The 57,671-nt window shown below is 69.4% G+C and carries 44 protein-coding genes and 6 pseudogenes; 26 read left to right on the plus strand and 24 right to left on the minus strand.

Translation table 11 applies throughout. The features are described 5' to 3' along the window. Positions 1-35: 35 nt before the first annotated feature. The 3 genes from ACFWAR_RS00005 to ACFWAR_RS00015 form a co-directional block, all read right to left on the minus strand. Positions 36-509: a hypothetical protein gene (locus tag ACFWAR_RS00005; RefSeq protein WP_385771960.1), complete on the minus strand. Its 474-nt coding sequence runs from the start codon at positions 507-509 to the stop codon at positions 36-38. A gap of 158 nt (positions 510-667) precedes the next feature. Beyond that, positions 668-1,186 carry a transposase gene (locus ACFWAR_RS00010; protein WP_385771961.1) on the minus strand — a complete coding sequence of 173 codons (519 nt, stop codon included), beginning with the start codon at positions 1,184-1,186 and terminating at the stop codon, positions 668-670. Positions 1,187-1,224: 38 nt separating this feature from the next. After that, a complete protein-coding gene (locus ACFWAR_RS00015) occupies positions 1,225-1,503 on the minus strand; it encodes a hypothetical protein (protein ID WP_385771962.1) in 279 nt (92 codons plus the stop codon). A gap of 630 nt (positions 1,504-2,133) precedes the next feature. Here ACFWAR_RS00015 and ACFWAR_RS00020 point away from each other — a divergent pair. Both ACFWAR_RS00020 and ACFWAR_RS00025 read left to right on the plus strand, forming a co-directional pair. Beyond that, positions 2,134-2,861 (plus strand): annotated as a pseudogene (locus tag ACFWAR_RS00020) (IS5 family transposase). 472 nt (positions 2,862-3,333) lie between these two features. Then, positions 3,334-4,488, plus strand: a complete 1,155-nt coding sequence (locus ACFWAR_RS00025) for a S8 family serine peptidase (RefSeq protein WP_385771963.1) — start codon at positions 3,334-3,336, stop codon at positions 4,486-4,488. A 679-nt stretch (positions 4,489-5,167) separates the two neighbouring features. Here ACFWAR_RS00025 and ACFWAR_RS00030 read toward each other — a convergent pair. Then, a pseudogene (locus tag ACFWAR_RS00030) lies at positions 5,168-5,686 on the minus strand (hypothetical protein); the annotation flags it as partial. 26 nt (positions 5,687-5,712) lie between these two features. Between ACFWAR_RS00030 and ACFWAR_RS00035 the strand changes: the two are divergent. Both ACFWAR_RS00035 and ACFWAR_RS00040 read left to right on the plus strand, forming a co-directional pair. Beyond that, entirely contained in the window at positions 5,713-5,976 is a 264-nt protein-coding gene (locus ACFWAR_RS00035) for a hypothetical protein (protein WP_385771964.1), read from the plus strand. A 6-nt stretch (positions 5,977-5,982) separates the two neighbouring features. Further along, the gene (locus tag ACFWAR_RS00040) at positions 5,983-6,789 is read left to right on the plus strand and encodes an aminoglycoside phosphotransferase (RefSeq protein WP_385771965.1); all 807 of its coding nucleotides are present in this window, start codon (positions 5,983-5,985) and stop codon (positions 6,787-6,789) included. Positions 6,790-6,913: 124 nt separating this feature from the next. On the opposite strand, the gene ACFWAR_RS00045 is transcribed toward ACFWAR_RS00040, so the two are convergent. After that, positions 6,914-7,576 carry a helix-turn-helix domain-containing protein gene (locus ACFWAR_RS00045; protein ID WP_385771966.1) on the minus strand — a complete coding sequence of 221 codons (663 nt, stop codon included), beginning with the start codon at positions 7,574-7,576 and terminating at the stop codon, positions 6,914-6,916. Positions 7,577-7,720: 144 nt separating this feature from the next. Here ACFWAR_RS00045 and ACFWAR_RS00050 point away from each other — a divergent pair, with 144 nt between their 5' ends. Further along, entirely contained in the window at positions 7,721-8,707 is a 987-nt protein-coding gene (locus tag ACFWAR_RS00050; RefSeq protein WP_385771967.1) for an alpha/beta fold hydrolase, read from the plus strand. A 1,598-nt stretch (positions 8,708-10,305) separates the two neighbouring features. Here the strand turns inward: ACFWAR_RS00050 and ACFWAR_RS00055 are convergent. Together ACFWAR_RS00055 and ACFWAR_RS00060 are read right to left on the minus strand one after the other, a co-directional pair. Then, positions 10,306-10,743 (minus strand): ester cyclase, encoded by a 438-nt coding sequence (locus ACFWAR_RS00055; protein ID WP_385771968.1) that lies wholly within the window; start codon positions 10,741-10,743, stop codon positions 10,306-10,308. Between the two features lie 91 nt (positions 10,744-10,834). Then, positions 10,835-12,202, minus strand: a complete 1,368-nt coding sequence (locus ACFWAR_RS00060; RefSeq protein ID WP_385771969.1) for a carotenoid oxygenase family protein — start codon at positions 12,200-12,202, stop codon at positions 10,835-10,837. A gap of 1,115 nt (positions 12,203-13,317) precedes the next feature. Here ACFWAR_RS00060 and ACFWAR_RS00065 point away from each other — a divergent pair. The 4 genes and pseudogenes from ACFWAR_RS00065 to ACFWAR_RS00080 form a co-directional block, all read left to right on the plus strand. Continuing rightward, positions 13,318-13,455 (plus strand): annotated as a pseudogene (locus ACFWAR_RS00065) (RHS repeat domain-containing protein); the annotation flags it as partial. Between the two features lie 97 nt (positions 13,456-13,552). Continuing rightward, a pseudogene (locus tag ACFWAR_RS00070) lies at positions 13,553-13,630 on the plus strand (hypothetical protein); the annotation flags it as partial. 16 nt (positions 13,631-13,646) lie between these two features. After that, on the plus strand, positions 13,647-14,132 hold the full coding sequence (locus ACFWAR_RS00075; RefSeq protein WP_385772174.1) for a hypothetical protein: 486 nt from the start codon (positions 13,647-13,649) through the stop codon (positions 14,130-14,132). A 301-nt stretch (positions 14,133-14,433) separates the two neighbouring features. After that, positions 14,434-14,751: a hypothetical protein gene (locus tag ACFWAR_RS00080; RefSeq protein ID WP_385771970.1), complete on the plus strand. Its 318-nt coding sequence runs from the start codon at positions 14,434-14,436 to the stop codon at positions 14,749-14,751. A 15-nt stretch (positions 14,752-14,766) separates the two neighbouring features. Here ACFWAR_RS00080 and ACFWAR_RS00085 read toward each other — a convergent pair. Then, positions 14,767-15,701 (minus strand): annotated as a pseudogene (locus ACFWAR_RS00085) (IS5 family transposase). 55 nt (positions 15,702-15,756) lie between these two features. On the opposite strand from ACFWAR_RS00085, the gene ACFWAR_RS00090 reads away from it, so the two are divergent. From ACFWAR_RS00090 to ACFWAR_RS00100, 3 genes and pseudogenes are all read left to right on the plus strand, one after another. Further along, entirely contained in the window at positions 15,757-16,260 is a 504-nt protein-coding gene (locus tag ACFWAR_RS00090) for an NUDIX hydrolase (RefSeq protein WP_385771971.1), read from the plus strand. Positions 16,261-16,298: 38 nt separating this feature from the next. After that, a pseudogene (locus ACFWAR_RS00095) lies at positions 16,299-16,550 on the plus strand (RHS repeat-associated core domain-containing protein); the annotation flags it as partial. Positions 16,551-16,828: 278 nt separating this feature from the next. Beyond that, positions 16,829-17,515, plus strand: coding sequence for a histone-like nucleoid-structuring protein Lsr2 (locus ACFWAR_RS00100; RefSeq protein ID WP_385771972.1), 687 nt, complete (start codon positions 16,829-16,831; stop codon positions 17,513-17,515). 660 nt (positions 17,516-18,175) lie between these two features. On the opposite strand, the gene ACFWAR_RS00105 is transcribed toward ACFWAR_RS00100, so the two are convergent. Together ACFWAR_RS00105 and ACFWAR_RS00110 are read right to left on the minus strand one after the other, a co-directional pair. Then, a complete protein-coding gene (locus ACFWAR_RS00105) occupies positions 18,176-19,606 on the minus strand; it encodes a lamin tail domain-containing protein (protein WP_385771973.1) in 1,431 nt (476 codons plus the stop codon). A 230-nt stretch (positions 19,607-19,836) separates the two neighbouring features. Further along, on the minus strand, positions 19,837-20,883 hold the full coding sequence (locus ACFWAR_RS00110; protein WP_385771974.1) for a hypothetical protein: 1,047 nt from the start codon (positions 20,881-20,883) through the stop codon (positions 19,837-19,839). A gap of 543 nt (positions 20,884-21,426) precedes the next feature. Here ACFWAR_RS00110 and ACFWAR_RS00115 point away from each other — a divergent pair. From ACFWAR_RS00115 to ACFWAR_RS00125, 3 genes are all read left to right on the plus strand, one after another. Continuing rightward, positions 21,427-21,918 carry a hypothetical protein gene (locus ACFWAR_RS00115; protein ID WP_385771975.1) on the plus strand — a complete coding sequence of 164 codons (492 nt, stop codon included), beginning with the start codon at positions 21,427-21,429 and terminating at the stop codon, positions 21,916-21,918. 768 nt (positions 21,919-22,686) lie between these two features. Next, positions 22,687-23,136, plus strand: a complete 450-nt coding sequence (locus ACFWAR_RS00120) for a transposase (RefSeq protein WP_385771976.1) — start codon at positions 22,687-22,689, stop codon at positions 23,134-23,136. Positions 23,137-23,278: 142 nt separating this feature from the next. Continuing rightward, positions 23,279-23,824, plus strand: coding sequence for a ferredoxin (locus tag ACFWAR_RS00125; protein WP_385771977.1), 546 nt, complete (start codon positions 23,279-23,281; stop codon positions 23,822-23,824). Between the two features lie 1,686 nt (positions 23,825-25,510). Here ACFWAR_RS00125 and ACFWAR_RS00130 read toward each other — a convergent pair. The 4 genes from ACFWAR_RS00130 to ACFWAR_RS00145 all read right to left on the minus strand — a co-directional run bounded on the left by ACFWAR_RS00130 (position 25,511) and on the right by ACFWAR_RS00145 (position 29,232). Further along, positions 25,511-25,885: a DUF6009 family protein gene (locus ACFWAR_RS00130; protein ID WP_385771978.1), complete on the minus strand. Its 375-nt coding sequence runs from the start codon at positions 25,883-25,885 to the stop codon at positions 25,511-25,513. Then, positions 25,882-27,408 (minus strand): phage/plasmid primase, P4 family, encoded by a 1,527-nt coding sequence (locus ACFWAR_RS00135; protein ID WP_385771979.1) that lies wholly within the window; start codon positions 27,406-27,408, stop codon positions 25,882-25,884. Before ACFWAR_RS00135 ends, ACFWAR_RS00130 begins: the two co-directional genes overlap by 4 nt. Then, entirely contained in the window at positions 27,405-28,508 is a 1,104-nt protein-coding gene (locus ACFWAR_RS00140) for a bifunctional DNA primase/polymerase (RefSeq protein WP_385771980.1), read from the minus strand. The genes ACFWAR_RS00135 and ACFWAR_RS00140 overlap by 4 nt, the downstream gene beginning before the upstream one ends. A gap of 475 nt (positions 28,509-28,983) precedes the next feature. Continuing rightward, complete coding sequence (locus ACFWAR_RS00145) at positions 28,984-29,232, minus strand: hypothetical protein (RefSeq protein WP_385771981.1); 249 nt, start codon at positions 29,230-29,232, stop codon at positions 28,984-28,986. Between the two features lie 193 nt (positions 29,233-29,425). Here ACFWAR_RS00145 and ACFWAR_RS00150 point away from each other — a divergent pair, with 193 nt between their 5' ends. After that, positions 29,426-35,482 (plus strand): hypothetical protein, encoded by a 6,057-nt coding sequence (locus ACFWAR_RS00150; RefSeq protein ID WP_385771982.1) that lies wholly within the window; start codon positions 29,426-29,428, stop codon positions 35,480-35,482. 129 nt (positions 35,483-35,611) lie between these two features. On the opposite strand, the gene ACFWAR_RS00155 is transcribed toward ACFWAR_RS00150, so the two are convergent. The 3 genes from ACFWAR_RS00155 to ACFWAR_RS00165 all read right to left on the minus strand — a co-directional run bounded on the left by ACFWAR_RS00155 (position 35,612) and on the right by ACFWAR_RS00165 (position 38,478). Then, positions 35,612-36,016, minus strand: a complete 405-nt coding sequence (locus ACFWAR_RS00155; RefSeq protein ID WP_385771983.1) for a hypothetical protein — start codon at positions 36,014-36,016, stop codon at positions 35,612-35,614. An 84-nt stretch (positions 36,017-36,100) separates the two neighbouring features. Continuing rightward, entirely contained in the window at positions 36,101-36,805 is a 705-nt protein-coding gene (locus tag ACFWAR_RS00160; protein WP_385771984.1) for a hypothetical protein, read from the minus strand. A gap of 1,190 nt (positions 36,806-37,995) precedes the next feature. After that, on the minus strand, positions 37,996-38,478 hold the full coding sequence (locus tag ACFWAR_RS00165; RefSeq protein ID WP_385771985.1) for a hypothetical protein: 483 nt from the start codon (positions 38,476-38,478) through the stop codon (positions 37,996-37,998). Positions 38,479-38,903: 425 nt separating this feature from the next. Here ACFWAR_RS00165 and ACFWAR_RS00170 point away from each other — a divergent pair, with 425 nt between their 5' ends. The 8 genes from ACFWAR_RS00170 to ACFWAR_RS00205 all read left to right on the plus strand — a co-directional run bounded on the left by ACFWAR_RS00170 (position 38,904) and on the right by ACFWAR_RS00205 (position 48,601). Next, entirely contained in the window at positions 38,904-39,104 is a 201-nt protein-coding gene (locus ACFWAR_RS00170) for a hypothetical protein (RefSeq protein ID WP_385771986.1), read from the plus strand. A gap of 577 nt (positions 39,105-39,681) precedes the next feature. After that, on the plus strand, positions 39,682-40,842 hold the full coding sequence (locus tag ACFWAR_RS00175; RefSeq protein ID WP_385771987.1) for a ParA family protein: 1,161 nt from the start codon (positions 39,682-39,684) through the stop codon (positions 40,840-40,842). Continuing rightward, on the plus strand, positions 40,839-42,107 hold the full coding sequence (locus ACFWAR_RS00180) for a ParB/RepB/Spo0J family partition protein (RefSeq protein ID WP_385771988.1): 1,269 nt from the start codon (positions 40,839-40,841) through the stop codon (positions 42,105-42,107). The genes ACFWAR_RS00175 and ACFWAR_RS00180 overlap by 4 nt, the downstream gene beginning before the upstream one ends. 799 nt (positions 42,108-42,906) lie before the next feature. After that, positions 42,907-43,209, plus strand: coding sequence for an NADAR family protein (locus ACFWAR_RS00185; RefSeq protein ID WP_385771989.1), 303 nt, complete (start codon positions 42,907-42,909; stop codon positions 43,207-43,209). Between the two features lie 399 nt (positions 43,210-43,608). Continuing rightward, the gene (locus tag ACFWAR_RS00190; RefSeq protein ID WP_385771990.1) at positions 43,609-44,100 is read left to right on the plus strand and encodes a hypothetical protein; all 492 of its coding nucleotides are present in this window, start codon (positions 43,609-43,611) and stop codon (positions 44,098-44,100) included. A 209-nt stretch (positions 44,101-44,309) separates the two neighbouring features. Then, entirely contained in the window at positions 44,310-46,310 is a 2,001-nt protein-coding gene (locus ACFWAR_RS00195) for an ATP-binding protein (protein ID WP_385771991.1), read from the plus strand. A 662-nt stretch (positions 46,311-46,972) separates the two neighbouring features. Next, complete coding sequence (locus tag ACFWAR_RS00200; protein WP_385771992.1) at positions 46,973-47,728, plus strand: hypothetical protein; 756 nt, start codon at positions 46,973-46,975, stop codon at positions 47,726-47,728. A 468-nt stretch (positions 47,729-48,196) separates the two neighbouring features. Next, on the plus strand, positions 48,197-48,601 hold the full coding sequence (locus tag ACFWAR_RS00205; RefSeq protein ID WP_385771993.1) for a transglycosylase SLT domain-containing protein: 405 nt from the start codon (positions 48,197-48,199) through the stop codon (positions 48,599-48,601). A 439-nt stretch (positions 48,602-49,040) separates the two neighbouring features. Here ACFWAR_RS00205 and ACFWAR_RS00210 read toward each other — a convergent pair whose 3' ends face one another. The 5 genes from ACFWAR_RS00210 to ACFWAR_RS00230 all read right to left on the minus strand — a co-directional run bounded on the left by ACFWAR_RS00210 (position 49,041) and on the right by ACFWAR_RS00230 (position 52,764). After that, complete coding sequence (locus ACFWAR_RS00210; protein WP_385771994.1) at positions 49,041-49,445, minus strand: hypothetical protein; 405 nt, start codon at positions 49,443-49,445, stop codon at positions 49,041-49,043. A 230-nt stretch (positions 49,446-49,675) separates the two neighbouring features. After that, positions 49,676-50,161 carry a barstar family protein gene (locus tag ACFWAR_RS00215; protein ID WP_385771995.1) on the minus strand — a complete coding sequence of 162 codons (486 nt, stop codon included), beginning with the start codon at positions 50,159-50,161 and terminating at the stop codon, positions 49,676-49,678. A 32-nt stretch (positions 50,162-50,193) separates the two neighbouring features. Then, positions 50,194-50,562 (minus strand): hypothetical protein, encoded by a 369-nt coding sequence (locus ACFWAR_RS00220; protein ID WP_385771996.1) that lies wholly within the window; start codon positions 50,560-50,562, stop codon positions 50,194-50,196. Between the two features lie 139 nt (positions 50,563-50,701). Further along, a complete protein-coding gene (locus tag ACFWAR_RS00225; RefSeq protein WP_385771997.1) occupies positions 50,702-51,142 on the minus strand; it encodes a hypothetical protein in 441 nt (146 codons plus the stop codon). 482 nt (positions 51,143-51,624) lie between these two features. Further along, positions 51,625-52,764 (minus strand): PucR family transcriptional regulator, encoded by a 1,140-nt coding sequence (locus ACFWAR_RS00230; protein ID WP_385771998.1) that lies wholly within the window; start codon positions 52,762-52,764, stop codon positions 51,625-51,627. Positions 52,765-52,851: 87 nt separating this feature from the next. On the opposite strand from ACFWAR_RS00230, the gene ACFWAR_RS00235 reads away from it, so the two are divergent. After that, positions 52,852-53,916: a ferredoxin reductase gene (locus ACFWAR_RS00235; RefSeq protein ID WP_385771999.1), complete on the plus strand. Its 1,065-nt coding sequence runs from the start codon at positions 52,852-52,854 to the stop codon at positions 53,914-53,916. A gap of 7 nt (positions 53,917-53,923) precedes the next feature. After that, positions 53,924-55,042 (plus strand): fatty acid desaturase family protein, encoded by a 1,119-nt coding sequence (locus tag ACFWAR_RS00240; RefSeq protein ID WP_385772000.1) that lies wholly within the window; start codon positions 53,924-53,926, stop codon positions 55,040-55,042. A 379-nt stretch (positions 55,043-55,421) separates the two neighbouring features. On the opposite strand, the gene ACFWAR_RS00245 is transcribed toward ACFWAR_RS00240, so the two are convergent. Together ACFWAR_RS00245 and ACFWAR_RS00250 are read right to left on the minus strand one after the other, a co-directional pair. After that, on the minus strand, positions 55,422-56,042 hold the full coding sequence (locus ACFWAR_RS00245; protein ID WP_385772001.1) for a hypothetical protein: 621 nt from the start codon (positions 56,040-56,042) through the stop codon (positions 55,422-55,424). Positions 56,043-56,613: 571 nt separating this feature from the next. Further along, positions 56,614-57,219 carry a hypothetical protein gene (locus tag ACFWAR_RS00250; protein WP_385772002.1) on the minus strand — a complete coding sequence of 202 codons (606 nt, stop codon included), beginning with the start codon at positions 57,217-57,219 and terminating at the stop codon, positions 56,614-56,616. Between the last annotated feature and the right edge of the window lie 452 nt (positions 57,220-57,671).

A 57,671-nucleotide genomic window follows, 5' to 3' on the forward strand; every position in this document is an offset into this window, starting at 1 on the left:
GCGGCTACCTGTAGCCGCGGGGCGGTTTGCGTGCGTCAGTCAGAAAATTGAATGACGTATTCCTCCAGGCTCACTATTGGGTAAATCTGACCCAATAGTTCATCGTAACGCTCTTGAACGCCTTCCCTCCCCTTGCGCCAAACACGTAGCGTATATTCAGTGTCTGGTTGCAGAATGAAGGAAATGTGTGGACCGTCGATGGTATAGAGCGTCGCATCCCCGCTGGTACTTCTGTATCGATCATGGCCCACGAGTTCGAATGCAGAGGCGGGAGGAACGGGTGGATTTTCCCCAACCTCGATTGTCACCAAGGGCTCATGAGTCCCCACCAGGCTCATGAAGCGGATAGCTCCTGGCGAAACCCGCACGGGAGTTGAATCCATTTCGAGGTCTGTCCAAGACAGCAGCGAACCAAAGCCTTTACCCGCAGGCGCGGTTTCGTTGATGCCAAAAATTGAACGATCAACCGGTAATTGGATAGTTACTCGATAAACAGGATCGTTCGACATGTTCCGATTTTAACCTCATGGAGATGTCGCCAGGGCGCGAGTTTCCTGAATTTTTTGGTTGCACCGGCGAGTGGTGCGGCACTCGCTGGACTAAGGCTTGTCCCGCAATTGATCTCTGGAGCATGGTCGGCTGCTTCGCAGAGACGGGACCGAGCCTGTTACTCGGCCCGGCGGAGGTTGTGCAGGCGGGCGATGCCGAGCATGGCGTGGTGGACTCCGTCACCCTTGAGGCGGCAGTCGCGCAGGATCGTCCAGGTCTTCATGCGCGCGAAGACGTGCTCGACGCGGGCTCGGACCTGCTTGTGTGGGCGGTTGTGCTGACGCTTCCAGTCGCACAGGTCCCCGCCAGCAGGACGGCGGTGGGGAATGATCAGCCCGGTTCCCGGATAGCCGCCGTCGGCAATCGTTGTAGTCCCGCCGACGGCGGCTTTTGCGCCGGACTCGGACCAGGCCTTGCAGTCGTTGCGGTTGCCAGGCATCGGACGACCCACGAGAACGACCTGGCGGCTGTCTGCGTCGATGACGACCACAAGCGACAGTGACCACGGGCGCCCCCGGCGTACCTCGTCCGCCCCCTCATGGCGAAGGACGGTGATCAGCTTGCGGAAGAGCTGCGGGCTCAGCCCGGTGAACGGGACTATCCACGAAGGCTCCGAAGCCATGATCACACCAGCCATACCAAGATCATGGCGGCGAAGATCACGCCTCCCCCAGCTCAGGAAGTTTCCAGCGCTGGGGGAAGGTTCGCGCTCGTGTAGGCGTCCGCGACGCTGAACCCACTGGCGCAAGTCGGGCACTCAGCACGGCCGAAGAGGTGCCTGATGCCCTCCGCGATGCGCTGTCGCCCGTCGCGGACCGCAGTGGCGTGCATCCAGCGGCCGGGGTCAGGAAGCCCCTCCACTTTGGCAGGCAGCAGCTCCCGCCGCTCGACGTCGCCGCGATCCCAGTCGCGGATGGCCGAGTAGAAGCCGTAGTCCCCGATCGCGATGGTCACCTCCGCCAGGCAGTGCGGACGGGACACCGTGTAGAAGTCGTCGGCGAAGTTCTCCAGGGCGGCACTCCAGTGGTACTGCCCCGCGAGCGCGAGCAGATCACCGAAGACCCGGTGTTACTCGGCAGGGCGGCTCCGCAGTCGCTGGTCCGCCAGGTCGCGCAGCCGGCTGAGCACCTCTGGACGGCCCGCGAGCAGGACTTCCCCGTCAGGATGCTGCAAGGCCCCGATGTCAACTAGCCAGAGGGCGGCGCCGCACTCTTCCTTGATCATTACGGGACAGCCCTTAGGACGTGTCGGACAAGTCGGTGGTGGGGCAGCTGCTGCGGGCTGTGCGAGACAGCCCCGTACGCTTCGCCTGGTGTTCCTATTCCGAGTAGCAGCAGACGGGCCTGACCCACTGATCGTTCACTTCGAACCTCTCGCCTGGGACGTAGTGGTCGACCCGGGGGACCACATACTGATCGAGTGGCCCGAGAGTTCTGCCGGTCCGGCTATGTCTGGGATGTTCTGCCATGAGCCGGGGCGCTTGACAATCGGGGAACCCAACTTCTTGCCTGATCAGGAGCGGAACTGGGCCAGGGTCTGGAACTCTGCAGGCGAAGAGATCACCTACTAGAGATCATTGACCTCGTGGCTGGCAGAGGTGAGTTGACGGACACGGCGTGGGAACGGCTAGAGCCCCTGTTGCTGGAGCACGTCCAGGTCCGCGACGACGCTGTGGGCCGGGGGGATTGGGCCGTCGCGATCGACTCCACGATCAACCGGGCCCACCAGCATGCGGCCGGCGCCCGCAAAAGGGGGATGCGGACGGGGACGAACTGGAGGATCCGGGCCGCTCGCAGACGCGCCAGGCCCTCGGCCGGTCCCGAGGCGGCCTGACCACCAAAGTCCGTCTCGCCGTCGACGGCCGGGGCCTGCTCCTGTCGATCGTGCTCACGCCCGGCAACGTCAACGACGCCACCGCGTTCGGCCAGGTCCTCGACGGGATCCGCATCCCGCGTGCCGTCACAGGCCGCCCACGCACGACACCCGGGCGTGTGCTGGGCGACAAAGCGTACTCCAGCGGCGCGATCCGCTACCTGCTGCGGCGCCGGGGCATCGCCGTCACGATCCCCGAGCGCCGCGACCAGGAGGCCAACCGCCGACGACGCGGGGCCCTCGGCGGCCGGCCGCCCGCGTTCGACCGAGCCGTCTAACGCGACCGCAATGCGGTCGAACGATGCTTCGCCCACCTCAAGGGGCCCTCGCCACCCGCTTCGACAAGCTCGCCGCCCGCTATCGTGCCGGACTCGTCCTGGCCTCCCTGATCCTCTGGCTCCGCGAGCCCACCAAGTGATCATTTGTCAGACAGGCCCTAGTAGTGGTCGCCGATGAGGGTCCCGGTGGCGCTGAGATCGGTGGCGGTCCGGGGCGTCGTATGCGTAGGTTCCCGCGGCGTCTTTGGTCTGGTTGCCGTCGGTGTCGTAGGTGAATGTGGTGCCGCGGCGCCGGTCGTGCTGGAACGGCTTCGCCGAGGCCGAAGGCCTCCAGCGCCCCGATGGAGCCGGACGCCGAACAGGCCGCCGTGCTCCTGGACGGCGCCGCCGCGCGCGGCCGCGCCCTCGCCGAACTGCGCCGGGCGGTCGACGGGGAAGACAGGGACGCGGTGCCGAGGCCCGACTGCGGAACCTGTCGTCGGCATGGATGTTCCTCAACCCCCGGGACGAGCTGAGGGGCTGTGCCCGGTGTGATGAGGTGGAGTGCGCGCGCGTTTGCAGCGTACGAACCATGGGAGGGGCACATATGCGGGGCACCATAGGGCGTCAGGGGGCGTGGCGGAGGGCGGCGGGCGTGATCGTCGCAGCGGGAGCGCTCAGCACGGGCGCGGTGATACCGGCGGCTGCAGATGCCGACCCGCGGGGCTACTTGACAAAGATGCGGGCCGAGGAGATGTGGAAGGTCGCGGACGGCACCGGTATCACGGTGGCAGTCATCGACAGCGGCGTCTCCGATCAGCCGGGGCTGAAGGGGCGGGTCCTGCCCGGGATTTCCTTCATCGAGTCGCCGGTCGAGCGCCCGGACATCACCTACCCGCCGAACGAGGACTTCGTCGGGCACGGAACCAGCATGGCCGCCGGGATCGTGGGCAACGGCTCGGACGGAGGCCCGCAGGGCCTTGCTCCCGGAGCCAAGGTCCTGCCGATCCGCACCGCCGTCGGCCTGCCGATGGCCTTCGCCGTGGCCGGCCAGACCGAAGAGGGCATCCGGTACGCCGTCGACCACGGCGCCAAGATCATCAACTTGTCCATCGGCGTGTACGAGGCCCGCGACGTGGCCACGATCGCGCCCGCGGTCCAGTACGCCCGCGGCAAGGGTGTGCTGATCTTCGCCGCGATGGGCAACGACGGTGCGGGCAAGAACGCCAACAACCCGATCGCGAGCCTGCCAGGGGTCATCGGCGTGGGAGCGGTCGACGCCGAGACGGCCAATCCGATGCCGTTCACCTCGCACGGGGTCTACACCGACTTGTCCGCGACGGGAAGCAAGGTGCAGCTGCGGTGCGAGGAGAACAAGGGCTGGTGCGTGGCAGACGGAGGCACCTCGTACGCGACCAGCCTGGCATCCGCCTCCGCCGCGCTCATCTGGTCGGCTCACCCTGGCTGGACCGCCAACCAGGTGACGCGTGTTCTCCTGGAGACCGCTGGTGCCCCTACCGACGGCTCCAAGCGCACTGACCGGATCGGCTACGGCGTTGTCCGCCCCCGTATGGCGCTGCTCGAACACAAGGGAGACCCTGGGGCTGCTGACGTCGATCCCCTGGATGCTGCGCCTCCCGCGAAGGCTCCCTCCCCCGTCTCCAGCGCCGGCCCGACTGCCGGGGTGCCGGCGGCATCTGCGGAGGAGGCGTCCAGCTTCCCGTGGCAGTGGCCGGCCCTCGGCGCCGGCCTCGCCGTGGTCCTCGGCCTAGGCCTCACCGTGGTCGTCAAGCGTCAGAGGTCGCGCTAGGGCGTGTTTCGAAAGTCCCTCCCCCAGCTACCGCTGGGAGGTGCCCCCGGGCTCGCGACGCCTGGTACCGCGCCTCGCGGCGTTGTCGGAACGCCCGATAGCGTCCAGTAGGCGTGCGATCCTCCGCCGTGCGATCTTCCCCTCGGCCCTTCGGGCCTGGGGAGACCCCATGGCACCAGACGCCGCGAGCCGCGCCCTTCGGGCGCCCGGCGCCACTTTCGAAACACGCCCTAGGAGTGTGCGGCGCAGTGAACGCGACGCCCGCCGGAGTCGGGCGGACACCCCAACCCGGCGCGCCCGGACCCGGCGGGCGACGGGCCGCTACTCGCGGGTCGATCCCGAGATGAGGTCTTGGCGGGGGTGGTGGTGGACGCCGCGGCCGGACGGAGTCGGGCCGCAGTCTTGGGGGTCCTCGACGGGCACGACGCCGGTGTGCTGGGAGGCCGTGCTGCCGCTCGCGGCGCGCGGGTGGCGGCTGATTCCTTCAATCCGAACCGCGACCCGGAGGACCTGGCGCGTCACCGCGCAGGAGGTCCGACTCAGCGCGTTGCGCGGCGCGTACCCGGTCATGGGGTGGTGCGGCACAGGGGGGCCTGTTTGCCGTGGACAAAGACCGAGAGTTCGGCGAAGGCCTACTCAGGGCCCACGCCCTCCGCCCAGCCCAGTCCAGTCCAGTCCAGTCCACGTTCCATTCCCGTGGCAGGTCCTCGTTGCAGAAGACGCAGACGAAGTCCTCCTCCCGAACGATGTTCAGCTGATTGCAGGCGGGACAGCGCCGGAACACCACCTCGTGGGTGAAGCCGGGCGGGTGCTCGATCCCGGCTGCGTCCAGAGCCCTTGCGACGGCCGACCACGAACTGATGTCCGGGCAGAATCCGGTCGACTGGTTACTGACCTCAGCGACCACCCACTGCCCGGACTCTTCGCGGAAGCTCATCTCCCCGGCACCGAGCACGGGGCCGCCGCCGGCACACACCACGTGCTCGCTCCGGCGCGGCGCGAGCCGCAGCACACCCGCCGAGTCGATGACGAACGTGAAAGGCTCGGCCAGCTCCACCGCAGCCGGAGAAGAAGCCCAGTCGGCGAAGTCGGCCGCCGAGGGGATGCTTCGGCCCTCGGCCTCCGGCCGGACAAGAGCCCGCAGATCAGGCGGCCCCACATACCGATAGCTCCACCCCAGCAAGTTCACGCCGGCCAACGTAACCCGGCCGAGACCCTGATCGCTTGGACAGCGTGCTGCTGTACGGAATCGCGCCGGACCGTGCCCACGTGCACGGCTGCAAGCGGTACCCGACCAATTCCGGGAATGCGCCGTGCGCGGCGGTGGCGGGAGGTAGCTTCCCCGGCATGACGATGATGCTGCCCGATCTCAAGCGTCGCCCGACGTCGTCCCCGAATCCGGGGAAGCCCACCACCGCGCCGACGAGGCCGGACAAGAACCCGCCCATGCCTCCGAACGACCCGCAGAACCCGCCGAAGCGGCCCTGACCGGCCATGCGTGTCGATCGGGTCCCGTACGGGGAGCTGCCCGCGGCGACGCGGGCGGCGCTGGTCGCGCGGGTCGGGGCGGGTGAGGGGGTGCCGGTGACGGCCGGTTCCGGGTCGGCGTTCGCGTCCTGGTTCTGGCCGGGCGGGGTGATGGTGTTCGTCAAGGGGATGCCCGTGGACCACGTGGACGCCGATCGGTTGGAGGCGGAGGCAGCCATCGCCGCGTTCCTGCCGCCCAGCGCTCCGAAGGTGCTGTGGCGGGAGTCGGCGGGCGGGTGGCTGTTGGTGTGCTTCCAGGGCCTGGTGGCCACGCAGTGGACGTACTTCGGCGACGACGGTGACCACGTCGGGTCGGTGGCGGCCGTCCTGGCCGAACTCAGTGAGCACCCGGCGCCCGGGGTCGTCACGATGACGGCGTGGGAGCGATGGGGGGACTACTGCGACCCCTGCGATGAACCGCTGCTCGTCGGGGACCGGCTCGTGCACTCCGACCCGGCCGGGTCGAACTTCATGACCGAGCCCGGCGGCCGGGTCTGGATGATCGATTGGAGTTGGGCGCTGCGGGGCCCGGGATGGGTCGATGCCGCACTGTGGGGTTTCCGCCTCGTGCTGGACGGACGGCAGACACCGCAGGAGGCGGCCCGGTGGACCGCGAGGATTCCGGCGTTCGCGGCGGCGCCCCGGGAAGCGGTGGCGGTCCTCACCCGGGCCGAGGCCCAATCGTGGGAGCACGAGCAGGCCAAAGGCATGACGGAGTTGGCTGACACCATCGCGGCGGCCCGCGCCTGGGCGGAGCACTGGGCAACGCCGTAGCACGGCGCAGTCCTGGGTGCTGTGGAGCACCGCAGCCAGCGAGCCGACGAAGGACCGGCTCGGTAGCGGTCACCGGCAGAGCCGGACGTCCTGGCGAATGGGACCGAGCGAAGCAGTGCGGTTGTCACCGACGAGGCGCGCGGCTTGTCGGTGCTGCTTGTTCAGCGGCCTCTCTGTCATCGGTCCCGAGGCCTGCGGCCGGAGGGGTGCGTGGCCGTGGGCGTTCTCCTTGGGGCCCGAACATGATCAGGTACTCGACCGGTCCGGTGGATCCGGCGTTCGCGACTCCGTGGGGGGTGCGGGTGTCGAACTCGACGACGTCCCCGGCGGTCAGGATGAGGTCTTGGTTGCCGAGTGCGAGCCACAGCCGCCCGTACAGGACGCACAGCCACTCGTAGCCCTCGTGGGACACCTGTCGGGGCCGTCCGGGCGACTGTGCGACGGCGGGCAGGACGTGCTTGTGGGTGTGCAGGCCGCCGACGTACGGGGTCAGCGGCATCACCGCTTTGTCGTCGCCGAAGCTGTGCGGCGCCGTGCTGCGGGCCTCGGTTGCAGGGGCGGGTGCGGTGCCGGCCAGCTCGTCCAGGGCGACTGCGTATTCCTTCGCCAGATGCAGCAGCACTTCCAGGGTGGGCTTGCGCCGGCCGGTCTCGATCCGCGACAGCGTGCTGGTCGAGATGCCGGTCGCACGGCTGACATCGGCCAGTGTGACGCCACGGCGCTCGCGCACGACCCGCAGCCGCGGCCCCATCGCCGCCAGCGTCTGGGTCACGTCGTCACCTGCCATCGTCCCCGATCCTTCCCGTCGTGCCGCTTGACCACCGTGTGCTGCAACCTTGCCAGAATGGCAAGGCTGATCGCGCCGAGGGGCCGCGGCGCCGCATGATCGACGGGTTCCGCCGACCGCCCGCGACCCGAGGAGAAGTCCCTTATGCGATCCGAGCCGACCGCCGCACTCCGCCACCGCACTGTCGAGGCCCCGGCCGGGCGCCTGCACATGGTCGAGCAGGGCAGCGGCCCGTTGGTCCTGCTCGTGCACGGCTTCCCCGAGTCCTGGTACTCCTGGCGCCGCCAGCTCCCGGCCCTCGCCGCGGCCGGCTACCGGGCGGTGGCGATCGATGTGCGCGGCTACGGCCGTTCCTCCAAGCCGGAGGCGATCGATGCCTACCGGATGCTGGACCTGGTGGAGGACAACGTCGCCGTCGTGCGCGCCCTCGGCGAGGAGAACGCGGTGATCGTCGGCCACGACTGGGGCGCCAACATCGCCGCCACCTCCGCCCTGCTCCACCCCGAGGTCTTCCGCGCCGTCGGCCTGCTGAGCGTCCCCTACGCGCCGCCCGGCGGCCCCCGCCCCACCGACGTCTTCGGCCAGATCGGCGGACCCGAGCAGGAGTTCTACGTCTCCTACTTCCAGGAGCCCGGCCGCGCCGAGGCAGAGATCGAGCCCGACGTCCGGAGCTGGCTCGCGGGCTTCTACACGGCCCTGTCCGGCGACACCATGCCCGCCCAGGGCGAGCCCGACCCGCACTTCGTCGCCCACGGGGGCCGGCTGGGCGACCGTTTCCCCACGGGGGTCCTCCCGGCTTGGCTGAGCCAGGACGACCTCGACGTCTACGCCGGGGAGTTCGAACGTACAGGGATCACCGGCGCCCTCAACCGCTACCGCAACATGGACCGCGACTGGGAAGACCTCGCCCCGCACCGCGGAGCCCCGCTCGAGCAGCCGTCCCTGTTCATCGGCGGCGCCCTGGACGCCTCCACCACCTGGATGTCCGACGCCATCGACGCCTACCCCACCAGCCTCCCCCACCTGTCGGCCTCCCACCTCCTGGACGGCTGCGGCCACTGGATCCAGCAGGAACGCCCCGACGAGGTCAACCGCCTGCTGACGGGTTGGCTCGCCACGATCCACAGCTGAAACAGGCGGGCCACCAGAGCAGCCTGGCGGTGCGTTTCGGGCGGGCCACGCCGAGGTGACGCGTGCCGGTCTGCTCGGTGATGCCTGTCCTGTCGCATCGCATCTGTCCGTTAGCGAGCCGCCGACCTGCTGGGATGCCAGGCAGTTTGAGAAGACGGAGGCTCGGGATTCTCAAACGACCTGGCTTTCGTGGAGGGTGCTTCTCAGAATTGCCCGAGGCGATAGCAGGTGAGACAAGTATGAAGGGACCGCCGGTACCCCGGTGTAACCGGTTGTCAGTGCTGTTCGGCAGGCTGCGCATGTGACGAATCGGCACGAGCACCGCGGCGCCTCCAACTGGTCCGGGCTGCCTCCGATGGCCAGAGAGCTGCTCGTGGCAACCGAACGGGACGCCCCGCACATGCGTACGGGAGCGCTGAGGACACCCCGCCGTACCTGTGCCAGCGCCTGAACGAGGATCCCGAGGCGCAGGCCGAGGCACTGGGAATGCTCGATATGTCCGTGCTGCACCAGGGGTCCCTGTACAGCTCCATCCCGCCGGCCGCACTGTTCGCCGCAAGGATCCTGACCCAGCCGTGCGTGCCTGCGCCGCTCTGGCCACCGGATGCGCGCGCATGCCCCGCGCCACCGCCGTCCTGCTCGAAGCCCTGAAGAACCCGGCCGAGGCAGATCACTGGTTCCCCGACCCCCTCCCCCGATCGACGGCTGGCTTCGCTTCACCCGCCTGCAGGCCGTCCTTGACCGTGTCGACGCCTTCGAGGACCTAGCCCCGGCGGCCATGGCCCTGATGCCGCTCGCCGGCGACTACTCCGTCGACCGCGATTGGGGTCCGCTGCTGGTCGAAGCATTCCCCGTCAGCTACAGCCCTGGCCTGCAACTGTCGGCCGCGCAACGAGAGTTTCTGCAGGCCGTCACTGCCAATGACAAATGCTGGGGAATCCCGCCGTGCCCTGGGCGTCAGCCGTCTCGTCCGCCACGTAGTGATCTCCGGTCCGTCAGGTGCGTGCAGGTAGAACGCAGTTCACCCTGGCCAGTTAACGGCGGGAACTCTCGGAGATACCGCCCCCGTCCAGCAGGCGCTCGGTACGCACCGCCAGGTCCCGCGCGAGCGGCCCGGATGTCTGCGGGAGCCACGGGTGGGCAGTCAGGGGGGCCACATGGTGTGCGCGTGCCGTCGACGTACCGGGGGCTTGGCGCATGCCGTACGTCAGCCCGCGCAGCCACGTGACGGGGTCCCAGCCGGTCAGCTGTCGGTCCCGCATGAACAGGGTCGTCGGACCGCGGCGGGGGCGTCCCGCCTGCAGATGCAGGAGGACGCCCTGGGGGTCGGTCCTGGGCGCCGCCTGCGCCGTCGTCCGCAGTTGCTCGAAGAATGCCGCGCGATCCTGCGCGGGGAGCAGCGGCGAAACTGCGGCCGGCCCCCTCCGGCGCGGTGCTGACGATCCGGTTCGCGTCCATCGCCGCGGCCAGCGGGCCGATGATCGCCGCATCCGCGCCGAGCCCGGCCAGCCGCCCTCCGGATCCCCGGCCGGCCCCGGCCCGCGCCTCACTGTGAGCAGTGTGGCTCGGGCCGGGCTGGTAAAGGGCCTGCGGGCTGGTCAGGACAGTTCGCGGACACCGAGCTGCTGCACGAACAGCAGACTGTCGGCGTTGGCCCAGTACTCGGCGAGCATGCCGTCCTTGACCAGCAGGGTGTCGGTGCCGGTGAAGCGGACCCGGTTGCCCACGGCGTCCTCGGACGCGCCCGGGAACCCTCCGGCGTAGGTGCCTTCGGCCGCCCAACGCACCACCAGGAAGTCGTCGGTCGCGATCGGACCCACCGTGATCTCGAAGCTGAGGTCGCGCAGGATCGTGTGGATCCCCGCCACCCACCCGTTCAGGCCCTCACGACCGTGCACCGTGTCGTCGCCGGAGCCGGTGATGGGGGCGGCATGTGCGACGAAGTCAGCGGCGATGATCTTGTCGGTCAGGGTCAGGTCGTTGTTCCACAGGGCCTTCCAGGACTCGGCGAGCAGGGCGTTGGTGGAAGCGGACATGGCAGTTCTCCTTGGTAGTTACGGGTTAACGGGTTACGTGCAGGGACATGCGTAGCCGGGGTCAGGCGGTCACGCGCGCCGGACACCTTGGTCAGGCCGCGGTGCCGTCCAGGTCCGTGTCGGGGATCCAGGAGCCATGGATCCCGGCAGGCACCCGTCGGGGCAGGTGGACCACGGCGACCTGCGCGAGGCCGGAGGCATCGACGACCAGGAGCTGCGAGGCGTCCTGCTTGAGGTCGGAGACCACGGTGAGCAGGTAGCCGTCGTCCTCGCGGGTGGCGCCGGCGGCGGGGACGAAAACGGCCTCGCTGGGCAGCCGGGCGTCGCCGACCTGGAGGATGCGGCGGGCGCCGGTGGTGCGGTCGTACTTGGCGATGCCGTAGCCGCCGAAGCCCTTCTCGTCGGGGAAGGAGACGGCGTACTGGTAGCGGTTCTCGACGCCCAGATAGTTTTCGTTGAGGGTCGGGAACTCCACCGCGAGGTCGTCGATGATCCGCTCGTCCACGGTGCCGGTGGCCATGTCGATGACCCAGCGGCGGATGTAGGAGCGGGTGTTGGGTTCGGTACCGCGCCCGGGGGCACCGACCCACCAGTTCCAGGACAGCCGGAAGCCCTCATGGTCCACGGTGGGGCCCTCCAGGACGATCCGGCCCTGGTCGTCCTCGTAGGCGTTGGAGACGTGCAGCATGTTGCCGGGCTCGACGGAGAACCAGCGGATGTGCCGGGCGCCGTCGACTCCCCGTGGCATCACACCGATCCGCGCGGGCTGTTCGTCGCTCCAGCCATAGGGGATGCCGGAGTGCTCGGCCGGGTCGAAGGTCACGTTGCCCTCGACGAAGACCACGTGGCCGCGGGTGATGGCGAAGTCGTGCTTGAGGGACGCGCTCGCTCCGGGGACCTCCGCACTGTGGACGATCTCGCCCTCGGCATCGGAGACGTAGTACATCAGGAAGGGCGGGAAGGGCGAGGACCCGAAGAAGTGGAGTTCACCCGTCACCGGGTCCTCCTTGGGGTGCGCGGTCATCACGCCGCGCAGCTTGCCGCCGAAGTCGAAGGCGCCGACCGTCTCCAGCTCGGGGGTGACCTCGAAGGGGAAGTTCGCCTCGCACAGTGCGAGGAGGCGTCCGGCGTGCTCGATGATGTGGGTGCCGGCGGGGCTGGCGGTGAAGTCGGGTCCCCTCTCGGTCATGTAGGGGGCGCCTTCAAGCGCGGGGGTGCGTACCCAGCGGTTGCGGTACCACTCGGCGCGCCCGTCCCGCAGGCGGATGCCGTGGACCATGCCGCTGCCCTTGAACCAGTGGGTCGGGGTGATGCCCGGCTTGGGGTTGTGGCCGTTGCGCAGCAGACGGCCGGCCAGTTCGGGAGGCAGGGCGCCCTCCACGACGAGTTCGGTGGCGGTGATCTCGTCCGCGACGGGGGTGTAGTGGCCGGTCAGGTACGGCTTCTTCTCAGCTGTCATGACGGGGTTCTCTTTTCCGGGGTGCGTTTCGACCTGCTCACGGTGTGATGCGGCGCGAGGTGGTGGGGCACAAGCCGGCCGGGAGCGGTGCGGTGGTGGACTCGAGGGCGGACATGGGCGGTCGGTGCACCGATACGGGCGTCTGGTGGGCAGGGAACAGTGCGAGGAGCGCGGTGGCGGCCAGCGCCACGCCTGCGTGTGGACTCCCCCCAGCGGGACACCGCACGTTCCGTCCCCGCCCCACACTCCCCGGTGCACTGCACGACTCGGGGGGCGATCAGCGCACCGGAGGCTGCGGCCGGGCCCGCACCGCCCTTGAGGACCCCACGAACAGCGCGGGACCGGCGATCAGCGTCCGGCGGCGACCGAGGCAGAGCGGCCGCCCGTACGATCGGCGTGGCGCCCATGATGACGCGCCGTGCGGCAGCGGGCACGGCGCCGAGCCGGGTGGCGGGCGATGCCGGGGCGGTCTGTGAGCGTCCGAGGTCCATGCCTCACACGATCGTGCGGGCCGGTGTCCACTTTCCAGCCTCCCGGACGCCCGGCACTGCCCACCCCTGTCCACGGCTGTCCACCGCACCTTCTGGCGTTCCGGATCAGCAGACTGCCTGGCCCAATGTCGACGAGGACGCCTACCGGGACATGGCGGACGCGCTGCGGGAGTTCGCGGAGGACCTCGAGGACGACGGGCAGCTCGCCAACAACCACTTCGAGCGGCTGCTGTCCTCCGGCAAGGGCGAGTCCATCGAGGCGCTCAACGCCCACTGGAACACCGCCAAGGGCAAGCACTTCAAGGACATCGCCGGGGCCGCCCGCACCATCGGCGGAGCGATGGACATGGCCGGCACTGGAGGAGATGGCCGCCGACCTGGTCGTCCAACTCGGCGCCATGGCCCTCGGCCTCCAGGACGGCGTCGACCTCGGCCAGACGAAGAAGGCCGGCCAGGACGGCTTCGACAGCGGGGTCCAAAGCGGCAAGGAGACCTTCCACCTCGCCTCCGCGGGCGACGGCGGCGGCAAGGGCGACCACGTCGGCCAGACCCTCCCCAAGGCCGTCAAATCCCCTGGGGCGCAGCACGCTCTTCGAGCGGGACGGGCAGGGCAACGTCACCGCGATGGTCGCCCCCGACGGCGTACGGACCACGGCCGCGTACAGCGCGCTGAACCTGCCCGAGCTGGTGACGGAACGCGGCGGGACCACCTGGCGCTATCGCTACGACGACCGCGGCAACCTGACGGAATCCACCGACCCGGCCGGACGGGTCGATCGGCGCCTGCACGCGGGACGCGTTCGGGCGGGTCGTCACCGTCACCGACCCCATCGGCGGCGTCGTCCGGCAGGGGTGGACCGTGGAAGGCCGGCTCACCTGGCGCGAGTTGCCCGACGGCACCCGTGAGGAATGGACCTGGGACGCTGAGGGCAACCTGCGCGCACACCGACCGGATGGGTCGCGTCACCACCCACACCAGCGGGCACTTCGACCGGCCCCTGCGCACCCGTACCGGCGGGCTCGTCCTCGCTGTCGAGGTCGGGGAGGGCCGCAGCGGCGAGGCCGCGCCTGGAAGCCCGGATGCGGATCCACCCGGCGGGCATGTCGAAACGAGCTGCGGCGTCGACGTCGTCAGTGCAGCCGAGCACTACGAATCGTCCCGAGGCCAGGTTGAGGCTTGCCTCGACGACGTGGTCGAAGTCGCCGCTGTCATCGTCGGGCTGGTCTGCGAGGAGATGGACAGCAACTGCCACGGTGGAGTTGACGTCTGTGCCGATAGCCAGACCGCCTTCAGCGACTCCGAGCCCGTCCAATACTGTCTGCGCAGTCCACACATCGCTGAAGTCGGCGTCGGAGTCCTCGTCCAGGATGTGGATCTGGAAGTAGTCCGCGAAAAGTTCAAGGTTTGTCGCCACGGGGGCATCGTCGCTGCTGCCTGATGACGGCAGGGTGGCGGGGTGGGGTTGTCTTCCGGCGGGGCCGCCGGGCGGGTGTTCCGGGCGGGATCACTCGCCCGTTTGGAGAGATTCCGGCTGATCGTTGCAGGTCAGACGGGGGTGTCGGTGCTCGTTGTCGACTCGGACGGGGCTGTTGGTGGAGCGTCAGCTGCGGGCCGGCCAGCTGGCATGTCCGCTGTGCTCCTCGGCCTTGGCGCCGTGGGGTCATGGCCGGCCTCGGTCGATCCGGGGGGATCTGGGGGCCCGGCTGTTTCTGCGGCCACGCCGGGCGGATGCGGCCGTAGTGATCGGGGCCGGGCTGGAGATAGCCGCCCTGGGCATGGGCCACCGCCAGGTCGCCGCCCACCTCGGCCTGGCCGACAGTACGGTCCGTGGCTGGCTGCGGGCGTTCGCGGGGCGGGCGGAGGCAGTACGCCGCCACTTCACCGTCGCTCTGGTCGCGCTCGCGGACGACCCCGTGATGCCGAATGCGGCGCCGTCGGCACTCGCCGACGGCGTCTCGGCGGTCGCGGCCGCCCATCACGCCGCCGCGACGAAGTGGCCGCGCATGCTCACGGTGTCGCGGTGGGAGAAACGGAGCAGCAGATCGCGGAGCAACTAGGACTTGTCCGGCCGATCATGTACGGAGCCAGATGGTGAGGGCTGCGGCGGTGGCGGTGCCGAGGTAGACGTAACGGCGCTTGTCGTAGCGGGTGGCTACAGCCCGGTGCTGCTTGAGCCGGTTGATGGCTCGCTCGACGGTGTTGCGTTTCTTGTACCGCTCCTCGTCGAAGCCGGGTGGCCGCCCGCCTCGCGAGCCTTTGCGCAGACGGGGCGCGGCCTGACTGTCGGCCTTCTCCGGGATCGCGTGCCGGATGCCCCGGCGCCGCAGGTAGTTCCAGACGGGCCCGTTGCTGTATGCCTTGTCGGCCGCGACGCTGTCCGGCTTCTTACGAGGCCTGCCCGGTCCCGTTTTCGGGACTCGGATCTTCTCCAGCACCGGCTTGAACTGGGTGCAGTCCGCTCGCTGACCTGGTGTGACGATCAGAGACAACGGGCGGCAACGGCCGTCCGCGCTCAGGTGGAGCTTGGTCCTGAACCCGCCTCGCGAGCGGCCCAGGCCCTCACCTCCCGCACCACGTCCACCAGGCGGGCGTGCAGACTCTGCCACGGCGTTTCGTCCTGATGTTCTGACCCTTCGGCCCCCTTTGAGGCGGGCGCCGGCGGCGGGTTGGTGCGGGCACCCGCCGCATGCTGGTGCGCCCGCACGATGGTGGAGTCGACCGAGACGTCCCAGTCGATCTCACCCGCCGCGTCCGCCGCGGCCTGAACCTGCTGGAGCAGACGCTCCCACGTCCCGTCTGCTGACCACAGTCGGTGCCGTTCGTAGACCGTCTTCCACGGCCCGAACCGTTCGGGCAGGTCACGCCACTGCACCCTGGTCCGCACCCGGTGCAGAATCCCGTCGATCACCTGCCGGTGATCCCTCCGCCTGCCACAACGCCTGTTGCTGACCGGCAGGAACGGTCGTAACCGTTCCCACTCGGCATCACTCAGATCTCCCCGCCCCATGCCCACTGCAACGAAATCGGCATGCCGTGGAAACGCCCGTCTTACGCTATCGGTCATGCCCATTCACAACCCGTCGTTCACTGTCGACGACGACGTCGAGGTGCCCAATCCCGCCTCAGGCGAGGTCTGGACCGTCGGCGCCGTCATCCTTAACCAGGACGGCCAGGCCTTCGCCCAAAAGCGGAGCCCAGACCGTCGCCTGTTTCCCGATACCTGGGACATCGTGGGCGGCCACGTCGAGGCTGGGGAAACAATTCTGGAGGCTCTCGCACGCGAGGTTGAGGAGGAGACCGGCTGGCGCCTGACCCACGTGCGGCGGTTCCTTGGCACCACAACCTGGACAGGGGACGACGGCGGTGGACTCCGTCACGAGGCCGACTATCTCGTCGAGGTCGACGGCGACTTGGACCACCCCACGCTGGAATGGTCCAAGCACTCTGCCTACGACTGGTTCAACCCCGACAACCTCGCCCGCCTCAAAGAGAACCGCAGACCCGGAGAGTTCTTGATCCACGACCTCATCACACGGGCCATCGGTGATCGCCCGGACAGGTCCTAGTCGCGGACCGGCGGTCCACGGACTCGGCGGGCTCCACCGACCAGCGGTTCTTCGCGATCGTCACCGACCTGGTGGGCAGCCCCACCGAACTGATGACGCCGGACGGAACCCTTGCCTGGCGGGCCCGCAGCACCGTCTGGGGCGCCACCCAGTGGAACAAGCACGGCACCGCCTACACCCCGCTCCGCTCCCCCGGCCGGTACTTCGACCCGGAAACGGGCCTCCACTACGACCTGAACCGCTACTACGACCCCGACCTCGGCCGCTACCTCTCGCCCGACCCGCTGGGCGGACAGGTCAGGTGGTCCCTGGACGAGCACGGGCGCCCGTACGAGATGAACGCCATCGTCACCCGCAACATGCTGGACGAGGGCACCCACGCGCGCGGAACGATCCACCCGCCCGGCTTCGGGCACCGGAAGGACGCCGACGGGAATCTCCTGTTCGATGAGGGGGAGAGCAGCACCAATCCCGCCCACGAAGAACCCCGACCCCAGGCCCAAAGCCAAGCCCCAGCCCAGCCGCACCCCCGGCCCCACCGCCGTCCGTAGCCGTTCGTGGAGTCACCATGACAGCCCTCGCCGCCCTGACCTCGCTCTGCCCGCCTCCCGAGTCCGTCCTCCCGGTCCCGGACTGGAACGCGATCGAACGGAAGCTGGGCACGGGGCTGCCCCAGGACTACAAGGACCTGGTCGACCGCTACGGGCCCGGCCAGTTCTGCGGCTTCATCTCCCTCTACCAACCGCACGGCGCCGGGCAATGGGCCGACCTGACCGGCCCCATGCCCGCACGGCTGCGCGAACGGATCGAGGAAGTCCGGGGCAGCGCACGCACCCCCTGGCCGCTCCCCCACGCCCCACAGCACCTCTTCGCCATGGGGAGCACCGCCAACGGTGACTACCTCTTCTGGGTCACCCAGCCGGACGGCGTGCCCGACGCATGGGCCGTCGCCGTCAACGAAGCCCTGCGGGCCCCCTGGTTCACGTACCCCGGCACCCTCACCGAGTTCCTCCTCGCGGTCCTGACCGGCACCACACAGGTCCCGATCTTTCCCACCGACCTCCTCGCGGGAGGCCCCGAGTTCACCCCCGCGACCGCGCGCCCCGCCCCCACCACCCGACCCCCGTCCCGCGACCCCGTCGACTCCAGCACCGTCCGTGCCTGGGCCCGCGCCAACGGATACGACGTCCCGGACCGCGGCCGTATCCCCGTCCAGATCCTCGACGCCTGGGAAGCCGCCCACCCGGCCTCCTGACTAGTGCGGTTCGGGAGCCGGCCACGACTGAGTCGGCCTTCTCTGACGGTCCAGAAACTCGATCAGTCGCGACTCCGAACGCAGAAGCTGTTCTCGCTGCTCAAGCGGAAGAGACGCGAGGAGATCGAGCAGGACTCGCTTCCGCGGGACGTGCACCATGCTGCCGGAGTAGATCCGGCATGTGGAACACCAGGCGAGCGCGATGCACCGCTCGAACGACGAGGACTCGGGTGGATGGAAGCGGTACTGGTACGCGCAGACAGTCGTTCCGCAGACCGCGCAGACACGTCGATCGGCGTAGGGAATCGTGTCCCAGCTTCCGACCTTTCGCCAATGCTGTCGCCCGGCGGGTGCTCTTCAAGTCGTCATGGCGAAGATCCGTTCGGAATCGAGTACGGGAGCCCACTGTCCCTCGCACCTGGCTGGATGGTGGGCGTCCACCTCGAATGGAACCCCGCCTCCGCGAGCTTGGCCCCCGAGGACCACACATGCCCCACCGGCCCCTGGCACCCGCACCAGCTCAGCTACCAGTAGCACCGGGACACCCGGCCGACTAATTGTCTACCCGCCCGCCCCTCGGCGTGGGGAGTATGTCGAGGGATACTTCCCGTTCGATGAGGCGGGCGGCTCTGGAGCAGCGGCAGTGCCTGCGACGAGGGGTCAGCAGGTGATGGTGCCCCTGCGCAGGGCGTGGCCGCCGTCGTTGGTGTCGTCGGACCAGTAGACGGGCTTGGAGCCCGCCACGCATTCGCTAGAACCGGCGAGGGAGAAGCCCTCGTTGTTGTAGTTGGGCATGCCGGTGGGGCGGTTGTAGACGGCGGTGGTGGTGAAGGCGCCGGTGGCGCCGATCTTCAGGGTGCGGTGCTGGCCGTCGCAGGTGTTGTCGCACACCGCCCACAGGCGCGCGGCCTGGGGTTCCCACTGCAGTTCCATCACTCCGGCCATGCCGCTGCTGATGGAGGCGACGCGGGTGTAGCTGCCGGAGTCGGCGAGGACGTAGCCGTAGATCGTGCCGGTGCCCTCGACGCCGACGAAGAACACGCCGCCGCTGTGGGCGCCGTAGCGGGCCGGGTCGTAGGCCGCTCCGGTCGAGGCGTCCTTGAAGGCTGCGCCGGTGAGGTAGGTGTCGGGGACCCAGGTGATGCCCTCCAGGCCCAGGTTGGAGCCTGTCGCGGGGAGATCGGAGGTGAGGTTCCACTCCTTGGACGCGGTCAGCGACGAGCCGGACGCGGTGACGTCGTACTTGAGCACCGACAGGCGGCTCGTGCCGGAGGCGTCGCCGTTGCGTTCGCTGGCGACGAATGCCCCGCCGGTCGCCCCTGAGCCGGTCAGGGTGACGCCCTCGCTGTCGGGACTGCCGGAGCCGCCGGTGAAGCGCAGGGTCTTGCCGGAGGACCATCCGTTGCTCGTGTCCGGCTTCCAGCCGGTGGAACCGTCACGCACCAGGCGCCACAGCTTCCCGCTGTTCTGCGCGCCCCACAGCACGTCGCCCTCCTGGTAGAGGCCGCTCAGATCCTGTCCGAACACGTTGGAGGCGTCCGCGGTCGTCACGCTGTTGCTGCCCGGCCACGCCACGGGATCGGTCGAACCCCCGCCGCCGGAGGTGCCGCAGCCGTTCGGGGCGCCCAGGGTCACGGTCGCCGCCTGCTTGACGGCGCCGGTGCCGTCCGGGCAGCGCGACCAGGACGGGTCGGAGTGCTGGCTCCAGGAGAAGCCGTCGACCAGGGTCTTGCCGTCGGCGAGGTAGAGGCGGGCCTCGTCGGCGGAGCCCAGGCCGAACTTGTCGTGGACGTCGAACGCCCGGTACCCGCCCGCCGCCAGAGTGGTCCCGGAGGCGATCTTGTAGGTGTGGCTGTTGTCGTCGTCCCTGAGGATCCAGCCCGAGACGTCGATCGCGGCGGTGCCCTTGTTGAACAGTTCGATGGAGTCGTTGACGTCGCCGGTGGTCACCACCTCGTTGATCCGGATGTCATCGGCGACGGCGGCGTGCGCCACCGGCACACCGCTCAGCGCGCCCGCGGCCAGCAGCGGGCCGGTGACGAGGAAACGGGCGAGAGCGCGACGCCCACGGCGGGCGATCGATCGGTTCACGGAATTCCGTCCTGACATGGTCATGGGAAGGACGGCCCGATCATTCCGGCCCAGGACCAATGGTCCGTCTCCGCCAAGAGGACAGCCCGTAAACGGTAGGCGCGCAGGGGGTGGAGACGGTGAGCCGGCCCGCGAGGGCCGTGCCCGTCCTGCGGGTGATCGTGCGAAAGGGGCCGTGCGCGTGGTGCGCACGGCCCCCCTTCCCGTAGTCCTGTGATCAGGACGGGGTGTTACGCGGTCGGGCGACGGCGGCGGCCGGTGCCCGCGACCAGGGCGGCGCCCATGGCGAGGGCCACGCCCGCGCCACCGAGGGCCCAGGAGGTGGCGGCGTCGGCGCCGGTCTCGGCCAGCTCGCCACCGGTGGTGTTGCCACCGGCGCTGTTGCCGCCGTTGTGGTCGACGATCGGGGTGGTGGTGCCGCCGTCGGGCTTCGGGTTGTTGGTGTTGCCACCGGTGTTCCCGTTGCCGTTGCCGTTCCCGTTGCCGTGGTCACCACCGGTGTTGCCACCGCCGTTGTTGCTGCCCGCGGCCTGGAGCTGGGCCCTCTGCATGTCGTCGTTCGACACGATGTGTTCGCCCTCGACCTGGCTCCAGCCGACGGTGTGGAAGCCGAGCTTGGTGGTGGGCGCACCCTTGGCGAACGAGATCCGCAGCTTGATGTCGAAGACGTCGCCCTTGCCGATGGCGCCGGAGCCGATGGACAGGCCGTACGCCTCTTCGGAACCGTAGGCCTCGAGCAGCTGCCAGCCTTCGTTGTCCTCGTTGTCGGCGAGGTACGCCTCGAACTTGATCTGCTCGCTCGTGAGGTACGGGCCGTTCGTGAAGAGGCTCAGGCCCAGGGCGTAGTCCTTGAGGTTCCCGCCCTTGGAGTTGTCCACGTGGAGGGTGAAGTTCTGCGCGGCGCCGCCGGCGGTGAAGCTGGCGGGCAGGCCCTTGAGGGTGAGCTTCGGGCCGTTGGCGACGGGGATCTCGTCGCCCTCGGAGAGGTCCTTGCCCGTGTCCACGCCCGGGGCCGGAGCCGGGGCCGGAGCGGGCTTGGCGTCCGGGACCGGCGGGACGACCGGGGCGACGACCGGCGGGGTGACGGGGACGACCGGGGCCGGGGTCTCGGCCTTGTCCGTCTTGTCCGCGACCGGGGCGGCGTCCTTGGTGAGGTCGGTGTCCGGGGTCGTGACCGCGGTGTTCTTGACCTCGTCGGCCATCGCCGGCGTGGCCATGAGGACCGTCGGACCGACCACGGCTGCGGCGGCCACGACGGCCATGCGCTTCAGGTTCATTGGTGTGTAATCCCTCCCGTGTGGCTTCGGGCATGACTGCCCGTCCCCACCCCCAACATCTTTTTGAACACGCTCAGACTAATCGTTCTTTAGACAGGCTTTACCCCGGGGTAGGTTACGAATCGACACACGGGCCTTGAGCCGGTCGCGAGGGCCTTCGTGTCGGCGGCCGCCTACGGTCGGCCGAGCCTTTCGCCGTGCGGCGGTCAGTGGGAGCAGATGGCAGGAGAGTCGGCGTCGGCACCGTGCCCGGCGGGGGTGGTGCGGGTGACCGTCCGGTGTGGTGCGACGTGAGCCGGGCCGGCTCGGCGGGTAGGCGATCCACTCGTTGGCGACCCGGACTCCTACACCCATCTGGACAGGCCCGGATCCAAGACGAACAAACGGCGAGGTGGCGGGGCGGATTCGGTCCGATGGCGGGCCGATCGGCGAGCCCACGTCGACGACGGACGCCGGGACCTGGCCATGAAGGTGGACATCGGCGAGATCCGCGACCCGTACGGCGACAAATTCGACACGCATATCGAGTAACCGGAGAACACGATGCACCTGATCCTCGATCCCCCGAACGGCGTGGGTCCGCTGCGTCTCGGCATGGCCTTTGACGAGGCCGTGGCCGCCGTACTGCCCTGGGGGGAGCCACGGGTGATCGGCGGGACCCCGAGTCGGCCCAAGAGGCGCGCCCTGGGGTCCTTCGACGGCGTGGGCTACACCGCGTTCTTCGACCGGGACGCGTACCTCGACGCGGTCGAACTGTGGTGGCCGGGCGAAGGAAAGGCCTCGGGCACCCGGGTCCTGCTCGACGAACACGAAGTGTTCACCGAACCCGCCGAAGAGATCCTGCGGCTGGTCCGCGCACGCGGCTGGACCGCGACGGCCGCGGAAACGGAGAGTCCGGTCGTACCCGGCGTCTCACTGGGATTCACCCGCCAGACCTCGCAGGAGGTCCCCCGAGACGCGGCCGGACTCCCGCTGTCCTTCACCTCGGTCCTCGTCGCAGGCGTCCACTACTACGGCTTCCTCACCACCACCTGAACCTCTCGCACACCGATGGCCGCTCTCCCGGCTGCATAGGTGAAAAGGGCGGTTCTGGCACAGATCATGGGGAGCCGTCGCGGAGCGTGACATCGTCGTTCGATTGCGAGGGCCTGGCTCGTACGAGACGGCGTGCGCCTTGTGGCCTGACGACCGGAAGTGACGCTCCCTCAGGTGCATTCCGTTCGCTGCCGTGGTCGGCGGTGGGCGGTGATGGTGCTGGGCATGCAGACCGACGCACCGTTCTGGGACTCGCTGGTGTTCGACGGGATCGACGAGGTGGAGGTCGAGGCGGTCACGGCCGCGCTTTGTGATCCGGCTGACGGTCCGGCGCTTCATCTGTGGGGCGGCGGACTGTCCGCGTCGGACGTTCGCCGAGCCGTTCTCCCGGTTGGCCGCCCCGCACGCACGGTTCACTACGCGGCTCAACCACGCCCTGGAACGAGTGGGGCTCGCGCTGGCCGGGCGGGCCGGCGCTCGGCTGACTGCCCAGCAGGGCTTCGGCGCGGGAAGGATGACCTTGTTACGTAGGGTCATGGCCCTGCCCGATCCAAGCTTCAGCACTCCGCGGGTTCTGGGCGTGGACGACTTCGCGATCCGCCGCAGCTAGACCTACTCCACCGTCCTGACCAGCGTCGAAGACCACCGCGTGGTCGATGTGCTCCCGACCCGTGAAACCGGGCCACTGGCCGCCTGGCTGAGGGATGCACCAGCGTCACCCGCCTCCACGGTGAACTCCGCGCCGACAACGCGCCCGTCACCTACCAGATGGTTCGCGCCCACATCGCCACCCTGCGCACGGCTCCGGCCGGGGTGCCGCCCCGCCCGCCGACAGTGCGGCAAGTAGCCGGCTGGCTCACCCGGCACCCCACCGCGCCGAGCGAGGACAACCGCGCCAGCCTGAACGAAGTCCTGGCCCGCTGCCCCGAACTGGACACAGCCGCCGGACATGTCCGGGACTTCGGGGAGATACTCACCGACCGCCTCGGCTCCACTCTCCCCACCTGGATCAACGCAGTCGACGCCAGCCAGTTACCCGGCCTCACTGGCTTCGCACTCCACATGCTCCGGGACCTCGACGCCATAACAGCCGGCCTCACCCTCGACTGGAGCTCCGGCAGCATCGAGGGCGCCGTCAACCGCATCAAAAAGATCAAGAGGCAGCTCTACGGCCGAGCCGGATTCGAACTACTCCGAAAAATGATCTTGCTCCAGTAGTTCCTCGCGCCAATGCGGCTCTGTTGTTGGTCGCCACCTTCGAGGCAGAGCTCGGTCGTCCAGACCCGACAGGGTGCTCACTCGGTGCAGCCACAGCTCAGGCTGCGACTCTCAGCTCTTCGGGCAAAAGTACGATGCTCCCATGACGCTCTACTTCGACGCGGCGGCAGTGCTGTTCCAGGTGCACCCGAGCTGCAACGGTCGCTGGGAGGACCGCCTGTGGCTCAACGTCCCGGGGCCGGTGTACGGCGCCGAGACCGATAACTGCGCGACAGGTCGACTCGAAGCCCCGCGTCACATCCACTACGGCGGTCAGTACTTCACTGAGTACGTATACCGCCAGCCGCGCACACCGGACGAGGTGAAGGACGTCCTCAGCGCCATCGAGGCGGACCCCATGGACGGCTATGCCTGGGACGGAGACAAGCGGTGGACACCGGAGTTGGTCCGGGAATGGTGGCGGGACCGGGAGCGGATCCTGGAGTACCTGAGAGACCAGGTACACGAGTGGGAGCGGTACGACCGGTGGATCCCGAACCAACGCGCAGTGGAGGGTGCCCTGGACTTCACGGCCTACATCGCTGGCGGCACCGACTCCGGAAGCCTGGAGACAGACCTGCAGATCTACCTCTACTGGCTACAGGAACGCCGCTCTCCCACCTCAGCCGACCGACTGCCCGAGCTCTAGACCGATACACACCGACTTACCTAAAACAGGACAGCAGCACCACAACCTCACAGCCACCACAAGTCGGACGACGGGACCCGAGACCACGGCAACGAGAAGTGAGGCTGAACCGTGGCCCAATCGAACGCAACCATCACGCTCCGCGTCCGCTCCCCAAGATCTGTGCCAGAACCGAAAACGCGGAACGAATGTCGGCCAGAACGGCTGGAGATTCGGACACCGATTCGACGCATCCACCAGGGGAGGTCTTGGGGTGCGAAGGGATTGTCGAGGGTGCGGTCGAGCACGTGTTCGTCGGCGGGGCCGATGACTGTGCTCAGCTCGCGTCGTGCCCTGGGCCTCAGGGCACGGAGTGTGATCTTCAGCAGGGTGCGGACGTGGTAGTCGCCGTTGCGGAGGTCTGTGGCATCGCGTTCATAGAACGGCTCAAGGCCTCCGCTTGGCAGGCGGACAGACGTGTTCCAGCGGCGGAACGCGTGCGCGACTTCATCTGCGGGGAGGCCGTGGCTCCGCTCGAAGGCGGCGATCGGCCTGTTTGCCGAAGCGGACGGTCCGCGGATCACGGGCGCCCGCCGATGGTGTGTTCGGTGTTGCGGGAACCGGGTCCTGATCTCGCCCGGTGACCGGCGAGGCATGAACACTCCCAGGAGAAGGCAGTGGGTCGGCCGACCTCAGGACTCGTTGGCTGTGAAGATCAAGCCCGGGGGCTGTTCAGCTGACCGGCTGTTGTGCGGCCCGGGCTCGGGCGGTCCCCAGGGCGCCCGTTGCCTGGGATCCGTGGGAGTTCCAGGCCCTGTGCGTGGAAGCGTTCGCGACCTCCTGGCGGGCCCGGGGCTTCAGTCCGGTGACGGTCGACAACGACATCGGCCTGCTGGAGCGGACGTTGAAAGCGCTGGGGCGGCCGGCTCGGGGTGTCACGCCCAAGGACTCGGGGTCCGACTCGTCTGCCGCGTGCGCGAGTTCAACGCCTCGCCCCGCACCAGGGCACCGTCCGTAGCCGCCTGCGATACCTGATGGAGCCGGAAAGGCCGTCCGGCCACGCACTGTTTCAGCCCGCACGCCCTGCGCAGGGGATGCGCGACCCACGACTACGAGCGCGGAGTGGACCTGGTGGCCATCCAGCAGCTGCTCGGTCACTGGACGGTCACTGGACGGTCAGTTCGACCAGGAGATACCTCCGGCCCTCGGCCACGTTCGTCGAGGACGCGTATCGACGCGCCGTGAGCAGCACGCTCGGCGAGCTCACCGGAGAGGAACCCACGCCGTGAACATCAAGTGGAAGCTGCGGACGCCGCTGCCCAGCGCGAAGTCTCAACCGGAGCCCAGTCGAGGCTGGTCCTGGCCTAGGAGGCAGGCCTGGAACTGTCCTCCGCGTCGCTGTCGGCCCGGAGCCGCCGGAGGTCGGCGAGGCTCCCGTAGTCGCGGTTGTGTACGAGGCTGGCGAGCCAGGCCCGTCAGGGCGGCGCCGCTCCCGCTCGTCGCGCCGCTCTCGGGTCCCGATGAGCGAATGGCTGCGCCAGGCCCCGTACATGCTGATCGTCCGCGGCATCCTGCGATGCGCCGGACCGGCCGACGTTCTCGTATCGGCGCAGGTCACAGGCTTGCCGTCCGGGACGCAGCGACTGAAGCGACCCAAGGTTGGACATGGTCCCACGACTTCGGTCGAGGGAGGGAGCCGTGCAGGCGTCAGGTACCGGCGGCCTGGACCGGGCGTTCCGAGCGTTCCGTCTTGCGGCCCTTGCTGCCCGCGGTCAGGGTGGTCGGGTCGACCGCTTCCGCCGGGGCGCCGCTCGCGTAGAGGCCGTCGGGGACCGTGTCACGGTCGTGGGGCAGGAGCCAGAAGACGCGGCGGCGGAAAGTGCCGCTGGAGCGCGAGGGCTTGGCCTGGGCGCCGAGCTGGGCGTAGCCGACGAGGCGCCCGTCGCGGTGGTAGGCGGGCTTGCCCCGGCGCGTCGGGAGCCGGTCGAGGGACTGGCGGACGTAGTCCAGTTCGGTGACGTCCTCCAGCCAGACGAGGTCGACTTCGTGCTGGATCTCGTCGTCGGAGATGAGGGAGCTCACGCGTTCTCCTCCTCTGCCAGCAGGCCGATGCCGGGATAGTACTTCTTCGAGTTAGACAAGATCATTTCTTTGGGTGAGGCCAGGCCCACGAGCTCGCGGGCCCGTGCCGCGAAGGCGCGGGAGGAGACGGTGGGCGCCCCCTCATTCTGGCACCAAGTGCGGTAGACGCTGTAGAGGCGGGCCTGCTCGGCCCTGTGGTCGGTGTGGAAGGTGCAGCACTCCTCGAAGAAGCGGCCCGTGTGGTCTTCGGTCTCCGCGTACGCGGTGGTCGCGATGCGGACCGGCGCGGGGCCGGTGAGGTCCTTCTCGCCGGCCAGGTAGCGGCGGGCTCCGTCGATGAGCCAGGCGAGGATGCCCGGGCCTTCCTCCGTGACGAGGATGTCGGCGAGGTTGTCGATCTTCCGGTCGTCGGAGACCACCTTCTCGAACGGGACCAGGCGCATGCGGCGCCAGAACGCGAAGCCGCCGGTCCCGACCTCGGGCCGGTGGTTTCCGATGAGCCAGAGCTTGTGGGTGGGCGCGAAGGAGAAGAAGTCCTGGCGCATCCGGCGGGCCTTGATCCGGTCGCCGCCGGTGAGGAGCTTGACCCGGGCCTCGTCGAACTTGTCGCCGGGCTTGACCTCGGAGCAGACGATGACGCGTCGGCCGTGGAGTTCGGCGAGCTCGGTGGGGTGGCCGTCGAAGGTACGGGCCATCAGGAAGCCGGGCGGGGCGGCATCGGCGTAGTCCCCCAGGAGCTTCATCAGGACGTCCAGGAGGACCGACTTGCCGTTCTTGCCCGAGCCGAAGAGGAAAGGCATGACCTGGGCGCCGACGTCTCCGGTGATGGAGTAGCCGAGCATCAGGTGCAGGAAGTCGATCATCTCGCGGCCCTCGGCGTCGTCGCCGAAGGTGTCGGCGAGGAAGCGGTCCCAGCGCGGGGTGGGCTGCGAGGTGGGGCCGGTGGACGTCGAGCGGGAGTGGAAGTCCTTGTCGGGCTGCGGGGCGCGGATGAGGCCCGTGTGGAGGTCGACGATGCCGGCCGGGGTGCACAGGGCGTAGGCGTCGGCGTCGAGGAGTTCCGCCCGCAGGACCATGCCGGGGGCGGACTTGGCCTGGGTGAGCATCGCGTTCATGCCGGAGGTGCTCAGGGCCCGGCGGCGGTGCTTCTGCAGCGACTGGTTGCTGTGGATGCCCCGCGGGTCGGTGGTGGCGATGGCCTCGGCGAGGTCGCCCGCAGCCCAGACGACCGTGTCGTCCTCGTCGATCTGCCAGCGGGTGGTGTCCCAGCGGTACCAACCGAGCCCCGGCACGTGCCGGTAGTCCCCCGAGTAGAGGCGGACGAACAGCTTGGCGTTGCCCCGGTCGCTGAGGGTGTCCGGGAGCAGCCCGGCGGGGGTGGCGTGGTCGAGGTGCACCTGCTCCCCGGCCTGGGCCGGGACGGGCGCGGTCGGTACGGGCGGAGCCTGGGCCAGGATCTGCGCGGCGACGGCCTCGGGGTCGAAGTCGAAGAGGAAGTCGTCCGTTTCGGATGCGGGACTCACCGGCGGCCTCCAAGGTGCAAGGGGCGCTCGGCGCCTGCGGTCATGCCACTGCGGACGATCTGGTCGATGCGGTGCGTCTGACCCGGCCGGGCGGCCTCCGCAGCCTCGCGCAGGGCGAGCGCCGCGGCGGATTCGGTGAGGTGCCCGGCGGCGACCAGTCCACCGAGGGTGTACGCCGCCCGGTTCAGCTTCTCGGTGAAGGCGGCTCCCTCATGGAGCCGGCCACAGGCGGCGACTTCGGACAGCAGGGCGGCGAGGAGCCGGGAGGTCTGGTCGCCGCCCCCTCCGGCCGCCAGGACGGCCTGCCGGGCCCGGGGCGGGACCGGCCGGGGCGCCGGGATGTGAGGGGCCGGCAGGTGCCCGGTGCGCTGGAGCTCCTGGGCCAGCCACGCGGGCAGCGGGGCGGGCTGGCGGACGTCGCCGACGGGCATGTACGTCCCCGCGCCGGTGGTCGTCCCGGGGGCGATGATGTAACCGCCGTGCGCCCGTACGTCGACCTGCCAGGCGAGGCCCCTCTTGCCGGAGCCGGTGGAGCACTGCCAGCGGCGGCCGTCGGTGGCCCGGTACCAGACGTGGAGGCCTCCTGAGGGCGTGCGCACGCGCAGGGTGGAGGAATCCTCCGCCGGGGACGACTCGCCCCGGAGAGCGGCGAGTACGGCCAGGGAGTGGTAGCCGGTGGTCAGGCCCGACAGGTCGATGTGGTCACCGATCGGGATCCCGGGAAGGGCCTTGTCCCGCTGCGGGGGCTCCCCCTCGTGCGCGTCGATGTCGATGACGACCAGGCCCGCAGGACCGCAGGCCACGCCGACGCCGAGGGCCGGGTTGGCCCCCCACCACTGCTGGATGCGGTCGTAGTCCAGGGTGGCCGCGTGGAAGCCGTGGCACCAACGGCCGGCGGCCAGGCAGGAGCAGCCGGTGGAGGTGTGTCCCGGGGCTGCGCAGTCCCGACAGTTGGCGGCCGGGGTCTTGCGTCCCGGGGCCAGCGGGTGGACGGGCCAGCCGTTGCTGGCGCACCACCGGGCCAGGCGGAGAGCGGCGACGGGACTCCCAGGGGTCGGGCGCCCTGAGTCGCTGCGAGAAAACCGCAGCTCAGCGGGCATCTACTTCCCCTTACAGCGACTGAAGCGACTCAATAACGAACACAGCCTAGCGAAAGCGGCCGGGCAGCGTACGCAGCGTGTCGCACGTACCTGCCTCGGCGTGTCGTCGCGTGTCGTCCTGGGACCCGTCCCTCAGGTCCACCCCTGGGACCCGAAGAGCCCCATCAGCGACCGAACGCGGGGGCCCAGCGACCGAGGCCGTTCGGTCGCTTCAGTCGCTGTTCAAGAACCTGCAGGTCACAGCCCTGAGAGACAGTCAACAGCGACTGAAGCGACTGAAGCCTCCTATATATGACGCACACGCGCACATGTGAATGTCCTCATATACCGGAAGTTGAGTCGCTTCAGTCGCTGTTTCATCGGCCCTAGAGCTCTGACCTGTATGTTTAGCAGCGACTCAAGCGCAGCGACTCAACTCCGACTGGGTCGCTGCGCTCAGGGAAGGGGCCCGGACGGCACGTCCGGGCCCCCGCGATCAGCGACTCTGCCCGATGAGGTGGTGGAGCACGGGGACCGCGACGCCGGCCGAGGCCAATCCCTGGAACAGGGCCCCTGCCACCGGGACGCCGCTGAGGAGCGTCAGGCCCCCCATCACCAGGCCGACCACGAAGGCGACCAGCAGGACGACGGCGGTCCGGAGGGACAGGAGCGGCGTGGGCGAGGTACCGGGCGCCTGCCGGCCCGGACGGGCCGGAGAGGGCGAGCGGGGGACGGATCCGGACATAGGGCTTTCTCCCCTTCGTGATGCGTCCTCGGCCACCACGGCTCCGGCACGCCTGGCCATTGCCCCCCGTCCGGGGGCTTTCCGGCGAGGAGCCGCGGGTCGGGCGGTCGCGCTCGCGCACGCCGTGGTTGTGGTCCCGGTTTTCCGGGCACTTTCCGGTCCGGACGGGGCATCGGCACGAAAGGGGGCTGTCGTGGCAGGTGCCGCTTCGGCAGAGTTCCAACGGGAGCTGACGGCTCTCCACCGGGCCGCGGGCAGCCCCACGTTGGGATCGCTGGTCAGACTCGCCCGTGAGCAGCGACCGCCGGCGGCGGCGTCCACCACGAGCATCAGTTCCTGGCTGACGGGCAAGACGGTACCGGCGCCCGCTTCCCGGGCCTTCTACCTGGTGCTCGTCTCGCACCTGCAAGAGCTGGCCGGAAGGGCGTCGCGCACCTACCGCCGCAGGACGGACCACTACTGGATCAAGCTGCTCGAGAACGCGCGCTGCGAGAAGGACAGTCGGCGCGGCGGCCGGCCGGGTTCCGCGCCCGCCGCGAGCGGCGCGCCGGACCCCCGCCACGATGCGGCCCTGCGCAGCTATCTGGCCTGGGTCGTCGACGTGACGCGGCGGATGCCCGTGCGCGGCCTGCACGTGGCCTCGGGACTGGTCGAGCTCGAGCTGGAGCGGGTGTACGTGGCCCTGAAGGTCGACACCAGCAGCCTGCGGGAGCGGGCGGCCGCTGTGGACGCTTTGCGCATGGAGCTCGACACGCGCCTGGCCGGTCTGGACCTGCCACCCGAGGAAGTGGAGCGCCGCCGCTGGTACCTCTACAGCGACCTTCCGGTGGCCGACTACCTCGGGACCGCGGACCGGCTCTCGGAGCGTCTGGTCGAGCCGACGACGGTCCTGACGATCGACGAGCTCTACCGCCGGGAGGTGGCCGCGGTGATCCTCGGCGACCCGGGCAGTGGCAAGACGACCGTCGTGCGCTGGCTGGCCCTGGTGCACGCCAAGGCTCTGCTCGACGGCGAACCCTGGGCGCGGGTGACCTCCGAGCGGGTCGACACCACCAAGTCGGCTGCGGCGGAGGTCGTACTGGGCCGCCCGCTGGTACCGGTCCTGGTGCGGGTCGGCGAGTACGCGGCGGACCGACAGCACCGTGCCCTGCAAGGCCTGCCGCCGCGCGGGCTCACCGAGTTCCTGGGCCACCACACGTGGGACGGGCGGTGCCCCGTCTGGCTGACCGACAGCGGGGAGCACCGGGCCAACGAACAACTGCCCCGGGAAACGGTGGCGGACCTGCTGACCACCGCTCTGCGCCGGGGTCAGGCCCTGGTGGTGCTCGACGGGCTGGACGAAGTGGCCGCGGAGGTGCGGGAGGAGACCGCGGCCGCCGTCAGCGAGTTCGTCCGTCTCTGGACCGGTGGCCCGGGGCCGGACCCGGACGGCAACCGGGTCTTCGTGACCAGCAGGATCGCCGGCTACCACCTGGCCCCGCTGCCCCTGCACCTGACGCAGGTCACCGTGGAGCGGATGACCGATCGAGCCCTGCGGGTCTTCGTACGGAACTGGATCGCCGAGATCGCCGGTGCCGTCAGTGAACCGCGGTCCCTCCTGACCGATCCCCTCGCGGCGGCGAACGGCCTGCTGACGCTTCTGGCCGCCCCCGCCAACCGGCATGCGCGGGACCTGGCCAGCAACCCGCTGCTGGCCAGCGTGATCGTCAGCGTCTTCCTCAACGGCGGCGGCAGCCTGCCGCCGCAGCGCGTCGAGTTGTTCGACGCGGCGGCGGACGCGCTGATGCAAGCCTGGAAGCGCCGTCTGGGTGGGAGCTTCTCCAGCAGTACCTACCAGTCGATGCTCGCCGCCCTGCCCGCCGTCGCCGCCCACATCCACGCCACCAAACCGAACGGCGTGATCACCTGGACGGAGTTCCGTGCGGAGGTTCTGCGCGAGATGGCCCGGATCGACGGCACCGGCCCGGAGCGTCCCCACCCGCTGCTGCAGGCCCGCGTCGACACCCTGCTGGAGGCGATGCGCACCGAGGTCGGCCTCCTCGTGGAGAGCGGGCCCAACGCCTTCCGGTTCTCGCACCAGACGTTCCAGGAGTTCTTCGCCGCGCGCCATCTGGTGGACGAAGGCGCCTGCCGGCTAGAGCGGCTCGTCGCCAGGCTGGCGGATCCGCGCTGGCGCGAACCGATCCTGATGGGGCTCGCGCTGGTCAACTGGGAGTCCGCCGACCTCGTCGTGGTGGTGCGGGAGCTGCTGGCGGTGGACGGCAGGCTGACCGAGTTCTTCCCCGACACCGGGCTGCTTCTGGCGGCCGCGGTGCTCCAGATGACCGAGGTGCCGCCCGACGCGGTCCGGGCGATCGTCACGACGTTGGTGACCGGCTACGCCTCGGCGACGCGTGGTCGACGGCTCTCGAAGACCCGTGATCTGATCGACTCCTGCGTGGCCGCGCTGCGCGAGGACGGATACGCGTCGGCGGTCGACGAGGCCCTGGTCGAGGCGTTGGCGGAGCCCGCCGAGAGCGGTCTACCGGGAGCGGCGGCCGGGATCGTCGCCGCCGTCGGGGCGGTCACGCCACGCCTCGCCGAGGCACTCGCCGCCGCGGCCGACCGGGACGACCCCGACCTCGGTCATCCGATCACCGTGGCACTCGGCCGCATGATGCCGACCGGGGAGGGCGGGCAGCTGGATCGGCTCCCCGCGGACCGGCTGCCGGCGGATCGACTGCCCGCGGACTGGCGCTCCGGCCGGCTCAAGATGCGGGAACTGCTCCTTCGCTCGCCCGAGGACGCCCAGCGGGTGGCGGCCGATCCGCTGTGGCAGTCGCTGGTGCTCTGCCTGTACGGCGGCCAGCCCGACCTGGGCGCCGCCGACGCGCTGGACGAGTACTACCGGATCAGCAACTTCCTGCAGCAGGACGAATTCCGGCGCTCGGGGTTCGCGGAGTACTTCGGCGAGACGTGGCGCTCCGACGACCCGAACCACACCATGGCCGTCCACCTGGACAACTACGGCCACAGGAGGCGGTGGTCCCAGCGGCCGCGTTTCGTCGTCGAGGCGATCTGGCGCGACTCGCGGCTGACCCGGTGGATCCATTCGGCGCTGCAGCGCGACGACCTGCGCGGACTCACCGACTTCTTGACCGGCCGGCAAGGCTCCGCGGACCCGCGTGAGGCCGCCGACGCCACGCTCGCGCTGTGGGCGCTGGGGCACGAGCAGGACGCGTTCCTGTCGAACGGCACCGCCGCGGCTCACGTGGCCTCCGTCCGGATCTCCGCGCTGGCCGCCCAGTTGCGCGACGCCACGGTGCGGGCCGCGCCGGAGGCGGTGCGGGACCTCGTCGCGGCCACCGAGCGGCTGCCGACCGCGGAATGGGACGAACTGCGCCAAGCACTGACGTCGACGCTGATCGAGGCGGGCGCCCCGCCGATCGAGTTCCCGGAACCGGGGCTCCTGCCCGAGAGCGCGCAGGTCTCCGTCCTGGCCTACGAGTTCACCCAGCACGTTCTCGGATACGGCGATGACCTGCTCCACCACGCGGTGAGGTTCGCCGATCGAACGAGCTGGACCCGGTTCTCGGCCCCCCGGCTGGTCGCCGCGCTGTACGACCGCGGTGCCAATCACGTCGACGGCTACCGGCTCTACCACTACTGGTGGCCGGCCGATCCACTCCGCTTCACGGAGGACGACCTGGTGCCGTCCGCCGTTCTCGATCAGATCCTGCGTCTGCCCGCACCGCTGTCGTTCTCCCCCCACTGGCTCTTCCGTGACGTGCTGGAGCCGCTGATCAACGGTCACCCGATGCTGCCGGAGGCCCTCGCCGTGGCGTGGAGCAGCACCTTGCGGCGCGATGGCGACGCCGCGGAGACGCTGTCCCTGTTCGACGCGGAGCTGGCGGTGACCTCGGACCCGTACGGCCACCTGCGACGACTGGCCGACGAGGTCACCGACCCGTGGTACCGGAGCCGGGCATGGCTGCGCCTGGCCGAGATATTTTCCGCCCACCGGGCGACGCTGGTCGACCTGGTGAGGACCTCGGTCGACCGGGTCGCCGAGCAGGACCGGGGCCCTGTCCGGGCCTTCCAGCTGGCCGAACGGATCGCCCTGCTGACCACGACGACGCCGGAACGGGCCAGCGCGCTCGAAGAATGCCTGCGCCGCGCCGACGCGGTACCCAAGGACCACGACGCGGCGACGGCCCTGCTGCGGCTCGCCCGGTTCCTCCCCGCGCCGGACTGCGATCCGGTGGTCCTGAAGGCGATCGACCGGGCACTCCGGCCCGACGACCAGATCGGCCGGAACATCCTGCGGCAGGCGCTGGCCGAATTCGGGGACCGTCCCGCGGTCCGCGCGGCCGTCGGGCGGGCTGCCGGTGGGGCGACGGCCGCGCCGGCGGACCCCGGCGCGATCCTGCGGCGCCGCCTTCCGGTCCTGGTCCGTGACGACCCGCAAGCCGCCCAGGTCTGGGCGCCGGTGGCACTCTACGCCCGGGCCCTGGAAGTGGGACGACGCAGGAGGACGGCGGAGATGGAGCGTGCCTGGGCCCGGCTGGCGCAGGCACCGGACGCGGAGGCGGTCGCCGGGGTGCTCGCCGTCCACGACTACGGACTGATCGACTGCCGGGTCCCCGTGGCCCGGGCCGTCACCGCCGCGGCTCGGGCCCGGGGCGTCGACCTCGACCCGGTCCTCTCCCGGCTGGTCCGGCTCGATTGCGCGGCTGAGCCCCTGGTGACCGGCTGGCTGACGCACGGGCATCCTCGGCTACGTCAGCTGGCCGCCCTCCTGCTCGCCGAGTACCACCGGCTGGACGCCACCACCGTCGTGCCCCTCAGCGAACTCCTCACCGATGACGACGATCTGCTGCGCGGCCGAGCCCTTGAGATCCTGGACACCGCGATAGAACGGAAGACCACCCACGACTCGGTCGCCCGCCTGGGGCCTGTCGCACTGGAGCACCTGGCCGCGTTCGCCCTCTCCCAGCGCGGTTACGAACCCTCGGGCGCCCTGGTCATCACCTGGCACCTGTCCGGTCTGCTGCACGACGACCCGTCCGCCTTCCGGCGCTGGTGCGCCGCCGTGGACGTCGGCGGCCCTGACGCCGAAGTCGCCGCGTTCCTACTGAAGAACATTCTCCCCACGGACGACCGGGTCTTCGAGGAACTGTTGACCCAACTGTCCACGGCAGGTCCGGCGCTGCTCGCCGTGCTGGTCAACAATTGCGTCCAAGCGGTCCACAGCAACGCGCGGTCCGGGCAGGAGGCCACCTTGGAGCGCGGCTCCCCGCGCTGGGAGCGGTTGTACGCCACCCTGTCGGCCGTCGATGCCGACCTGCTGCGCGAGCAGCGCTTCCTGGTCGCCTCTCCGAGCGACGTGCTGGCCGCCGTCCACTGCGCCTTGGAGGAGACGGGCGGGGTGCTCGACGAGCGGTCGGTCGACCGCGCCTCCGCCGCGTTGTGGCGGTCCTGCGGGACCGACCTGGGCACCGCGCTGGCCGACGCGGCCGACGCGGCCGCGGCCCACGCGCGGGTGTCCCGCATCGGCGCCCAGTTCTTCCACGACTCGGCGCTGAGGAACAAGGAGACGCTGGGCGCCTATCGTGAGCTGAGCGCGTCGGTTTCCGGCGGTCACCGGCCCTGGCCCGACCTGCTGGTGCGCTGGCTCTGCCGACTGCTCGCCGAGTCGGCGGTGGACGAGCCCGGCCGCTGGGTGCGCGGCGACGCTCTCGTGGCACTCCAGGCGATGGCCGTCACGGACGCCGACATCCTGCGCCGGCTGCCGGAGAGCGAAGCCCTCGGCCTGTACCTGGCCGATGTGCTGATGTACCACAACTCCTATCCGGGCCGGGCCGCCGCCGCGGAGGTACTGGGAGTGCTGCGGACCGGATCCGGTCCGGTGCTGCGGGCGTTGGAACGCGGGCTGCGGGACGTGACGGTCGTGCGTTCGGCCGCGCTGCGCGCCTACGGTGCCCTGCGCCTGATCGACAAGGAACTGGTGGACGACCTGGCCGAAGCGCTGACCGGGGCGAGCTCCGTCACCGCCTGGGCGGCGGCCCGGCTGCTGTCGATCATCGGCGAACGGGCCTCCACCCCCGCGAAGGTTCGTGACCGGATCATCGACCTGCTCGCCGACGCCGCGCGCGATCCCCGTTCCCGGCGCACCGTCTACTTCTCGTACATCGCGACCCCGATCCCCCAGCTGCCGGAACTCGACGACGCCGTGGTCGAGGCGCTGCGGCGGGTGTACCGCATCCAGTGAGACACATGTTCTGGGCTGTCCGGACCGGGGACCGGTGGATATAGTGACCGGACCATCTGTTACTCAGGCGCGGAAGGCCCCCCACCTCGGTGGGGGGCCTTCCGTCTTTGCTTCCTGCCGTCGCCCCGGTCAGGCCACCTGGAGCTTGGGGCGGCCCGTGGGGGCGGGCGGGGCTTGGTGGTACGCCGGCAGCTTCAGGTTCGGCAGGTCCCCCGCCTGGATGCGGGTGAGGGCCGAGCGGAACGCCGCCTCCATGGCTTCCGGGCTCTCGTACTTGGCCGCGAGAGGGTGCAGCCGGTAGGAGTTGCCGGTGCGTTCCTCGCTACGGGGCCGCAGCACGATGTTCAGGTCGCACAGCGGCGCCATGAGCCCGCTGACGGCCTGGGGCGTGACTCCGTACTCGGCCGCCATGTCCTTCTGGCGGACCGGCAACGTCCCGCCGAAGCCGCTGCGGGAGACGAGATACTGGAGGAACTTGACGGCGGACCCTGACAGTGGCAGGGCCCAGATGCGCTCCGCGACGATCGGAGACATGACGTTAGCCATGGGAGGACAGCCTTCCTCGTGAACGTTCTGAACATTCTGAACGTTCGCCTGTGTACGGGCCTGACAGCGCTATCACCCGGTTCGCTTCCTTCCGCCAAAGCCGTCCTCTGCCCCGAAGTCGAGGTCCAGCTCCTCCTGATGGGCGCCTTGCGGCCCCATCGCGTACGGGAACGCTTCGGGGTCGTGCTCGTGCTTCTCCGCGATCTCGGCGAGCACTTCGTGCTGGGCGGTGCTGTTGCCGTGGAACCACAGCCGCACGTTGATCTGGATCCGGCCGTTGCCGGCCTTCTCCACCCAGTTGTATCCGCACAGCGCCTGCACGGCACGGTTGACCGTGGAGCGCGTGATCATTTTGCCGTCCTTCTGGGCGGCGATCCTGTTCAGTCCGTCGGTGATCTCCTGCTGCGTGTACGGGGTGATGCCGGTGCCCGGCACCTGTCCGCCGGCCACGAAGAGGAAGACGCAGAGCTGGGACTTGGTGATGCTGTTCGCGACGGCGAGCTGCGCCAGGAGCTGCGTGAACCAGTTGCTGGCCAGGCTGTATCCGGCGCCCCCCGCCATGTCGTGGACGGCCCTTGGGTCCGCCGCGTACTCGAAGTGGACTCCCTTGAGCCGACGTCGGCCGCCGGGGTCGGTGGCACTGGCCACCTGCTCCCCCAGTTGCTGGCCGAGTACGGCCAGGATGTCGCCGTACTCGGCCTCGTTCCCCGCGTGGGTGGGAACCGGGACAGGCCGGGGCCCGCGCTGTCGACGACGGGCGGGCGGATCAGATGTCACAGGACCTCCTTGTTACTCAGGCGGTCCGAGGGTATCCAAAAATCAACGTGTGCTTGTCTTTTGCCGCGTCGGCGCGCCGGAAGTCGTCGCGGCGTGAGGTCTCGGGGAGGTGCTGTTCGATCCCGACACCGAAACTACACGAGGCGTGAAGTTATTTTGCGAACAAGCGTCAGAAGTACACGCCTCCTTGATTTTCGTGTGTCGCCATGACAGCATATTCGGGTGCCCCGGTGTTCGATCGGAGGGGGTGGATCGGGGCGGGGCTCAACTCTCCGACCTGCGAGGATCCGAGGTCGACTCGCCCCCATGGAAAGTACACAACTGCTTTAGTTTTCCGCGGAATGTGCTCGCCAGGTATACATTCCGGAGAACCAAATGTGTCCTGGGGGACACATGGGTTCCGGCAAACCCGCAGGTCAGAGGCCCAAATCTGCGGCGCCCTCTTACTAAAGAGCAACGTGGGCAACGGCATCAACGAGCACCTGGGGCGCCCTCAAGGACGCATACCCAAGGTGCATCCCCACTGCACACATCCGCTCTTGAGTCGTTTTGCTGCCCGACCACTACGACCCCGGCCCGCATTCCTTCACCCACGCACGCACCTTCACCCACTCGGCGCTCCGCCTCGTCGAACTGCGGCGACCACCCCCTCCTCGGCCACGTCGGTGACCGGGTACGTGTCGTCGAGGCCCTCGTGCCCAGTGAGGGCGCCCAGCGCCCGAGGGGTGCACCGCCGACCGTCAGGGAGGTGGGGCAGGGCTCGAGGGTGAGCGGGTCCAGGGCGCCCGAGCGCCTGGCGAGGGGGTCTGGGGGGCGAGTAGCCCCCCATGCCGAGGCCGGTCCAGCGCGGCCGGGCGCTGGCGGGGTCCAGGGGCCGGCCCCTGGGATTCACGGTCCGCGGACGACGGCGGACAAGAACCCTTTTACCTCGCTGGGTACTCAGCACTCGATCCAAGCTCGGATTTCCGATGGAACGGGTGAAAAGCGACACCCAGAACGGCACCGTAGAAGCCCGATCTCGGTTGGGTGTGGGTGATGTGACCTTCCGCCGCCTCGCAGCCCGGCAGGGAGCCGCTCAGGGCGTTTTCATCTCCCCTGAGCAGCGTTCAAAGCCCTGGAACCCCCTGATCGGCTCAATTGTGGCTGGGCGCCCAGGTGATCGACCCCGGAGGCCAGGCCTCGGGGAGGGATCAGCGGGTCGGGAAGGAAGCGAGCGCGTCATCCCATTGGTCAGCCGCGTGAAGGAGCGCAGCCGTCTCCAGTCGTATGTCGACGGAGTAATGGTAGATGTCCGGTCCGTCGTCACCTTGCTGCCACGGTGGTGCTGCTTCCAGCGACAGGTGGACCCGAACCACCGCCCCACCCTCGCTCAGCTCGGCGAGGCTGAAGGCCAGGACGGGTTCGATGAACGACGTGTCCGGGGACACGTCGCCTTCGACATCGGGTCCGGTGACGGCCACCTTCTCCGCTGCCACCGCGCGCAGCCAGGCGGACACCTCACGCGCTTCGTCGGTCAGCAGACATGGATCGGCAAAGGACCGACTGCCCTCGTCGGTCGTCACCGAGCCGCCGATGACGAGCCAGTTGTCGTCGTATGGGTCGGTCCCGCCCAGGGGAAACCGATAGCGCAGCGGACGGAGCTCGACACTCTTCGCGTGATCATTCAGGAGCACTGCCACACCATGTCACGGGCCGTCCCGGAGCGGTCCACCGCAGGGTCGACCAGGGATGTCCTGTCCCAGATACGTCTGGGTGGGGCAAGTATCTGACCTGCGGTGCCTGGAGACAGGTGGGACGCAGGTTCTCGGCCTGTCCCAGATGTCTCTGGGCATCGAGGCCATGTGAAACGCCTCCGAGATGGCTGGACTAGGTCAGCAGCCGGATGGTGAGAGCCTGCACGTCGGTAGCGAGCGGTTCTGTGCAGTGAGCGCAGGTTTGCTGCAGCCGGCGGACGGTGTTGCTCTGATTGTGGGCAGTAGTGGCCGGCATACAGGCGGACCCAGCCAGTCAGTGCAGTTCCGGGCCGGTCTCGTTCGGCGTCGTGGAAGGGCGCCCACCAGTGGTGGATGAGGGAGCGAAGTATCAGTCGGTCCTGGCCATGGGTGACATCGAAGCCGCTTGTGCGGGTAGCAATGGGGTGCTCCGTTCTTCGGTCGCCTGTGCAGATCGCTCGCTCCTCTCCGTGTTCGAAGTGAGTGGTGCGCCCGGTGCGCTTGCGGATGAAGCAGTCCAGGCTGAGTTCGAGCTTCTTCTGCCAGTGCAGGTTGTGGAAGTGGTCGCCCTGGCGATGGCTTGTTAGTTCGGCGGTGATCCCGATGGTTCGCAGCACCGCACGATCTTCCCGGACGGACGGAACGCAGGGACGGCCTTGGGAAGGCTCGCCAGTCGGGTGCCGACTGCAGCGGAGCTGGTGGTAGGACGGCTGCTTCGATCCGCATGGCGGTCTGCCCGAGTTCGGTGAGGAGCCAGGACCGAGCCGTGCTCCGGAGCGCTCGTTCCTGTGGAAGCCGGTCGTTGAACTCGGCTTTGAACTGCCCGAACGACGTGTCGTTGGCGAGGGCGACCCTGCGCCAGTGCGGGGAGGCGTAGAGCGAGATCGTCTCGACGATCCCGGGACATATGGCGAGGTGTCTGCGGGGGTGGAACGGGCGGACTTGTTCGTTGGCAGGAGACAGAAGGCGGAGCAGTTCTGCCCGATCGCTCAGGCGGTAGCCGCGCCGGAAGAGGCTGTGCCAGAGGGCTGAGCTGTACTGGTAGCAGGCGTCCATCATGAGGACTCCATGTCGGCGCAACAGGTGGTGCCCGTCCAGGTCACCCGGCATCGTGCTCCGGTGTGGCGCTTCACCTTCCGGCCTGGAGGTTAGTAAGGTACCCACATGACCGCTCCATATGATCCGGAAGTCAGGGAAAAGGTAGTCGCCAAGCTGCCAGCGTCCCTGCGGCAGGAACTCAAGGTCCGCGCAGCCCAGTTGGGTGTGGACATCCAGGACGCCGTCACGGAGGGCATTCACGCCTGGCGTGCCGATGCCTCCGCGGCGACCCCGGTGGACACCTCCGGTGCCTCGTCGTTCTCCACGTATCTCCCCACCGGTCTATACGGAGACTTCAAGGAGGAGTGCCGGGCGCGCGAAGTCCCGTACAACCAGGGCGTCGCGCAGTCGATCCGGCTGTGGCTCGACACGCACCCCTCCCCCGCCGGCCGGCGACGGCCCTCCACCGAGGGTGCCCGCCGCATCGTGGTCTGCAACCAGAAGGGCGGCGTGGGCAAGAGCGCCATCAGCAACGGGCTCTCCCAGGCCCTCGCCGAGACCGGCGCCCGCGTCTGCGTCATCGACTTCGACCCCCAGGGCCACCTGACCCGGCACCTGGGTGCCGACATGCTCGGCATCAAGGAACCCAGCCTGGCCAAGCACATGCTGGGCGAGATCGAAGGCCGCGTCCGCGAGCTGCTCGTACCGATCGAGCACGGGGTCTTCGCCGGACGCCTCTTCCTCCTCCCCTCCTGCAAGGACGCCTTCCTCCTCGACGCCAGGCTGGCCACCACGCGCCACGTCCGGACGAAGGAGACCGCGCTGGAGAAGGCCCTCGAAGAGCTGGAGCAGGAGTTCGACTACATCGTCGTCGACTGCCCCCCGAGCCTCGGCTACACCATGGACACCGCGCTCTACTACGCGCGGACCCGCGAGGACGAGGCTCCCAAGTCCTCCGGCATCATCGTCCCGGTCCAGGCCGAGGACACCTCCGCCGACGCCTACGACATGCTCAGCGAGCAGCTGGAAGACCTGATCGACGACCTCGACATCGAGATCGCCCAGCTCGGCTTCGTCGTCAACCTCTATGACAGCCGCAAGGGCTTCGTCGTCACCTCCTCCCTCAACAGCTGGAAGGAGTTCGGCGACCCGCCGGTCATCACGGTCATCGGCGACCTCAAGGAACAGCGCGAAGCCGTACGGGTCAAGCTGCCCCTGCTGCACTACGCGCCGGACTGCGAGCAGTCCGAGGCCATGCGCGAGATCGCCCGGAGGATCTCGGCATGAGCAAGAGCGACCTCCTCGGCACCGGAGCCTCCTTCAGCAACGCCCGTCGCAGCGGCGGCCGGAGCGAGCGCGGGCGGGCCAAGGCCCTCGCGCAGGGCGACGTACCGGCGTACGAACTGATCCGTCTCCCCCTCGACCAGGTGTCCCCGACCCCTCTCAACCCGCGCCGGAACTTCGGCACGGACGAGGACAAGACGCGCTTCGGCGAGGAGCTGCGCGAGGCCCAGCTCTCGGCGTGCGTCGCGGTCAGCCGCGAGGCCTACCTGGGACTGTGGCCGGACCACGCGCCGCGGATCGGGGCGGTCTCGTACGTCCTCATCAACGGCGAGCGCCGCTTCCGCAGCGCGCAGCACGTCGGGTTGGAGGCGCTGGACTTCGTCGTGCGCGACGATCTGGCGGCCTCGCGGACCGACTTCATCGACCACCTGCTCGCCGAGAACCTCGAACGCGAGGACTTCGACGTCATCGAGCGCGCACGCGGTGTGCAGCAGCTCGTCGACATGTGCGTCGAGGACGAGGGCCGGGAGCACGGTGCCAAGTCAAAGGCGGCGGAGCGGCTGGGGCGTTCGCCGTCGTGGGTGACCAACCAGCTGGTACTGCTGGAACTGCCGGAGGAGATCCAGGGCCTGCTCAGCGCGGGCGAGCTGCCGGAGCGGGACGGGCGTCTGCTCGCGCGGGCGGCCAAGGATCGGCCGGGCGCTGGTGCGGCCGAGCTGCTGGCTTTCCTGAAGGAGAGCAAGCAGCAGGAGGCTCAGGTCAAGGCGGCCCAGCGGGTGGTGCTGCGGGACGCGGCCTCCGCCGTGGCGGCGCCGGTGCAGACGGCTGAGGCGAGCCCGGCCGGGGGTGTGCGGGCCGGTTCGGAGCCCGCCGAACGGGACGCGGAGCCGCCCCGACTTTTGTCCGCGGACAAAAGTCGGGAGCCGGAGCCGGAGCCGGAGCCCCGGCCGACGGCGTCCGCGGAACCGGTGTCGGAGGCGGTCGAGGCCGTCGAGGCCGGGGAGCCGGCTCGGGTGAGCCCCGCCCCGGTGCGGGCGTCGGCTCCGGAGCCGACGCCGGAGCCCGTCGCGGCGACGCCCGTTCAGGAGGGTGAGCGCGAGAGCGAGCAGGGGCCGGAGCCGGAGGGCGTCATCCCGCCTCAGGCCAGGGGAGGTGACACACACCCGGTCTCGTGGCAGGACCCGAGCTCCGTGTACGAAGCGATCTGGGCGAACATGTCGGCGAAGCACCGGGTGGAGCTGACGATGCTCCTGATCGATACCAACTGACCGACGGAGCGGCAGCTGTCAGCCGCCGACACATGCCGAGGGGCCCCCGCGATGAGGATCGCTTGCGGTGGGCTCCTCGGCATGAGGGCACATGGAGACCGGCGAATGACCGGTGTGCGCGATGGGGCCCGGCACGTCACCTCACCGAGCGTGGGGAGCGGACACACGAAGCCTGAGCTCCCGGCAGCGGTGCGTGAGGACCCGGAGGGCGTACTCCGACCTCTCTGACGGGGCGATTGAGCATCTCAGGGGGTCGGCCCGGGGGCATTCATCGGTCGGCCGGGCACTGCGTTCCGGACCCGACTTTTGTCCGCGGACAAAAGTCGGGGAGAACCGGAGCGTGCGGACACGGATTGCTTCGCGGCTCGGACGGCGGTCAGCCGGCCGGCCCGGGCGTCCGCACGTCCGTCGGCATGTCCGTGAGGTCAGCACCCGTGCGCATCCAGGACGACGGAACGGCCGGCTGGCGTTGGGGCTCAGGAGACGCGGAGCCGCCCCGACTTTTGTCCGCGGACAAAAGTCGGCGGACGATGGCCGGAGGGGCTGTCCGTTCGAAGCGGGCCATGTCCCAAGTCGGACGACGGAAAATCACGGTCTCCCGGGCGGGCGCTGCACCACAGTGACGGAATGTTCCTCGCCGTCCCGGTCTCGCGGCGGCGTTACGCGCTGTCGGACATGGACAGCAAAGGACTGGCCGCTGAGGGTCCTGGTGGCAGGGCCCGGAGGCGAGACCGGTCGTCTATCCATCGGTCACCCATGCCTATGGGTCTTGTCGGTCGATCAGCCGGAGGTCCGCGCCGTGATCGCGGCAGCGGACACCCCCGCCTCGGCACGTGAACTCGCGGCCGGAACACCGCGCCGCGAAGGCTGGGAGCACGCCCGCTCCGCCGTCATGACCGGCCTGCTGCGCGCCAAGTACGACCAGCATCCCGAGCTGGCCGAGGTCCTGTTGGCGACGGAAGACTCCACGGTGATCTACGACGACGTGGAGTCGGCCTTCTGGGGCGAAGGCGGCGGCCGGGGCCGCAACTGGATGGGTCGCCTCCTCGAACTGATCCGCTCCGAACTCCATGCCCGCCGAGCCGGTATCGCCGAGCTGTGACCGCCCGGGCGCGGAGCCGTCGGGGGACTGACTGACCGCTTGCCCATCTGCTCAGGGCGTCAGCGAGCCGTGTCCGGCCGGCCAGTACCGAGCCTTCGAAGACTTCGCCGCAGTGGGTGTCGTCACCGCAGCGATATGAGTGGGCTGCGCCATCAACTGCGTTGTGCGGGTGGGTGTAGGTCATACGGGCACCTGTGTCCTGTGTCCTGTGACCTGCGGTCTGTGGGGCACGGGCCGCGTTTCATCCGTGCGCGGAGGCGGCCGGTCCCGGACGACCTCACGGTTCCACGAACTCTGGCGCGGCAGGGGGCCTACGCTGACCGTCGGAAGGGAGGGGATGTCCGTGTCCGTCGCGTGGTACCGCGACGGAGCTTCGGTTGCAGGGGTGGCACGTCGGACGTGAGCTTGGGGGCGGAGATGCTGGAAGAGGGGCTCGTGGCGTTGGCCACGGCGGGCGGTACGGCTGTGGTCCAGGCGGCGGGGACGCAGGCGTGGGACGGGTTGCGGGTCCGAGTGGCCCGGTTGCTGGGCCGCGGGGACGCTGAGCGCGAGCGTGCGGAACTGGAGCGTCTCGACCGCACCGCCGGTGCCTTGGAGGCGCAGGGGTCCGCCGAAGCCGAGCGGGCGCGCCTGCGTCAGGAGTCCTCCTGGCAGACCCGGTTCGAGTCCCTGCTGGAAGACGCACCCGACGCGGAGCGCGAGCGGATTGCGGCCGAGCTACGGTCACTGGTCCAGGAGCAGGCCACTCCAGGCGGGGTGTTGGCACGGGACCACGGTGTGGCGGTCGGCGGCAGCGTGGAGGTCCGGGCCGATCACGGCTCGGTGGCCGCGCTGCGGGTGGGGGACGTGACGCTGGGAAACCCTTCGCAGCCGGGTCCGCCCCAGGGCTGAGCGGACCCGGCGTCACGCCGCCCACACCCAGCGCCGACCACCAGGCTGTCTCCGCCGAGCATGGCGGCTTCGCCGTCGGCCATGCCCAGCAGGTCGTCCACTACCACGCCGGCCATACGGCCGGGCAACACAGGCCCGCTCCGCGCCAGCTGCCACGGGCCGTCACCCACTTCACGGGCCGCCAAGCCGAACTGGACACCCTCGACACGTTGCTCGGCACCCGGGACGACACCCCGTCGGTGGGGACGGTACTCATCTCCGCCATCGCCGGCACGGGTGGAGTCGGCAAGACCTCCCTCGCTCTGCAGTGGGCCCACCGCGCCCGGCACCGCTTCCCCGACGGCCAGCTGTGGGTCAACCTGCACGGCTATGACGCCGGCCCACCCCCCTCCACCGACCAGGTACTCGACTCGTTCCTCACCGAGCTGGGCGTGGCGCCCGACCGGATCCCGCGCACGACCGACGCCAAAGCCGCTCTCTACCGCTCACTCCTGGCCGGACACCGGACGCTGATCGTCCTCGACAACGCCGCCACACCCGAACAGATCAGACCCCTGCTGCCTGGTGAACCTGGCTGCCTCGTCATGGTCACCTCACGCAGCCGACTTTCCGGCCTCATCGCCCGCGACGGCGCCCACCGCATCAGCCTCGACATCCTCACTCCCGCCGAATCCCACACCTTGTTGGCCGAGATCATCGGTACCGACCGCGCCCACCGGGAACCGGAGGCCACCGCCCAACTGGCCCACCACTGTGCGCACCTGCCCCTCGCCCTGCGGATCGCCGCCGAACGCGTCGCCGCCCGCCCCCACCTCACCATCGCCGATTTCGTCCACGACCTGACGACCGAACATCAGCGCCTGAACGAACTGGCCACCGACGACGAGACCACCGCGGTACGCGGCGTCCTCTCCTGGTCGTACCACGCCCTGCCCGAGGAAGCCGCCCACGCCTTCCGCCTCCTCGGACTTCAGCCCGGTCCCGGCATCAGCCTGGCCGCCGCCACCGCCCTCACCGGCACCACCCGCACCACGACCCGCCGCCTGATGGACACTCTGGTCGGAGTGCACCTGCTCACCGAAACCACAGCCGGGCGCTACCAGTTCCACGATCTGCTGCGCGACTACGCCGCCGAATGCGCGACCGCCGACGAACCCTCCCCCTCCCGCGATGCCGCGACCAGCAGGCTGTACACCTGGTACCTCCACACCGCTCACGCAGCCCTCTACGCCTACTACCCCCAACACCCCGAGATCCCCCTCGACCCACGACCTGCAAACTGCCACCCACTGGCCTTCACCGACCGCGACCACGCCCATGCCTGGTTCACTGCCGAACACACCACCCTGGTCCACCTCGTCCACCAAGCCGCGTCAGTCGGGCAGCACACAGTGGGATGGCAGCTCCCCAACGCGATCGACTGCTACCTGGGCAGTAGTCAGCACAGAGTCGACCAAGAGGCCGTGCACCGGATGGGCCTGGCCTGCGCCCAGTATCTCGACCACCAAGGCGGCCAGCGGTGGGCATATGGGCATCTCGGCGAGGCACTGCAGGGCGCACGCCGGCATGAGGAAGCGATCGTCTGCTTCCAACGAGTGGTGGAGATCGCTCGACACATCGGAGACGCTTTCGGCGAAGGCGCCGGTCTGGGGGACCTCTCACGCTCGTACAACGAGCTCGGCCGACATGCGGAGGCGGCCGACCACAGTCGGCGAGCCCTTGATATCTATCGGTCCATCGGTCATCAACGGAATCAGGGCGTGAGCCTCAGCAACCTCGCCAATGCTCTGCACGGCCTGGGACAAAGCGACCGGGCCTTGGTCCACATGGAGGATGCCATCGACGTCGCCAGCAGGATCGGCGACGTTGCACTGCGATCCCTGTCAGTCCAACGACTGGCCTGGATCCTCCACGAGCTGGGCCGCACCGACGACGCCATCACCGCCATGCAACAGGCCGCAGACCTCATTCGATCATTCGGCACGGACTACTACTACGCGGAGATCCTTCGCGATCTGGGCGATCTCCACAACCGTGCGGGCTCACCCGACCGGGCAGCTCGTGCCTGGCAGGAAGCCTTCTACATCTTGGATGATCTCGACCCCAACGAGGCAGCTGCCATCCGTCAACGCCTCGACACCCTGGATCACGCCGAACCCGACGAACGGTCACCATCGCCCGCTGACGGCGCCGGCCCGGGGCACGGGTAGGCGCCGAAGCCGATGGCCCCGACGGCGATAGCCGCTTTCCAGGCCGCGGCTTCGGGGCCGCGCCCTCTTGGCAGACCGCCCCCTCGGTCCGGTCAGGTCCGGTCCGAGGCCGAGGCCGAGCGCTTGGCCCGCGCGGTCGCCGCGTACGGGCGCCGGCTCGCGGAAGGCGTCGGGTGTTGCCGATGTCCGTGTCCTACTGCGGGGTGCTGGGCCGGTGGTCAGGCCCGTGGGCAGGTGGGGATCAGAGCCCGATAGGGGGGCACCGACATGATGCTCGCCGGCCCTCCGGGGCCATCCGGGCGTTACCGACGATGAACGACGACCCATGGCACCCTCGCGTTCGGCGTGTACGTCGGACGTGCCGGTCATCGCCCCACACAGTGGGAGGAGCGGTCCGGGAGATCCTGACCGAAGTGGGCGATCGGACGCGCTGCTTCGTGACGCGGAGTTCGACTCACCTCTGCTCGTCACGGCAGATTTGGCAGGCAGGCAGGCAGGCAGGCAGGCAGGCAGGCAGGCAGGCAGGCCGAGCCGAGAGGTGTCAGGCGTCCGCGTGGACAACCCGCGCGCTCGGCGGTACCTGCGGGTGGGCCCGCAGTGTCCGTGCCGGGACCGCGGTCAGTAGATCGTCGGTGTTGCTGGAGATGCGGCAGGAGGAACAGATGGATCGCACGCACCGCGGGCGCGGCCGGCAGCGGCTGAGGATTCGGGCGTCCGACCGGCGGATCCGCCGGGAGGGCGAGAAGGACGACCCGAAGGCCGCGACACCGTCATGGATGGTGAGAACCGGCGTGATCGTGACCATTGCCGCAAGCATCGCCGGCCTCCTCACGACCGGCATCGGAACGCTGTTCAGCTCCCGGGTGGCACAGGACCAGCTAAGGCAGTCGCGGGACGACGCGGAGGAGAAGCGGCGCCAGCAGGCGGCGCGGGTCTCCTTCTGGGTCGAGGAGCCACCTGACGGCAAGGCGCGCGTGCACCTGATGAACAGATCACTCGACCCGGTCACCTACGTGAACCTGGCCTTCGTCGCCGTGCTCCCAGGGCGCCCCGTCGGGCACCAGACCGCTACCTTCGGCGTCTTTCTGGCAGGCGTGCAGCCGTGCTCCGAGCTGATGTTCTCGCAAGACGACATGAGCTACACCGAAGCGAATCTCCCGCTGTCCTACCACCCGCCCTACGACGAGAACCCGCCCCGAGGCCAGACTTGGCACGACCTCGAAGCACGGCCCACGCTCATGACGACGAAGGTCCGTTTCACGGATCGTGACGGCGTCCTGTGGGAACGCAAGGGCGGCCGCCTGGCGCAGGTGCAGCAGGACCCCCTCCCCGTCCTCCTGGCAAACCCGGACGTCGGGCTGGAGGGGGTGGTGCGGAACGTGAAGCCACAGGCTCTCCAGTCCTGCGACAAGAGCTGACGAGCGGCGTGAGGCGCCATGGAACGCGGCCCTCGACGCACCGGTCACCTTCGATACGGGGGCCGAACCCACCCGGGAGCCTTCCCTGAAACGGGTATGAATGGCTACTTAGGGTGACATTCGGGCTCTGGGTGGTGACCCGACCCACAGGACCCAGGTCACATACGAAGCGGGTTCGTAGTCCCCGTACGCCCCGTCCCGGCGCCCTCGTACCTGCTCCCGCCTGCGCGGATGCCGCCCGGGCCGCGGGGGTCGTTGCTCCTCGCCTGCGAGGGACGCTAGTACGCGACGTCGTTGCCAGGGCCCGGGAAGCCCCGTAGAACTGGATGAGTCGCAAGGCGGACGGAGATCTACCGGGCTCACCCCCGGCCTCCCGCTCCCGCCGATGATCCCCTCTCCACCGCGTGAGTGGCTCACGCATGTCCTCGGCATGCGGCGACCGTCCCCGTCCCCTTCGGAAGGCCCTCCGTGTCCAACGCCGTCATCCGCCGCATCGCCGCTTCCAAGAAGACCCTCGCGGGTACCGTCCTCGCCCTGGGCGTCGCCGGTTCCATGCTGGCCGCGGTTCCCGCGCAGGCCGCCCCGATGAGCGCCAAGGCGATCGCCCAGCAGATGATCAAGGACCCGGCGCAGTTCGCGGCGTTCAACCAGATCATTTCCCGCGAGAGCGGATGGGACCACACCGCCACGAACGCCTCCTCCGGCGCGTACGGCCTGGTCCAGGCACTGCCGGCCTCGAAGATGGCCTCGGCGGGCCCCGACTGGAAGACCAACCCGGCCACCCAGATCAAGTGGGGCCTGGACTACATGAACTCCCGCTACGGCAGCCCCGTCGGCGCGTGGAACTTCTGGCAGAACCACCACTGGTACTAAGCCACCAGCGGACAGCACACGCACAGACGCGCGAGACAGCTCGGCCGGGAGTCCCCGGCCGAGCTTCCTTGCGTCCACGGCCGCCGAACCCCCCTGTCGTGAACTGCCGGGCCACGATGTGATGGCGGCACGGCGAACTCGACAGCGGCCCGTCTCGTCATCGGGCCTCGTCCGTGGACCTTCAGGCGTCGTGGTCACCGGCGTGGTCGTGCAGGCGTTGGTCCAGGTCGCTCGCCCAGCGTTGGGCCCAGGAGCGCAGCTCAGCTCAGCCGTTTCGTCCTCGGTGAGGCCGTACGCCGCGAACTCCTCGTCGTCCGCCCCGTCCGCGCCGGCGAGGCGGTCGCGCAGGTCCTGGAGGCGGAACTCGTCGCGGCCGTGCCGCTCACCGAGGCGTTGTACCCACCGGTGATCACCAGGGGGTACGGCGCACCGATGTCGATCACGGCGGCCGGGAGGCGGCGGTGCAGGTCGCTCGGATTCGTGCGGTGGTGGTCCGCGCCGCGGCGCGTTCGGGGAACGCGCCTTCCCAGAGCTCGCGCAGGCGTCTGCTGACCAGGGTGCACAGGACGGGCCACTGGGCGAGGAGCGGTTCGCGGTTGAGCAGGGCCGCGAGGTCTTCGCGCCGGCCTTCGGCCAGGACGGTGCGGTAGAGCCCCATGCGCAGCCGCGGGCGGTCCAGGTCGTAGGAGCGCAGCCCGGACCAGGCGACGTGCAGGGGCAGGTCGACCATGCCGTGGCGGGGGCCTTCGAGTTCCTCCAGCGAGGCGGGCAAGCGGTCGGCGTACCGGGCGCGGAGCACCTCGGCCGTCGAGGGCGCCGCGCTGCTGAAGGAGGACATGACCATGAACCGGACTATCCCGCGTCCCGCCAGCCCCCGGTACCGCAGACGCGCACAGCGCCCCACGGATTGCACCGACATCCCACTCGCGGTCCACGGGCGGTACGGCGTCTGGCGGCGCCGCGGTACGACGGCAGGGGCAGTCAATCTTGGCGAGATGTCTGTCGCCGTCGGCCGCACCGAAACGATCCACCCTGGTGGCGATCAGCTCGCGCAAGGCATCGGCTCGGAGGAGGTCAGCGATTCTTGAAGCGCTCTCCGAGCTGTCCCGCGAAGGTCGCAGATGACTTCTCGCTGCAGGACAGGACGATGGAGATCGTGCTGAGGGTTACACCTTCGGGTCGTTTGGTATACGACCGCTGCTTACCGGCTCGCCATAGAGCGCTGAAGAACTCCTCGCGCGCGTCATCGTCATCGGCGAGAACTTCATCGGCGGATTCGACGATCACGATGCAGTAGTCCGAAGAAAGCCACTCGAGATCGCGAAGGCAATCGTAAAAGGCGTCCCAATTCCATCCGAAGTATTCCGGGAACTTCAGCGATTCGGAAAACTGTTGGAATGTGGACACCTCGTCGACCATGTCCTTGCCGCTCAGGCGTGCCACATGGACTCGGCCCGATGTGGGCAGGAGTTGATCGAGGGGGGCGCCACCGCCTGTGGTGACATGCATCCACGGGGCGATGTGGAACGCCGATGTGTCTTCTGTCGTCAATTCGCCCATCTCGGACTTCTTCCCCCGCTCCCCGTTCCCGCTCATCGGGATCCCGCGAGGCCGACGGCGACCGCATCCCGGTCGGCATCCCCCTGTGCCCGCGCGAAGGCGCCCGGCGTCTCCTCGTCGGAGAACGCGCAGATCCACCGCACCCCGTCCTGGTCCGCGGTCCACAGGCTGCCGGACGTGTCGAGCGGCACGAGTGCGGCCGTACGCCGGAATTCACCGGCCGAATCCTCACATGCGCGGCTTTCCGCGTGCAATGTTGGCCGGACCTTATGGCCGGAACCCAGCCGACGCAACGTCAGGGTACGGTCCTCCTCAACCCGTCGATTTTCCGTCGGCGTGGTCATTTGCCAATTGGTAATGTCATGGGCGCTGCCGTGGAGGCGCTGTTCCAGGTCGCTCACCCAGCGCTGGGCAGCGGTCCGAGCTCCCCCTGGTGGCTGTGCGGGCTGCGGGCTGCGGCGTGACTCGGGCGCAGCCCTCTGCAGGGGCGAAAGCGCCGAGGCGCGTGCAGGGGACGCTCGGCACCTGGTGGCCCCTGCCCTATTCGGGATGAAGCACGCAGCGGATCCCGGTCAGGCTTTCGTTCAGCTCGCGAGCGCCCAGGGAGACGCGTTCGTCGGGATGCTGCGTCAGCTCCTCGCAGAGCCGCATCGCGGCGTCGCGGTCGCCGGCGTATATGGCGAATGAGTCGCGGATCGCCGTGTGGATCCAGTCGCCGTGGTTCGCGTCGGCGACTGCCAGTGCCGACGCGACGATCAGGAGCCCGGCCCTGTCCTGGCGTCGGAGCAAAGCTTCCGCGGTCGCCCGTGTGACGAGGGTGTCTTCGCGGTCGAGCACCAGCTCCAGCAGTGGATATACAGCCTCCTCCATCTCGGCGAAGCCTGCCAGAGCGCGACCGGCGTCGGCCCGGTCCCCGGAGTCGTTGCTCCGCCCGAGCTCACCGAGGGCCACGACAGCGGCGCGGCGCAGCGTACTGTTCACCAGCTTGCCCATCCTCTCCCGGAAATTCCGGCAAAAATCTCGAGCCCTCAGTGGTCAGCTGCTGCCGAGGAAACAGCCCGCAAGCGGTGGTGGCTTCTTCCGCGGTTCGGGGTATGTCATCGGCTTGGTGGGTGGGCCGATCCCGTTCTCTCTTGTCGTTCTGGTTGAGTTGCCCGCTTCGCACGCCGTCACGCTGCACTCGACGGCTGCGCTGCCACCACCCGCTTCGACGTGCTCCGGTCCGCCCTGCACGAACTCCTTGACCTGCGGCGACTGCATTCGTCGGCGGTTCAGGGCCGCTTTGTGCTCCCCGCCGACGCGGGGGTGGTCCGCCGGCGTATCCGGGAGGGGGACGTGACGCCGAGAACGAGGCACGATTCCTGGACTGGACTGGACTGGTCGGGGACCGCGGATACGGACGCGGGCGTGAACACGGACGCGGATGGAGGCGCCGACACGGGCGCGGACGATGGACGTACGCCTCAGCCGACCCGGACTCCGACCGCCAGCGTCAGTTCGAGGACCCGGTGCGGCGACCCGAGGTCCGGGAACAGCTCCCGCAGCTGTGACATCCGGTAGCGGACCGTCTGGGGGTGGACGAACAGCGCCGCCGCCACCTCGTCCCGCCTGCCCTGGTACAGCAGCCACGCCCGCAACGTCTCCTCCAGCCGCCGCGCGGTCGCGGCGGACAAGGTCCGCAGCGGTGCCAGGGCCCGGGCGCGCAGGTCCGCGAAGGCGTCCGCGTCGGCGCTCAGCACCAGCTCGGGCAGGTGGTCCTCGGTGTCGCGGATGTCGGGGGAGAGCGAGCGCGCGCGGACGGCCCGTGCGTACGAGGCGGACGCGCGCGTCCACGGCCGGGCCGGGCCGACCACGGCGGTGCGGTCCAGCAGCTGCCGCAGCAGGCGCGGCCGGTCGGCATCGGGGACGAGCAGCACGCCGGAGGCGTCCGGCAGGTCGTCGAGGACGAGGGTGCCCGGGTCGAGCGAGCGGTAGGCGGGCCGGGCCTGGGCGGCCGGCAGCAGGACCGCGGTCAGCGAGACCGGCGGCTGCCACCCGGCCCGCCCGGCGGCCGCGAGGAGCGCGTCCGGGCTCGCGCCGGCGAGGAGGTCGCGGGCCAGTTCTTCCAGGTGGCGCTCGTGGGCACGGCCCCGGGCGGCCAGTTCGTCGGCGTGGCCCGCGGCGCTCGCGGCGGAGAGCTCGTCGATGTAGGCGAAGGTCAGCTCGGCGAACTTCGCGACCTCGGCGGCGGGCAGACCCGCGGGTACGGCACCTGCGGCCAGCCCCCGCCAGGCCACGCGGGCGCCGACCCGGTAGGCGCTGAGCAGGGCGTCCATCGAACGGCCGTCGCGGACCTCGCCGCGCCCCAGCTCGTAGGCCGCCTCCCCGGCGTCGCCGCCCGTGGCGTTCCCGCTCGCGAGGTCCAGGTAGAGGCCCAGGGCGGTGCGGACGGCCCGGCGGATGGTGGCGCCCATGCGGCCGGAAAGGGCGTTGGCATAGGGCGGAACCTCGTCGATGATCGCCTGGACCACCTCGTCGGCGGTGGTCCTCAGCGCGGCCCGAATCGCGGCGACCGTCGCCTCGTCCAGGACCAGCTCGCTGGCCCTCCGGATTGCATGGCTCACGTTTTTGTTCCCTGCGAACAATTCGACCGATCAGATTCACGTCCTACGGACAGGACTTTACCCCCTCAAGCACACCAAGCTGGGGCCATGACGAGTGCAGCCCTCCGCAGTAGGGCGTGGAAACTGCTGGAGATGGTCACGACGCCGCTGCTGCCGTCGGACTACCTCGACCTGGTCAGCCCGCTGCGTGCGGGCGCCGACCTGCGGGGGCGCATCGAGGCCGTGCAGCCCGAGACGGGCGATGCCGCGACCATCGTGATCAAGCCGGGACAGGGCTGGCGCGGCCATACGGCCGGCCAGTACGTGCGGATCGGGGTCGACGTCGACGGGGTGCGCCTGTGGCGCGCCTACTCGGTCACCTCGCCGACGGACCGCGGCGACGGTCGGATCACGATCACCGTGAAGGCGATACCGGACGGCAAGGTCAGCAACCACCTGGTCCGCCAGGCGCGGCCGGGCACGCTGATCCAGCTCGACCAGGCGACGGGTGACTTCGTGCTGCCGCGGGCCAAGCCCGCCAAGGTGCTCTACCTGACGGCCGGCAGCGGCATCACGCCGGTGATGGGCATGCTGCGCGACACGGAGTTCGACGACGTCGTCCTGGTCCATTCCGCGCCGCGGCCGCAGGACGTGATCTTCCGCGGCGACCTGCACGACCTGGTCGCGGACAAGAAGCTGCGGCTCACCGAGGTGCACACGGACACGGACGGTGTGCTCGACATCGCCCGTCTCGCCGAACTGGTGCCCGACTGGGCCGAGCGCGAGACCTGGGCCTGCGGGCCCGCGGGCCTCCTCGACGCCGCCGAGGAGCACTGGGGCGCGCACGGGGTTCCGGAGCGCCTGCACACCGAACGCTTCCGCCCCGCCGTCGTCGTCACCGGGGACGGCGCCGACGGCGGCGCGGTCACCTTCGCCACCACCGGCACGACCGTCGACGCGGACGGCGCCACGCCGTTGCTGGACGTCGGCGAGGAGGCCGGGGTGCTCATGCCGTCCGGGTGCCGCATGGGCATCTGCTTCGGCTGCGTCATACCGCTCACGGCGGGCGCCGTCCGCGACCTGCGCACCGGCGAGATCACCGAGGCCGGACCGGGCGTCCTCATCCAGACCTGCGTGTCCGCCGCCGCGGGCCCTTGCGACATCGAACGGTAGGAGCACCTTGACCGCCATCGACCCCACCGCCCACCTGACCGCGGAGCAGATCGAGGAGCTCGGTCGCGAGCTGGACGCGATCCGCGACGAGGTGATCGCCAGCCGTGGTGCGAAGGACGCCGCCTACATCCGCAAGGTCATCTCGGCGCAGCGCAAGCTCGAACTGGCCAGCCGGGGTGTCCTGCTGTTCTCGCTCTTCCCGCCCGCGTGGCTGATCGGCACCGCCGGTCTGTCCGTGGCGAAGATCATGGAGAACATGGAGATCGGCCACAACGTCCTGCACGGCCAGTGGGACTGGATGCGCGACCCGAAGATCCACTCCACCACCTGGGACTGGGACCACGTCTCGCCGGCCGAGCAGTGGAAGCACTCGCACAACGAGCTGCACCACACCTACACCAACGTGATCGGCAAGGACAACGACCTCGGCTACGGCATCATGCGCGTCGACGAGGACCAGAAGTGGCACCCGTTCCACCTCGGCCAGCCGCTGTGGAACTTCCTCAACGCCTGTTTCTTCGAGTACGGCATCGCCGCCTACGACCTGGAACTCGGCAGGAACCTGAGCAAGCGCCGCCGCAAGAACCCGGAGTTCCGCGCGCGGGCCAGGGCCGTGGGTCGCAAGATCCGCAAGCAGGTGCTCAAGGACTACGTGATCCACCCGCTGCTGTCGGGCCCGTCGTTCCTCCCCACGCTCGCCGCCACCTTCACCGCGAACCTGGTCCGCAACATCTGGACCCACTCGGTCATCATGTGCGGGCACTTCCCCGAGGGCGTCCAGGTCTTCGAGCGCCGGTCGATCAACGGGGAGACCCGCGGCCAGTGGTACCTGCGCCAGATGATGGGCTCGGCGAACATCAGCGGCAGCAAGGCCATGCACTTCATGACCGGCAACCTGTCGCACCAGATCGAGCACCACCTGTTCCCGGACCTGCCGAGCAACCGGTACGCCGAGGTCGCGGTGAAGGTGCGCGCCCTGTTCGAGAAGTACGAGCTCCAGTACGTCACCGGGCCGCTGCCCAAGCAGGTGTACTCCGCCTGGCACAAGGTCTTCCGCCTCTCGCTCCCGAACAAGAAGCCCAAGGTCACGACGCCGGAGCGCGAACAGGAACTCGTCGCGGCCTGATCCCCGGTACGGGTCCAGCTCTCGCGGCCGTGACGGCGGCACCGACGGGTCCGTGAGACCCGTCGGCCGTCGAGGCGATGGGCGGCCGCGGCACCTGCGACACCAGACCGTACGGCACGGGGCCCGGGCGGTCCGATGCCCGGCTGCGCTGCGTGTCGACAGGGTGGGCGTTCCCGAAGCAAGCCCCATCGCTCGGCCTGCTCCCCGCACGCGTGGGGATGATCCGGAGGGCGAGGAAGCCGGCCGGAGGGAAGGGTCTGCTTCTCGCCACGAACTCGGCATCGACGCTTCGGCATCGCACGCGGCGACGACCGCACCACCTTTGCTGCTCCTGAGCAATGGCCCGATGCGCGGTGGCGTCCCGGACCGTGTAGGGGCTTCACCGCATGGGCGTAGTCCGGTTCAGGTGTGGATAGGCGTCGGTCGGGTTCTCGAATGGATAGGCATAGGCTTGCGAGCCCGGCCGTCCAGTGAGAAACACCGTGTTCATCACAAGGTGGGCAGCGATCTTGCGGTGGGTCTCGCGTCCCGCCGTCGCCAGTGCGGCTACTTCCTCAGAGCCAACGGCTCCCTCCGCATGGCGGTGGGCGGCGTCGACGATGTGCCGAGCGGATTCCGTGAGCACGTCGGCGAGCGGGCGCTGATACGGGCCGAGCGTGGCGTCGTCGGGCTGCCCTCGTCCGGAGAGCCGGTAGAGCGCCGTCGTGAACTCCTTCAGCTCAACCCGCACCTCCTCTTCGTACTGCTGGGCATTCACGGCGCGCCCCGCTTCCAGGTCAGCCAGGATCCGCTGCGCGTTGGTCCACCATGCCCGTACCGCGACCCGGGCCGTTGCCACGATCTCCAGCAGAAGCACTCGCTCGGCCCGGTCAGCAGCGACGGCTGCGGCAGCCGCGTCGTCACGTCGCTTGGCCCGTTGAACCCACAGTGCTCCTGCGACACCGAATCCGGCCCCGCCCAGCCCGCTGATCGTCGCGAGAATCGCTTCCCCCATCGCCATCCACCGATGATCCGGGCCCGCGCCGCCTCGCGACAAGCGGTGTACGAGGCCAATCCGGCTGAAGGCAGCTCACTTTCCGCCGGGCGAGCCAAGCCCGCGCTCATCAGCCCCGGGCGATGCCGTTCGCGACGACCGTGACGGGACGGCCTCCCTCGCCTTTCCGTCCGGTGGCTGGAAGGAGTCAGGTGAGAACTGCACGGGCGGGTCGGCAACCACGGCCGCGGCCTTGCTGACGGCTGCTCGAGGACCCGGTCGTCTGAGCCCACGGATCCGGCGGGTGGCCCCCGCGCTGCGCGCCGCGGTATCCACGTGGCGCGTACTCCAGGCAGTAACAGGCGCGGCCGGACGGGTCTGCTCCGTTACTCACGATCTCGTCTCATGACCCCGCCCTGACACGGACCCCGGAGAGCTCCCCGGAACGGCAACCGCGGCCCGGGCGTTGAGCAAGGGGGCTAGGTGGGGTGCTCCGGGGGCGAGGCCCGGGTGTGGGCCGGACACGCACCCGTATCCGGTGATCAGCCATCCGCCGGCGACAAGGCGCGCCACCTCGCAGACGCCGAGTCGGTGCCGGTCAGTACGCTTCCCCGCGCGCGGGGATCAAGTCCTTGCGGTAGTCGCCCTCGTCGAGGGCGCGTGCTTCGATCCGGAGCGCCTTGAACTTGCAGTTCATGCGACGAGTGAGCTCATCGAGCGCGTCCAGGTGCTCGTCCGTGAAGCTGGGAGCGATCCAGATCGCGGCGTACGCCTCGACTTCGATCGCGTAGGTGAGAAGCTTCCCGAGGTGCTCGTGGTCGGATGGATTGAGCTGATTCTCGATGACTACTCGTCGATCCCGGGCCCCGACCTTGATCCGAGCCAGCACGTCGATGCGATTCCGACGCTTCAGGGGGTGCTCGGTCCTGACCAGCCGAAGGGCCCCAGGAGGCATGTCGGCAGCCGTGCCGACCCTGTCGAGGTTCGCGGCCACCCACGGAGACAAGTCCTTCGCTTCGTTGGGGAAGACCTCTCTGAGCCTCCTCACTGGAGCGATCTTCATCACCGCTTCGCGATCCTTGCGTGCCTGCACGATCCGGGCCCAGTACTCGTCGCGCGAGTATCCGTGCTTCGCGTAGAACTCCTCGGCCGTGCCGACGAGTTGATCGAGCAGTTCACCGTTGAAGCTGTCGAACAATGTCATGCGGCAGAACGTAGGGCCAGGCACTGACAATGCGGGCCGAGGCGGACGATCTTGCCGGTACGGCACGTACAGCGCCGCGGGGACTGGGATAATCTTCGGCTGTTTCGCTGGGTGTCTGCCGTAGCGCGATGCGTCTCAGTTTCGTCCGGAGGCTGCGGACCAAGGTGGCAGTGGGCAACGCGGAACTTGACGCGGTGGAAACGCAATGGTGGGAGCTACGTGGCTCGGGCCGTGTGTGAGTGCCGAGTCGGTCACGGTGGCGTACGCGGAGCCGAAGCTGCGGCAGCTCCTGCCATGATCCACCGAGCACCGCTTCACCTGGGGTGTCCCGCACATCGGGCCGAGGTAGGCAGGTGCTTGTGACGCGGGGCACTACTGCGCCGACGGCCCCTCTCGCTCTGGCTGGGGGGTGACCGCTACGGTTCTCTCGCTCTGGCCGGGGTGGTGGGACC

It is taken from the genome of Streptomyces sp. NPDC059917, from assembly GCF_042730635.1.
Lineage (GTDB): Bacteria > Actinomycetota > Actinomycetes > Streptomycetales > Streptomycetaceae > Streptomyces.

Excerpts from the sequence above, each read along its gene's own strand:
- ACFWAR_RS00180 (WP_385771988.1), top strand. The coding sequence starts at position 40,839 with ATGAGCAAGAGCGACCTCCTCGGCACCGGAGCCTCCTTCAGCAACGCC.
- ACFWAR_RS00005 (WP_385771960.1), bottom strand. The coding sequence starts at position 509 with ATGTCGAACGATCCTGTTTATCGAGTAACTATCCAATTACCGGTTGAT.
- ACFWAR_RS00050 (WP_385771967.1), top strand. The coding sequence starts at position 7,721 with ATGCGATCCGAGCCGACCGCCGCACTCCGCCACCGCACTGTCGAGGCC.
- ACFWAR_RS00040 (WP_385771965.1), top strand. The coding sequence starts at position 5,983 with ATGCGTGTCGATCGGGTCCCGTACGGGGAGCTGCCCGCGGCGACGCGG.
- ACFWAR_RS00110 (WP_385771974.1), bottom strand. The coding sequence starts at position 20,883 with ATGAACCTGAAGCGCATGGCCGTCGTGGCCGCCGCAGCCGTGGTCGGT.
- ACFWAR_RS00120 (WP_385771976.1), top strand. The coding sequence starts at position 22,687 with ATGGTTCGCGCCCACATCGCCACCCTGCGCACGGCTCCGGCCGGGGTG.
- ACFWAR_RS00215 (WP_385771995.1), bottom strand. The coding sequence starts at position 50,161 with ATGGGCGAATTGACGACAGAAGACACATCGGCGTTCCACATCGCCCCG.
- ACFWAR_RS00140 (WP_385771980.1), bottom strand. The coding sequence starts at position 28,508 with ATGCCCGCTGAGCTGCGGTTTTCTCGCAGCGACTCAGGGCGCCCGACC.
- ACFWAR_RS00060 (WP_385771969.1), bottom strand. The coding sequence starts at position 12,202 with ATGACAGCTGAGAAGAAGCCGTACCTGACCGGCCACTACACCCCCGTC.
- ACFWAR_RS00045 (WP_385771966.1), bottom strand. The coding sequence starts at position 7,576 with ATGGCAGGTGACGACGTGACCCAGACGCTGGCGGCGATGGGGCCGCGG.
- ACFWAR_RS00055 (WP_385771968.1), bottom strand. The coding sequence starts at position 10,743 with ATGTCCGCTTCCACCAACGCCCTGCTCGCCGAGTCCTGGAAGGCCCTG.
- ACFWAR_RS00170 (WP_385771986.1), top strand. The coding sequence starts at position 38,904 with ATGGGTGACATCGAAGCCGCTTGTGCGGGTAGCAATGGGGTGCTCCGT.
- ACFWAR_RS00145 (WP_385771981.1), bottom strand. The coding sequence starts at position 29,232 with ATGTCCGGATCCGTCCCCCGCTCGCCCTCTCCGGCCCGTCCGGGCCGG.
- ACFWAR_RS00175 (WP_385771987.1), top strand. The coding sequence starts at position 39,682 with ATGACCGCTCCATATGATCCGGAAGTCAGGGAAAAGGTAGTCGCCAAG.
- ACFWAR_RS00125 (WP_385771977.1), top strand. The coding sequence starts at position 23,279 with ATGACGCTCTACTTCGACGCGGCGGCAGTGCTGTTCCAGGTGCACCCG.
- ACFWAR_RS00250 (WP_385772002.1), bottom strand. The coding sequence starts at position 57,219 with ATGACATTGTTCGACAGCTTCAACGGTGAACTGCTCGATCAACTCGTC.
- ACFWAR_RS00100 (WP_385771972.1), top strand. The coding sequence starts at position 16,829 with ATGACAGCCCTCGCCGCCCTGACCTCGCTCTGCCCGCCTCCCGAGTCC.
- ACFWAR_RS00245 (WP_385772001.1), bottom strand. The coding sequence starts at position 56,042 with ATGGCGATGGGGGAAGCGATTCTCGCGACGATCAGCGGGCTGGGCGGG.
- ACFWAR_RS00235 (WP_385771999.1), top strand. The coding sequence starts at position 52,852 with ATGACGAGTGCAGCCCTCCGCAGTAGGGCGTGGAAACTGCTGGAGATG.
- ACFWAR_RS00115 (WP_385771975.1), top strand. The coding sequence starts at position 21,427 with ATGCACCTGATCCTCGATCCCCCGAACGGCGTGGGTCCGCTGCGTCTC.
- ACFWAR_RS00210 (WP_385771994.1), bottom strand. The coding sequence starts at position 49,445 with ATGGTCATGTCCTCCTTCAGCAGCGCGGCGCCCTCGACGGCCGAGGTG.
- ACFWAR_RS00155 (WP_385771983.1), bottom strand. The coding sequence starts at position 36,016 with ATGTCTCCGATCGTCGCGGAGCGCATCTGGGCCCTGCCACTGTCAGGG.
- ACFWAR_RS00200 (WP_385771992.1), top strand. The coding sequence starts at position 46,973 with ATGGATCGCACGCACCGCGGGCGCGGCCGGCAGCGGCTGAGGATTCGG.
- ACFWAR_RS00075 (WP_385772174.1), top strand. The coding sequence starts at position 13,647 with ATGGGTCGCGTCACCACCCACACCAGCGGGCACTTCGACCGGCCCCTG.
- ACFWAR_RS00010 (WP_385771961.1), bottom strand. The coding sequence starts at position 1,186 with ATGGCTGGTGTGATCATGGCTTCGGAGCCTTCGTGGATAGTCCCGTTC.
- ACFWAR_RS00090 (WP_385771971.1), top strand. The coding sequence starts at position 15,757 with ATGCCCATTCACAACCCGTCGTTCACTGTCGACGACGACGTCGAGGTG.